The organism is uncultured Nostoc sp. (assembly GCF_937863485.1).
GTDB lineage: Bacteria > Cyanobacteriota > Cyanobacteriia > Cyanobacteriales > Nostocaceae > Nostoc.
The window spans coordinates 1-57,671 of record NZ_CALMFY010000241.1; the positions used below are offsets into that span (position 1 = coordinate 1).

At 42.4% G+C, this 57,671-nt stretch carries 52 protein-coding genes, 6 tRNA genes, 3 pseudogenes and 1 other annotated feature; of the genes and pseudogenes, 30 read left to right on the top strand and 31 right to left on the bottom strand.

What is annotated here, in order from left to right:
* From Q0541_RS32655 to Q0541_RS32665, 3 genes and pseudogenes are all read left to right on the top strand, one after another.
* Positions 1–818, top strand: a pseudogene (locus tag Q0541_RS32655) (ribosome assembly protein 4); the annotation flags it as partial.
* Positions 819–1,025: 207 nt separating this feature from the next.
* Positions 1,026–1,271 (top strand): DUF433 domain-containing protein, encoded by a 246-nt coding sequence (locus Q0541_RS32660; RefSeq protein ID WP_298920919.1) that lies wholly within the window; start codon positions 1,026–1,028, stop codon positions 1,269–1,271.
* Complete coding sequence (locus tag Q0541_RS32665; RefSeq protein WP_298920922.1) at positions 1,271–1,627, top strand: DUF5615 family PIN-like protein; 357 nt, start codon at positions 1,271–1,273, stop codon at positions 1,625–1,627. Before Q0541_RS32660 ends, Q0541_RS32665 begins: the two co-directional genes overlap by 1 nt.
* Before the next feature lie 71 nt (positions 1,628–1,698).
* Here Q0541_RS32665 and Q0541_RS32670 read toward each other — a convergent pair.
* Positions 1,699–1,771: transfer RNA gene (locus tag Q0541_RS32670), tRNA-Val, on the bottom strand.
* Between the two features lie 143 nt (positions 1,772–1,914).
* Here Q0541_RS32670 and Q0541_RS32675 point away from each other — a divergent pair.
* The 3 genes from Q0541_RS32675 (at position 1,915) to Q0541_RS32685 (ending at position 5,222) form a co-directional block, all read left to right on the top strand.
* Positions 1,915–2,502 (top strand): metal-binding protein, encoded by a 588-nt coding sequence (locus tag Q0541_RS32675; RefSeq protein WP_298920924.1) that lies wholly within the window; start codon positions 1,915–1,917, stop codon positions 2,500–2,502.
* A gap of 50 nt (positions 2,503–2,552) precedes the next feature.
* Entirely contained in the window at positions 2,553–3,371 is an 819-nt protein-coding gene (gene mazG, locus Q0541_RS32680) for a nucleoside triphosphate pyrophosphohydrolase (protein ID WP_298920927.1), read from the top strand.
* Between the two features lie 543 nt (positions 3,372–3,914).
* Positions 3,915–5,222, top strand: a complete 1,308-nt coding sequence (locus Q0541_RS32685; RefSeq protein ID WP_298920929.1) for a glutamate-5-semialdehyde dehydrogenase — start codon at positions 3,915–3,917, stop codon at positions 5,220–5,222.
* 201 nt (positions 5,223–5,423) lie between these two features.
* Here Q0541_RS32685 and Q0541_RS32690 read toward each other — a convergent pair whose 3' ends face one another.
* The gene (locus tag Q0541_RS32690; RefSeq protein ID WP_298920933.1) at positions 5,424–6,839 is read right to left on the bottom strand and encodes an isochorismate synthase MenF; all 1,416 of its coding nucleotides are present in this window, start codon (positions 6,837–6,839) and stop codon (positions 5,424–5,426) included.
* 313 nt (positions 6,840–7,152) lie between these two features.
* Here Q0541_RS32690 and menA point away from each other — a divergent pair, with 313 nt between their 5' ends.
* From menA to Q0541_RS32705, 3 genes are read left to right on the top strand one after another with little or no spacing between them, the layout of a single operon-like run.
* A complete protein-coding gene (gene menA / locus Q0541_RS32695) occupies positions 7,153–8,049 on the top strand; it encodes a 2-carboxy-1,4-naphthoquinone phytyltransferase (protein WP_298920935.1) in 897 nt (298 codons plus the stop codon).
* Between the two features lie 13 nt (positions 8,050–8,062).
* Complete coding sequence (locus Q0541_RS32700; RefSeq protein ID WP_298920939.1) at positions 8,063–9,073, top strand: o-succinylbenzoate synthase; 1,011 nt, start codon at positions 8,063–8,065, stop codon at positions 9,071–9,073.
* A complete protein-coding gene (locus Q0541_RS32705; protein ID WP_298921056.1) occupies positions 9,058–10,452 on the top strand; it encodes a 2-succinylbenzoate--CoA ligase in 1,395 nt (464 codons plus the stop codon). The genes Q0541_RS32700 and Q0541_RS32705 overlap by 16 nt, the downstream gene beginning before the upstream one ends.
* A 40-nt stretch (positions 10,453–10,492) precedes the next feature.
* Here Q0541_RS32705 and Q0541_RS32710 read toward each other — a convergent pair whose 3' ends face one another.
* The 3 genes from Q0541_RS32710 to Q0541_RS32720 all read right to left on the bottom strand — a co-directional run bounded on the left by Q0541_RS32710 (position 10,493) and on the right by Q0541_RS32720 (position 11,834).
* Entirely contained in the window at positions 10,493–10,936 is a 444-nt protein-coding gene (locus tag Q0541_RS32710; protein ID WP_298920940.1) for a thioesterase family protein, read from the bottom strand.
* Positions 10,937–11,112: 176 nt separating this feature from the next.
* On the bottom strand, positions 11,113–11,571 hold the full coding sequence (locus tag Q0541_RS32715) for a type II toxin-antitoxin system VapC family toxin (protein ID WP_298920942.1): 459 nt from the start codon (positions 11,569–11,571) through the stop codon (positions 11,113–11,115).
* Positions 11,568–11,834: an Arc family DNA-binding protein gene (locus Q0541_RS32720; protein WP_298920944.1), complete on the bottom strand. Its 267-nt coding sequence runs from the start codon at positions 11,832–11,834 to the stop codon at positions 11,568–11,570. Before Q0541_RS32720 ends, Q0541_RS32715 begins: the two co-directional genes overlap by 4 nt.
* A gap of 456 nt (positions 11,835–12,290) precedes the next feature.
* On the opposite strand from Q0541_RS32720, the gene Q0541_RS32725 reads away from it, so the two are divergent.
* The 3 genes from Q0541_RS32725 (at position 12,291) to Q0541_RS32735 (ending at position 14,156) form a co-directional block, all read left to right on the top strand.
* Positions 12,291–13,214, top strand: a complete 924-nt coding sequence (locus tag Q0541_RS32725) for a hypothetical protein (protein ID WP_298920946.1) — start codon at positions 12,291–12,293, stop codon at positions 13,212–13,214.
* Between the two features lie 22 nt (positions 13,215–13,236).
* Entirely contained in the window at positions 13,237–13,716 is a 480-nt protein-coding gene (locus Q0541_RS32730; protein WP_298920949.1) for a hypothetical protein, read from the top strand.
* 89 nt (positions 13,717–13,805) lie between these two features.
* Positions 13,806–14,156, top strand: coding sequence for a four helix bundle protein (locus tag Q0541_RS32735; RefSeq protein ID WP_298921058.1), 351 nt, complete (start codon positions 13,806–13,808; stop codon positions 14,154–14,156).
* 44 nt (positions 14,157–14,200) lie between these two features.
* On the opposite strand, the gene Q0541_RS32740 is transcribed toward Q0541_RS32735, so the two are convergent.
* Positions 14,201–14,285, bottom strand: a tRNA-Ser gene (locus tag Q0541_RS32740).
* A gap of 131 nt (positions 14,286–14,416) precedes the next feature.
* Positions 14,417–15,334, bottom strand: coding sequence for a TIGR04168 family protein (locus Q0541_RS32745; protein ID WP_298920951.1), 918 nt, complete (start codon positions 15,332–15,334; stop codon positions 14,417–14,419).
* Positions 15,335–15,483: 149 nt separating this feature from the next.
* Here Q0541_RS32745 and nadA point away from each other — a divergent pair, with 149 nt between their 5' ends.
* The 7 genes and pseudogenes from nadA (at position 15,484) to Q0541_RS32780 (ending at position 18,209) form a co-directional block, all read left to right on the top strand.
* Positions 15,484–16,458 (top strand): quinolinate synthase NadA, encoded by a 975-nt coding sequence (nadA, locus tag Q0541_RS32750; RefSeq protein ID WP_298920953.1) that lies wholly within the window; start codon positions 15,484–15,486, stop codon positions 16,456–16,458.
* Positions 16,459–16,580: 122 nt separating this feature from the next.
* Positions 16,581–16,666, top strand: a tRNA-Tyr gene (locus Q0541_RS32755).
* Positions 16,667–16,745: 79 nt separating this feature from the next.
* Positions 16,746–16,817, top strand: a tRNA-Thr gene (locus Q0541_RS32760).
* 28 nt (positions 16,818–16,845) lie between these two features.
* Positions 16,846–17,013 (top strand): hypothetical protein, encoded by a 168-nt coding sequence (locus Q0541_RS32765; protein ID WP_298920955.1) that lies wholly within the window; start codon positions 16,846–16,848, stop codon positions 17,011–17,013.
* A gap of 45 nt (positions 17,014–17,058) precedes the next feature.
* Positions 17,059–17,346, top strand: a pseudogene (locus Q0541_RS32770) (methyltransferase type 11); the annotation flags it as partial.
* Entirely contained in the window at positions 17,343–18,071 is a 729-nt protein-coding gene (locus Q0541_RS32775) for an HAD family phosphatase (RefSeq protein WP_298920957.1), read from the top strand. The pseudogene Q0541_RS32770 and the gene Q0541_RS32775, both read left to right, overlap by 4 nt.
* A gap of 65 nt (positions 18,072–18,136) precedes the next feature.
* A tRNA-Ala gene (locus Q0541_RS32780) sits at positions 18,137–18,209 on the top strand.
* A gap of 46 nt (positions 18,210–18,255) precedes the next feature.
* Here the strand turns inward: Q0541_RS32780 and Q0541_RS32785 are convergent.
* The gene (locus Q0541_RS32785) at positions 18,256–18,723 is read right to left on the bottom strand and encodes a DUF29 domain-containing protein (RefSeq protein WP_298920958.1); all 468 of its coding nucleotides are present in this window, start codon (positions 18,721–18,723) and stop codon (positions 18,256–18,258) included.
* 910 nt (positions 18,724–19,633) lie between these two features.
* Here Q0541_RS32785 and Q0541_RS32790 point away from each other — a divergent pair.
* Positions 19,634–20,314 (top strand): Coq4 family protein, encoded by a 681-nt coding sequence (locus Q0541_RS32790; RefSeq protein ID WP_298920959.1) that lies wholly within the window; start codon positions 19,634–19,636, stop codon positions 20,312–20,314.
* 402 nt (positions 20,315–20,716) lie between these two features.
* Here the strand turns inward: Q0541_RS32790 and Q0541_RS34680 are convergent, their stop codons facing one another.
* From Q0541_RS34680 to rplS, 9 genes and pseudogenes are all read right to left on the bottom strand, one after another.
* Entirely contained in the window at positions 20,717–20,929 is a 213-nt protein-coding gene (locus Q0541_RS34680) for a hypothetical protein (RefSeq protein ID WP_366941960.1), read from the bottom strand.
* Between the two features lie 390 nt (positions 20,930–21,319).
* The gene (rplL, locus tag Q0541_RS32795) at positions 21,320–21,709 is read right to left on the bottom strand and encodes a 50S ribosomal protein L7/L12 (protein ID WP_298920961.1); all 390 of its coding nucleotides are present in this window, start codon (positions 21,707–21,709) and stop codon (positions 21,320–21,322) included.
* A 238-nt stretch (positions 21,710–21,947) separates the two neighbouring features.
* Positions 21,948–22,478, bottom strand: a pseudogene (gene rplJ, locus Q0541_RS32800) (50S ribosomal protein L10); the annotation flags it as partial.
* 63 nt (positions 22,479–22,541) lie between these two features.
* Positions 22,542–22,709: a sequence feature (ribosomal protein L10 leader region), on the bottom strand.
* 64 nt (positions 22,710–22,773) lie between these two features.
* The gene (gene rplA / locus Q0541_RS32805; protein ID WP_298920963.1) at positions 22,774–23,487 is read right to left on the bottom strand and encodes a 50S ribosomal protein L1; all 714 of its coding nucleotides are present in this window, start codon (positions 23,485–23,487) and stop codon (positions 22,774–22,776) included.
* A gap of 222 nt (positions 23,488–23,709) precedes the next feature.
* Positions 23,710–24,135, bottom strand: a complete 426-nt coding sequence (gene rplK, locus Q0541_RS32810; protein WP_273766606.1) for a 50S ribosomal protein L11 — start codon at positions 24,133–24,135, stop codon at positions 23,710–23,712.
* A 6-nt stretch (positions 24,136–24,141) separates the two neighbouring features.
* Positions 24,142–24,783, bottom strand: coding sequence for a transcription termination/antitermination protein NusG (gene nusG, locus Q0541_RS32815; protein ID WP_273766608.1), 642 nt, complete (start codon positions 24,781–24,783; stop codon positions 24,142–24,144).
* The gene (gene secE / locus Q0541_RS32820; RefSeq protein ID WP_298920969.1) at positions 24,783–25,004 is read right to left on the bottom strand and encodes a preprotein translocase subunit SecE; all 222 of its coding nucleotides are present in this window, start codon (positions 25,002–25,004) and stop codon (positions 24,783–24,785) included. Before secE ends, nusG begins: the two co-directional genes overlap by 1 nt.
* Before the next feature lie 328 nt (positions 25,005–25,332).
* Positions 25,333–25,405 (bottom strand) — tRNA-Trp (locus Q0541_RS32825).
* Between the two features lie 154 nt (positions 25,406–25,559).
* Positions 25,560–25,922, bottom strand: coding sequence for a 50S ribosomal protein L19 (gene rplS / locus Q0541_RS32830; protein WP_298920971.1), 363 nt, complete (start codon positions 25,920–25,922; stop codon positions 25,560–25,562).
* Between the two features lie 153 nt (positions 25,923–26,075).
* Between rplS and Q0541_RS32835 the strand changes: the two genes are divergently transcribed.
* Positions 26,076–27,020 (top strand): glycosyltransferase family 2 protein, encoded by a 945-nt coding sequence (locus Q0541_RS32835; RefSeq protein ID WP_298920974.1) that lies wholly within the window; start codon positions 26,076–26,078, stop codon positions 27,018–27,020.
* Between the two features lie 142 nt (positions 27,021–27,162).
* Here the strand turns inward: Q0541_RS32835 and Q0541_RS32840 are convergent, their stop codons facing one another.
* Complete coding sequence (locus Q0541_RS32840; protein ID WP_298920976.1) at positions 27,163–31,779, bottom strand: DUF4347 domain-containing protein; 4,617 nt, start codon at positions 31,777–31,779, stop codon at positions 27,163–27,165.
* 612 nt (positions 31,780–32,391) lie between these two features.
* Between Q0541_RS32840 and Q0541_RS32845 the strand changes: the two genes are divergently transcribed.
* The gene (locus Q0541_RS32845; protein WP_298920978.1) at positions 32,392–33,450 is read left to right on the top strand and encodes a glycosyltransferase family 4 protein; all 1,059 of its coding nucleotides are present in this window, start codon (positions 32,392–32,394) and stop codon (positions 33,448–33,450) included.
* Positions 33,451–33,512: 62 nt separating this feature from the next.
* On the opposite strand, the gene Q0541_RS32850 is transcribed toward Q0541_RS32845, so the two are convergent.
* Complete coding sequence (locus tag Q0541_RS32850; protein WP_298920980.1) at positions 33,513–34,175, bottom strand: hypothetical protein; 663 nt, start codon at positions 34,173–34,175, stop codon at positions 33,513–33,515.
* Positions 34,176–34,498: 323 nt separating this feature from the next.
* On the opposite strand from Q0541_RS32850, the gene Q0541_RS32855 reads away from it, so the two are divergent.
* A complete protein-coding gene (locus Q0541_RS32855; protein WP_298920982.1) occupies positions 34,499–35,149 on the top strand; it encodes a hypothetical protein in 651 nt (216 codons plus the stop codon).
* Between the two features lie 370 nt (positions 35,150–35,519).
* Here Q0541_RS32855 and Q0541_RS32860 read toward each other — a convergent pair whose 3' ends face one another.
* Both Q0541_RS32860 and Q0541_RS32865 read right to left on the bottom strand, forming a co-directional pair.
* Positions 35,520–38,831, bottom strand: coding sequence for an efflux RND transporter permease subunit (locus Q0541_RS32860; protein WP_298920984.1), 3,312 nt, complete (start codon positions 38,829–38,831; stop codon positions 35,520–35,522).
* A gap of 75 nt (positions 38,832–38,906) precedes the next feature.
* Complete coding sequence (locus Q0541_RS32865) at positions 38,907–40,415, bottom strand: efflux RND transporter periplasmic adaptor subunit (protein ID WP_298920986.1); 1,509 nt, start codon at positions 40,413–40,415, stop codon at positions 38,907–38,909.
* Positions 40,416–40,485: 70 nt separating this feature from the next.
* On the opposite strand from Q0541_RS32865, the gene Q0541_RS32870 reads away from it, so the two are divergent.
* From Q0541_RS32870 to Q0541_RS32885, 4 genes are all read left to right on the top strand, one after another.
* On the top strand, positions 40,486–40,635 hold the full coding sequence (locus tag Q0541_RS32870; protein ID WP_298920989.1) for a hypothetical protein: 150 nt from the start codon (positions 40,486–40,488) through the stop codon (positions 40,633–40,635).
* Between the two features lie 306 nt (positions 40,636–40,941).
* Positions 40,942–41,484 carry a phycobiliprotein lyase gene (locus Q0541_RS32875; protein ID WP_298920992.1) on the top strand — a complete coding sequence of 181 codons (543 nt, stop codon included), beginning with the start codon at positions 40,942–40,944 and terminating at the stop codon, positions 41,482–41,484.
* A gap of 266 nt (positions 41,485–41,750) precedes the next feature.
* Positions 41,751–42,074, top strand: coding sequence for an RNA-binding protein (locus tag Q0541_RS32880; RefSeq protein ID WP_298920994.1), 324 nt, complete (start codon positions 41,751–41,753; stop codon positions 42,072–42,074).
* A gap of 268 nt (positions 42,075–42,342) precedes the next feature.
* On the top strand, positions 42,343–42,837 hold the full coding sequence (locus Q0541_RS32885) for a hypothetical protein (protein ID WP_298920996.1): 495 nt from the start codon (positions 42,343–42,345) through the stop codon (positions 42,835–42,837).
* 62 nt (positions 42,838–42,899) lie between these two features.
* Here the strand turns inward: Q0541_RS32885 and Q0541_RS32890 are convergent, their stop codons facing one another.
* The gene (locus Q0541_RS32890; protein WP_298920998.1) at positions 42,900–44,612 is read right to left on the bottom strand and encodes a diflavin flavoprotein; all 1,713 of its coding nucleotides are present in this window, start codon (positions 44,610–44,612) and stop codon (positions 42,900–42,902) included.
* Positions 44,613–44,772: 160 nt separating this feature from the next.
* Positions 44,773–46,497: a diflavin flavoprotein gene (locus Q0541_RS32895; protein WP_298921000.1), complete on the bottom strand. Its 1,725-nt coding sequence runs from the start codon at positions 46,495–46,497 to the stop codon at positions 44,773–44,775.
* A 110-nt stretch (positions 46,498–46,607) separates the two neighbouring features.
* Here Q0541_RS32895 and Q0541_RS32900 point away from each other — a divergent pair, with 110 nt between their 5' ends.
* Together Q0541_RS32900 and Q0541_RS32905 are read left to right on the top strand one after the other, a co-directional pair.
* Positions 46,608–47,456 (top strand): pantothenate kinase, encoded by an 849-nt coding sequence (locus Q0541_RS32900; RefSeq protein ID WP_298921002.1) that lies wholly within the window; start codon positions 46,608–46,610, stop codon positions 47,454–47,456.
* A 379-nt stretch (positions 47,457–47,835) separates the two neighbouring features.
* Entirely contained in the window at positions 47,836–48,201 is a 366-nt protein-coding gene (locus Q0541_RS32905) for a hypothetical protein (protein WP_298921004.1), read from the top strand.
* A 54-nt stretch (positions 48,202–48,255) separates the two neighbouring features.
* Here Q0541_RS32905 and Q0541_RS32910 read toward each other — a convergent pair whose 3' ends face one another.
* Complete coding sequence (locus Q0541_RS32910; protein WP_298921006.1) at positions 48,256–49,071, bottom strand: alpha/beta hydrolase; 816 nt, start codon at positions 49,069–49,071, stop codon at positions 48,256–48,258.
* Positions 49,072–49,154: 83 nt separating this feature from the next.
* Positions 49,155–49,649 (bottom strand): NUDIX hydrolase, encoded by a 495-nt coding sequence (locus Q0541_RS32915; protein ID WP_298921009.1) that lies wholly within the window; start codon positions 49,647–49,649, stop codon positions 49,155–49,157.
* Between the two features lie 1,293 nt (positions 49,650–50,942).
* Here Q0541_RS32915 and Q0541_RS32920 point away from each other — a divergent pair.
* Positions 50,943–51,107, top strand: a complete 165-nt coding sequence (locus Q0541_RS32920; RefSeq protein WP_167407613.1) for a hypothetical protein — start codon at positions 50,943–50,945, stop codon at positions 51,105–51,107.
* 70 nt (positions 51,108–51,177) lie between these two features.
* On the opposite strand, the gene argH is transcribed toward Q0541_RS32920, so the two are convergent.
* The 6 genes from argH to trmD form a co-directional block, all read right to left on the bottom strand.
* On the bottom strand, positions 51,178–52,566 hold the full coding sequence (gene argH / locus Q0541_RS32925; RefSeq protein ID WP_298921026.1) for an argininosuccinate lyase: 1,389 nt from the start codon (positions 52,564–52,566) through the stop codon (positions 51,178–51,180).
* A 75-nt stretch (positions 52,567–52,641) separates the two neighbouring features.
* Positions 52,642–52,848 carry a hypothetical protein gene (locus Q0541_RS32930; protein WP_298921028.1) on the bottom strand — a complete coding sequence of 69 codons (207 nt, stop codon included), beginning with the start codon at positions 52,846–52,848 and terminating at the stop codon, positions 52,642–52,644.
* Between the two features lie 105 nt (positions 52,849–52,953).
* Entirely contained in the window at positions 52,954–53,742 is a 789-nt protein-coding gene (gene larB / locus Q0541_RS32935) for a nickel pincer cofactor biosynthesis protein LarB (RefSeq protein ID WP_298921030.1), read from the bottom strand.
* A 77-nt stretch (positions 53,743–53,819) separates the two neighbouring features.
* Complete coding sequence (locus tag Q0541_RS32940; protein ID WP_298921033.1) at positions 53,820–55,604, bottom strand: ABC transporter substrate-binding protein; 1,785 nt, start codon at positions 55,602–55,604, stop codon at positions 53,820–53,822.
* Between the two features lie 242 nt (positions 55,605–55,846).
* The gene (ispF, locus tag Q0541_RS32945; RefSeq protein ID WP_298921036.1) at positions 55,847–56,332 is read right to left on the bottom strand and encodes a 2-C-methyl-D-erythritol 2,4-cyclodiphosphate synthase; all 486 of its coding nucleotides are present in this window, start codon (positions 56,330–56,332) and stop codon (positions 55,847–55,849) included.
* Between the two features lie 110 nt (positions 56,333–56,442).
* Positions 56,443–57,159 carry a tRNA (guanosine(37)-N1)-methyltransferase TrmD gene (gene trmD / locus Q0541_RS32950; protein ID WP_298921038.1) on the bottom strand — a complete coding sequence of 239 codons (717 nt, stop codon included), beginning with the start codon at positions 57,157–57,159 and terminating at the stop codon, positions 56,443–56,445.
* Positions 57,160–57,671 lie beyond the last annotated feature (512 nt).

Consider the following 57,671-nt stretch of genomic DNA (forward strand, 5'->3'; position numbering starts at 1 on the left):
TCAAAATCTGGGATGTCAGCAGTGGTCAACTCCTGAAAACTCTGACTGGTCATAGCGATAGGGTCAGAAGCGTCGCCTACAGCCCCAATGGACAACAGTTAGCTTCTGCTAGTGCTGACAAGACGATAATTTTATGGGATTTGGATTTAAATAATTTATTACGCAGTGGTTGCAATTTGCTGAATAATTACTTCATTGGCCATCCAGAAGTGTTAGAAGAGTTGCGATCGTGCCAAACTTCAGTGCGGTTAGCGCAAGGGGCGACAACGTTAGTCATCCAAGGTGAGAACTTAGCGCGAAATGATGATATTAAGGGCGCTGTGGAAAAGTTTGGCAAAGCACAGCAGTGGGATAATAAATTAAAGTTTGATTTCCAGGCGAGAGCGAAAGAGTTGGCGAATCCAGCCAAGGCTGAACGCTCAGTTGATGAAGGAAACAGCCGCTTAGAAGAGAAAAAGTTTAAGGAAGCGCTAGGAGATTATACCGAAGCTCTCAAGTTTGATCCAAAAGTCGAAATTCCTACAAGTTCTTGGAATAAACTATGCTGGTACGGGAGTCTGCAAAAACAAGCCGCCGATGTTTTACCAGCCTGTGATAAAGCCGTTGCAGTTACACCTGAAGATGGCAAAATTCGTGATAGTCGTGGCTTGGCTAGGGCGCTGACAGGCGACACCCAAGGGGCAATTGAGGACTTTGAGGCATACATTGCCCAGAGTGACGATAAAGATAGCAAAGCACAACGGCAGCGCTGGGTAAAAGATTTACGGGCAGGGAAGAATCCGTTTACAGATGCAGAGCTTAAGAAATTACAGAATTAGTGAGACATTGTGCAAAAAAATGAAGTTATCTCACTTTTGCAAAAATATGTCTATGACCTCTCTCCAAACCTCTCCCCTAAGAGGGGAGAGGCTTTGAGTCTTACTCTCCTGCATCCAAACGAGAATTGCTATATCTTACTGGTGCGTTGGCGCAGCCCGCCGTAGGCATCGCCCATAATAGATGAAGCCCCATAAATGTAAACTGGTATGGATTGGAGAACTTATATTCATTCAGACTCGAAAATTCTCCTTGGAAAGCCTGTTGTCAAAGGAACGCGGCTATCCGTGGAATTCATATTGGGGTTGTTTGCCGAAGGTTGGACAGAACAGCAAGTCATACAAAGCTACCCAACTCTGAGCGCTCCTGCAATTCAAGCCGTATTCGCGTTTGCGGCGGAGTGTCTCAAAGACGATGTATTCTACACACCGTTGTTATCTACTGAGGCCAGGTAATGCGGTTTCTGGCGAATGAAAACTTCCCATTGCCCAGTGTGCGGCTGCTACGGCAAGTGGGCTATGATGTCGCTTCCGTGACAGAGGATTCTCCAGGCATTGAAGATACAGAGGTTTTGACTCGTGCGGCTAATGAGCAACGGGTGATTTTAACGTTTGATCGCGACTACGGCGAACTCATCTATCGCTTAAAATTACCATCACCAACGGGTGTGATTTATCTGCGGTTTCGCCCCCATACTCCTGAGGAGCCAGCCACACTGTTGTTAAATTTACTACAGATAGAAGGATTGCAATTTGAGGAGCGGTTTACGGTAGTAGAGCGCGATCAGATTCGCCAGCGTCCTCTGCCGTAGTTAGGAAATACCACAAATTCAAAAAGGCTAGAAACTAGCATGTAAGCTGTCTCTAGCCTTATTCTAATTAATGGGCAGTACCAGACTCGAACTGATGACATCCTGCTTGTAAGGCAGGCGCTCTACCAACTGAGCTAACCGCCCTTTTTACTAATCCTTAACTAATATAGCAAAACATTTCGCGTGGCGCTAGTTGTTTTGGGAAAATCTTTTTTTCTCTTATACTGACTCAGTATTCAGTTACTCAGCACGGGCTAAACGCCCCGCTATCGCTAACAGGATTTAGGATGCCCTCTGGTCGGACACACGATCGCATTACTATGTATGCTCTGCCGTTGGTGGCGGGCGTTACTTTCTGGCAGACTCGCAGTAGCAATGCAACTTTGTTGGTTGCAGGCGGGTTTCTCTTTGGAGGGCTAATGTTTGGCCCCGATTTGGATATTTACTCTGTGCAATTTCAACGCTGGGGTTTCTTGCGCTGGATTTGGCTACCTTATCAAAAAAGTCTCCGTCATCGTTCTTTTTTATCCCACGGGCCGATTATTGGCACGATATTGCGGATACTTTATCTGGGCTGCTTGCTAGCTATTTTGGCTATTTTCGTTTTGGCAATTGCCGAAAGGTTGGGGAATCTGAGCTTTACTTGGCAGGATTTGGGACAAACTGTGGGGCGATCGCTCGTACAATACGATACTGAATATATTGCCCTGTTTTTGGGGTTGGAACTCGGTGCAATGAGTCATTCTCTCAGCGATTGGGGCGGTTCGGCTTATAAGCGCTTTAAAAAGCAGGGGGTTGGGGGGTTGCTTCCTAGTGGCAAAATGAAGAGGCGGAAAGTGAGGGGTGGTAGTCGTCGGCCGAAGACTAAGAAATGATTTTTTAAACGCAAAGGGACGCTAAGGGAAGCGCAGAGGTACGCAGAGGTATGGAAAATCAAAATGAGAGTTTGGCGGCGTTGCAGGAGTTGATTGAGGTGGTGGCGAAGTTGCGATCGCCTGATGGGGGTTGTCCGTGGGATTTGGCGCAAACTGCTGAAACGCTGACGCCTTATGTGATTGAGGAAGCTTATGAGGTGGTGGACGCGATTAAGAGTGGGGATAAGGGGGCGATCGCTGAGGAGTTAGGCGATTTATTATTACAAGTGGTACTGCAAGCCCAAATCGCTAGCGAATCTGGGCAATTTTCCCTTAAAGAAATAACTCAAGGAATTTCCCAAAAGTTGATTCGCCGTCATCCCCATGTGTTTGGTGATGTGTCGGTAGCAAGTGTGGATGAGGTGCGGCAAAACTGGGAACAAATTAAAGCGGAGGAAAAAGGTGAAGCATCTCCAGAGGCGCAAAAACTTAGTGCTAAACTCGGTCGTTATGGGCGTACCCTTCCCCCGCTGACGGCGGCGATGAAGATTTCCCAAAAGGCTGCGGCGATCGGGTTTGAATGGGAAAATATTCAGGGTGTCTGGGATAAGTTTCATGAGGAGTTGGCGGAGTTTCAACAGGCTTTGGCTGAGGAAACACTAGAACGACAACAAGCAGAATTAGGCGATTTACTGTTTGCAGCTATTCAACTAGCCCGTTGGCATAATCTTGACCCTAGCGCCGCTTTGCAAGGCACAAATCAGCGATTTGTTCAGCGATTAGAAAAAATGGAGGCAGTTGTTGACCGTCCCCTTTCTGATTACAGTTTGGATGAGTTAGAAAATTTGTGGCAACAGGCAAAAGCGCAACTTGCAAAAGAAGGCTCATAAGTCTATCAATTTTGGATTTTGGATTTTGGATTTTGGATTGACCCCAACAAGATTGGGTGTGGCCCAAGCCGAATTTTGGATTTTAGATTTGTTGCGCTCACTAGGGGCGGCGCATGAACCAAAATAATTTTTAATTCTTCATTCTTTAATTTAAAATCTAAAATTGGCACAGTCAAACCCCTTCGGCAGGAGAAAGAGCAGTATAAATTATTCATTTAATAAAAAGACTAGAGAAACATAACTCACTTTGTCTCTCTAGTCTCGGTACGCATAAATCATATTTAAGACTTTCAAATAATGCCTGTACTAATACTTAAAATATTTGTATAACTGTGAAATTATTACCTCTGGTTTTTCTGTGTTCGATAATTACAGAATAAATGTTTTAAACCAAGTCTTGCTTCACCCGATCAGAGTAATTATTGATTACCCACATGGTTCACCCGATTGGAGGAAGACGATAAGGGAGGAGGGAGGAAAATAACTAATAACCAATGATTAACTCAGTGTTGATAAGATGAGGAAAAGGTAAAGATTTGTGCTATGACTATTCTTAACATTGCTTCTCCCCTAATTACGATCGCAGGGCAAACCCGCCAAGCTGCAAGTAAGCTAGCGATTCTCTCCACTGAAGCCAAAAATCAAGCACTTGCTGCGATCGCTCAAGCTTTAGAATCAGCCAGAGATGAAATTTTACAAGCAAATGTTGCTGATTGTGAAGCTGCTACTTCTGAAGGAATTGCCAAACCACTTTATAAACGCTTGCAGTTAGATGAACATAAGTTAAGAGATGCGATCGCTGGGGTACGAGATGTTGGTAAGCTAGCTGATCCAGTTGGTAAAGTACAGATTCACCGCGAATTAGACACTGGTTTGATTCTCAAGCGGATTACTTGTCCTTTAGGTGTTTTAGGGATTATTTTTGAAGCCCGTCCAGAGGCAGCGATTCAAATTGTTTCTTTGGCTATTAAATCGGGTAATGGTGTAATTCTTAAAGGTGGAAAGGAAGCGGTGCGTTCTTGTGAAGCAATAGTTAAAGCAATTAAGCAAGGATTATCTGATACTGCTGTTAATCCTGATGCGGTGCAACTGCTAACAACTAGAGAAGAAACTTTAGAACTTTTGAAGTTAGATAAATATGTAGATTTAATTATTCCTAGAGGTTCTAATTCATTTGTCCAGTTTGTGCAGGAAAATACGCGGATTCCGGTACTAGGTCACGCCGATGGGATTTGTCATCTTTATATAGATAAAGCCGCTGATATTTCTAAAGCAGTTCCAATTACTGTCGATGCCAAAGCGCAATATCCTGCTGTTTGTAATGCAATTGAAACTTTGCTAGTTCACTCCTCTATTGCTACAGAGTTTTTACCCAAAGTTGCTGAGGCTTTGGAAGAACGAGATGTGGAATTAAGAGGTGATAAACGCACCTTAAAGATTTTGTCTGACATCAAAACTGCAACAGAAATAGACTGGGAAACAGAATACAACGATTTTATTTTGTCGATTAAGATTGTAGACTCTTTAGAAGATGCGATCGCTCATATTAACGAATATGGTTCTCGCCATACTGACGCAATTATTACTGAAGATTCCGCATCTGTTAAAACTTTCTTTGGACTGGTAAATTCAGCCAATATATTCCACAATTGTTCCACCCGCTTTGCTGATGGCTTCCGCTATGGTTTCGGTGCAGAAGTAGGGGTTAGTACACAACAAATGCCTCCCCGTGGCCCTGTTGGCTTAGAGGGATTAGTCACATACAAATATCAAATGACTGGTGATGGCCATATTGTGGCTACTTACACCGGGGCGAATGCTAAAGCTTTCACTCATCAGGATTTAGTTTAAAACTAAAATCTAAGCTCTCATACACAGGACTTACGCAAGAACTCTCTGAAACTCTTATTCCTTTGTGTCCAACTCTTGGAGACGCTGCGCGAATGCGTCCAACTCTTGGAGACGCTGCGCAATTGCGGTTCGTTTTATCATGATTTTGCGTAAGTCCTGATACAGAGAAATCTTTGGATGTTTTTTAACTTGGAAGTCTCTTTAAACTAACGCTTTGAGTAACGCCTGAAGCTTAAGCTGCACTTCTGCAAACTCCTTATCAGGATTAGATCCTGCGACAATACCAGCACCAGCATACAATCTCGCGCGATCGCCATAGACCAATGCTGAACGAATTCCCACAATAAACTCGCAGTTCCCCTGAGAATCTATCCAACCTAGAGGCGCAGCATACAAACCTCTTTCAAACTTTTCGTAACGACGAATTTCAGCACAGGCTACATCTCGTGCTGCACCTGCAACGGCTGGTGTAGGATGCAATTGGGCGACAATCTTTAATGGATGGATGTTAGCAGGAACCATAGCACTGATTGGTGTCCATAAATGCTGGATATTCGATAATTGTCGCAGGCGGGGTGCTAATATTTGGGGGAATAAACCTAACTGGCATAGGCGTTGTGTAATGAAATCAAGTACCAGCGAGTGTTCGTGCTTTTCTTTTGCACTATTGAGTAAGCGATTGGCATTAACTGCATCTTCAGTAGGGGTTTTACCTCGTGGTGCTGAACCAGCCAATGCATCGGTGATTAACTGTTGATTATTAATACTAATTAATCGTTCTGGACTTGCACCAATAAAGTTTTGTCCCTTGCCATTACTTGTAGAAAAAATATAACAATTAGGATGTATTTGCCTAAGATTATTTAAGGATTTAACTAAGTCAAAGTGATTGCTTGACTTGACGTCTAATATATCTGCTAGCACAATCTTACTTAAATGACTAGACCGAATTTTTTCCAAAGCAGATACTACTGAACGTTTAAACTGAGCAGCATTCGTGACAGATTTATTGGAGAATTTTGCCGGAAAACTATCAATATTAGCAGAGTAATATTCTAAAGATTGGAGAAATTCAATTTTATTTTGCACAGTCTCCAACAACCTTTGAATATTTACATTTTCATTGATAATTATATTTGTTACTAATATACAACGCTGATTTTTCACAGCTACTTGCCAACGGGGGAGAAAAATGGTAGCAGATGGAAATGGATAATCTACTTGAGAACTTTTATCAAAAAAGCTGAAATAACAAAAAAAGTGAGGCCCAGAAAAAGGTTGGTTAACGTTACCAAAATTAATTATATTTTTTAGACAAGATTTGATAAAGTTTTCTGCTTTAGTAAAACGGTCTACTCCATCAATTTGTAATTTTGTCACAGCATCAATTGCCGCGATCGCTTCTCCTTTACCTTTGTCCTCAAAGTAAAAATTTATTTCATTTGCTTGTGTAACTTTGTCCAATACAAGTAAAGGGTCAACTAAATCAATCTCCTGGGAGATACTGACAATTTGTCTGCAATTATTGTTGACGCACTTTTCTTGCACTGCTACCAGAAATTGATATAAATCTTTGTGTTCTACAAATAAGTTGTTACGACATGGTAAAACTGTCATGGATCTTCTAACGATAGTAAATTTTTTTTAAGTTAACTTCCTAAAGTGTAATTAATCGTGGTCGTATTCTTACAGGTAACATATTAAGTTGCCATTTTACCAGCGTAGGGTTTGCCTTGTTTGTGGTGTTCTCAGAACATGATAAGCCAGTTTCAGCCTTATATTGCAACGTCAGGGTGAGTGTTAACAACACAAGGTTAACAAGCCACAGTAAAAGTGACAGTTGTTTGTACATCACCCATATCTGAAGTCTCTTTAAATCATAAAATCTAAAGTGTGAGTAATATTCCAGCAATTTAATTAATCACAACTGATGACTACCAAGCAGATTTTATATCCCAACACTAAGTTATGGATGGCAGCGATTAAACCGCCAATGTACAGCGTTGCCATTATGCCCATTTGGGTAGGAACAGCAGTAGCAATTGCAGAAACTAAAATGTTCAATGGTGCAGTATTTTCTACTTTTGTAACTGCGGCAATTTTAATTCTGGCCTGGGAAAATATCAGTAATGATGTCTTTGATTCTGAAACAGGTATTGATCAAAATAAGCACCATTCTCTGGTGAACTTAACAGGCAATAAGCTATTAATATTTTGGATAGGAAATTTGTGTTTAGGTTTGGGGTTACTGGGCATACTAGCGATCGCCTTTTGGCAACAAGACCTAACTGTCATCGCCATAATTCTGCTGTGCTGCGGTTTGGGCTATATGTACCAAGGGCCTCCCTTTCGTTTAGGATATCAGGGTTTAGGCGAAATTCTTTGCTTTTTTGCCTTTGGCCCCTTAGCAGTGGAGGCAGCATATTACAGCCAAACTCAAACTTGGTCAATAACGAGTTTAGCAGCCTCAGTCATTGTGGGGATTGCCACTACCTTAATTTTGTTTTGCTCACACTTTCACCAAGTTAAGGATGACATCGCCGCAGGGAAGCGATCGCCTATCGTCCGTCTAGGAACAGCAAAAGGGGCCCAACTCCTAGTTTGGTTCACTGGTAGCATTTATCCCCTCACCTTGCTGTTTGTCCTGTGGGGAATTTCTCCAGCTTGGACATTGCTGAGTTGGCTGAGTTTGCCCTTTGCTGTCAAATTATGCCGCCACGTCCAACAAAATCACAACCAACCGGACAAAGTTAGTAACTGTAAATTCATCGCTGTAGCTGTGCATTTCTGGGCTTGCTTGCTGCTGGGCTTGGGATTTATGCTTTAGCAATTACTAATTAATGCGTTATCAATTTAAATTTCGTCCCTATCAGCGAAGATTTGGGCGAACACTGACTACCAATCATGGTAATTGGGATATTCGTGAGGGCATTATCCTCCGTCTCACTGATGAAACTCTTAGAGTCGGTTGGGGGGAAATTGCCCCCATTAGCTGGTTCGGTTCCGAAACCCTAGAACAAGCTTTAGATTTTTGTCGCCAACTCCCAGAAGAAATCACAGACGAGATAATTTTCTCCATCCCAGATGAGTTACCAGCTTGTCAATTTGGCTTTGAGTCAGCCTGCGAGTGGGGGAGTGGAAAGTGGGGAGTCGGAAGTAAGGGGGATGAAAAAAATAATTTCATAACTCCTAACTCCTCACTCCTCCCCTACAGTGGCTTATTACCATCTGGGGAAGCAGCTTTAAATCAATGGGAAACCCTATGGCAGCAGGGATATCGCACGTTTAAGTGGAAAATTGGTGTAGATGCGATCGCTGATGAACTAGAAATTTTTGAGTCCCTGGTACACACCTTACCTGCTTTTACGAAACTGCGATTAGATGCTAACGGTGGACTCACCTATGAAGAAGCTAACTTATGGCTGTGGACTTGCGACAATCTCAAGGCAAATGGAGAACTATCCCTAGAAATTGAATTTATTGAACAACCGTTGCCTGTCGAGCAATTTCAGGGGATGTTGGAATTGAGTATGAGTTATGAAACTGCGATCGCCTTAGATGAATCTGTCGCCACACTTGGACAACTCGCCGCCTGTTATCAACAAGGTTGGCGAGGGATTTTTGTGATAAAGCCTGGGATAGTCGGATCACCATCTCGTCTGAGAAAGTTTTGCCACCAGCATCAACTTGATACTGTATTTTCATCAGTATTTGAAACTGCGATCGCAAGACTTGCAGCACTCCAGCTAGCAGCAGAATTATCCCGAAACAACAGGGCAATTGGTTTTGGCATCGACCATTTTTTTGAACAAGAGGAAACGTGGCTTCAAAGTTTATGCAACGACCTTTAGACTGTCTTAATAATCTGGCTCAAGATGATTGGCTTATCGGTTATAACAGCAGTGAATTTAATCAAGTAGCTCAAGAATTATATTTTGAACTCACACAGTTATCAGCGTGGAGAACACCACCAAAAATTATCTTAGCTGAACGCGAACCATTACGATTTTTAGCCAGTTTTATTGCCGCTTGTGCAGCTAATTGTCCAGTTTTTCTTTGTAATCCCGACTGGGGAACACAAGAATGGCAACAAGTCTTTGATTTAGTACAGCCAGATATTATTTGGGGAATCGGGAATCGGGAATCGGGAATCGGGAATGGGAATAATTACCAATGCCCAATACCCCATGCCCCATGCCCAATGATTATGATTCCCACAGGTGGTTCATCAGGACAGATTAAATTTGCCATCCACACTTGGGAAACTCTCACAGCATCTGTACAAGGATTTATAGAATACTTTCAATTAAAGCGAGTTAATTCCTTTTGTGTATTGCCACTGCATCACGTTAGCGGTTTAATGCAATTTATGCGCTCTTTCACCACCGGAGGTAAACTGGCTATTTTGCCATTCAAAGCAGTAGAATCCGGTCAAATATTGAATATTAAAAAATCTAATTTTTTTATATCTTTAGTACCAACACAGTTACAACGTCTCTTAGAAAATCCCGAATTAACTGAATGGCTATCCCAATTTAATACTGTACTTTTGGGAGGTGCGCCAGCATGGAACGAACTACTAGAAAAAGCCAGATTTCATCACATCCGGTTAGCACCAACCTATGGCATGACAGAAACCGCCTCTCAAATTGCTACCCTCAAACCAGATGATTTCCTGAGCGGGAAAATTAGTAGTGGTCAGATTTTACCCCATGCCCAGATAACTATTCACAATCAGCAAGGCAAAATTTTAAATTCAAATCAAATAGGAAATATCACTATTCATGCTCAATCTTTAGCGCTTGGTTACTATCCTAAAACCAGAGAAAATCAGGATACTTTCCAAGTAGATGATTTGGGCTTTTTAGACGACCAAAATTATTTAAATATTGTTGGACGTGGCAGCGACAAAATTATTACAGGTGGAGAAAATATTTACCCAGCAGAGATTGAATCAGCTATACAAGCAACTCAAATGGTTGCCGATATTTGTGTCATCGGCATCCCAGATAAACACTGGGGACAAGCCTTAACAGCTATTTACATTCCCAAACAATCAGATACCTCTGCCTTAAAAATCCAAACCCTACTCAAAGACAAACTCAGCAAATTTAAAATCCCTAAATATTGGATTCCCCAGCAAAACTTACCCCGCAACTCCCAAGGTAAGATTAACCGCCAACAACTACAGCAAATAGCCACAGAATTCCTGCAAAATCCGATCACATAATCTCTCTCGACTTTCTTCTCTCTGCGCCGCGCCAGTTGCTTCAACGGGGGGAACCCCCGCAACGCACTGGCTTCTCAGCGTCTCTGCGGTTCGTATCCAACCACTGGATAATTTCTTCAGGTAATTCCTGCTTACTTCTACTACTCGCATCAATACAAACATGCCTACTAATAGCCTTAGCAACTACCACCTCAGCCACTGTAATTTCGTAAGTAATTTCAAACTTATCAACACCTAGTTTTTGAGGTATTAAACTAATCAGCAACTTGTCCCCTACAAACATAGGGCGCAAAAAATCAATATTAGCATGAACAATAGGGAAAGCCACAGATGGACTAGCAAAAAAATCTTTGAGATTAATACTTGATGCTTCTAGAGATTCTTCATAAGCTTCATGACAAATACCCAAAACGTTAGCAAAATAAACTACCCCAGCAGCATCAGTATCTTGAAAGCGAACCGTGCGGTTATAAGTAAAAGGCATTTTTGACAATTAAATATTAAAAACAAAAAAACAGTAGGTTGATTGCCTGCTCTACAAACTAATTTTATTGCAACTAAGTAAGTCGGTGATAAAAATTCAATTTCCCCAGTTATGAGTTTGTATCGAGATGTTTAGTCTCATCTAATGCTTTGAGGGGTAAGAAAGAGCGATCGCTTCTACATTGACTCCAACGGCGGAACCTCGAAGTCATTAAACGAGCAAACATTGTAAGACGAAGTTGCTAGAGCTTTCACCAGCTTATCGTCGAGAGTCAGCAAAGTAGCACCTACCTGCTGTGAAAGTGCAACATAAGAGCCATCATAGGCGGAGATTCCATAATTTAAGGCGATCGCAACTGCATCCGCCATCAAGTCAGATGTTGAAACAACACGTAAAGGAAAAGCTTTGAGGGTGGCTAAATCTGTCTGAACCTCAGCAACAGTGTACATCCTTGCACGGACGTACTTCAATAAAGCGTTAGCACACTCAATATAAAAAAGGTCTGGAACAAATATTTCCGTCTGTGGATTGGCAAAATGGTCGAAAAGCTGATTAACTTTGGCAGTTAGTGGATCAGCGATAAAATACTTGATACATACACTGGTATCTAACACGCATCTAAGCGGGGTAGTCATCTGTCGCGGTCTTCTCGAATCAGTTGAGTACTATCAGGTAATCCGAAGTCTGCTGGATTCACACGGCGACGCTGGCGACTTTCTTCTATGACTTTAAGTACATTTTGTCGTTTCTGGTCTTCTATTTGCTGTGCTTCAGTTTTTAAAGCTTGTTCTAACAGAGTTATAACTTGGGCGTTAATTGAACGGTGCTGAGATGCGGCTAACTCTTGCAGCTTGGCATACAAATCATCGGGTAAATTTCTTACATAAAGGGTAGCCATCGCTTTACCTCGAAGTAGGATTTATCATGCTAGCACGATGCAAGCATAAAGGCTAGTCATTGCTCTCACTAGTCGCCTTAAGATGAGCAATATCCTATTTCTTGGTAATTCTTATCCATTAAAGACTAAAGGCTATTGTAGATAAACGATGGGGGCGATCGCTCTCCTTACTCCTGCTAAAATAGCTTACAGCTTGCCTCGGCTTCATTCCCTAAATTTAATCTCGGAAAGGCTAAGGAGGTAAGTTAAACCCTTCCTGAAGCTGAAAGGGCAATTAGACAAGGGCGTGATAGAACAGTTTAAGATTGTTCAGCGCTTTTGAAGAGTATTTGCTGTTCTTAATAATTTAAAAAGTTGTAGCTTTTGCCTACAAGTTTATTTGAGATTCAACGTATATAATAATTATGTAATAATACTTACAGATTTATATAAAAAATACTCGGGGCATAAAATTTAATGACTAAGAGAAGAATTGTTTTCTTTATTGCTTTAGTAAGTATTACTATTATGATGATAATTTATATTCAAAAAATTAAACAACCTACTTACGCCGATATACTTATAGCTCTTATATTTCCTGTATTAATAACTATTATAACTTATGCTATTCAGCCTGTTAGCGAATGGTTAGATAATTATTTAAACGAACCTAATTTAAAAAATAAAGGTTGTACTATTTATTTATACGGTGGTGCAGGGACAGGTAAAACAAGTTTAGCAAATAGTTGGTATACGGCTAATACACTTCCTCATGTGTCAACAACAGATATTCACTGTTATGAACTTGAAATTCCACGTAACTCTTTAAAACGGAAATACACTAAAATTCGCGTAATTGATTATAAAGGGCAAAAACAGTCTCAAGTGACTACTAATATTCCAGATAAATTTGTAGGAAGAAAAAATAAACGTCTAGTAAATGCTGCTTTATTTCTAGTGGATATTGTAGGACGCTTTGATGAAAACGATGATATTTTAGATACAGAACGGAAACAATTGTTGTGGCTAAATAGTAACACAGAAGTAAAAGTAAATGAAAGAATTAAAGAACACACATCTTACATAAATGGAAGTTTAGAAATAGTTTTTTCTGTCATTTACAGTCTTAATTTAAGAAGTGTTAAACTTGTGATAAATAAATTTGATATTATAGAAGATTTACTAAAAAACGGCTTTTTACCTAATCCTTCTAATTTAGATCATACTGACTATGCTAAAAAACTTTTTGAAAAAATAGAATCAGAAATATCTCAAGCTTGTCGAGAAAATAACATACAAGATTTTTCAGTCGAAGTTATCAGTGCTACAAAAGATTATAGAACTCGGTTTGTTTTAGAAAGTATCATTTCTACTTACGAAAATTATATTCAGCAAATTTAGATTATTAGTACAAGAATCAAAAATGAAAGATGAAAATGACCCCAAAAAAAACTTAGAAGAATTAAAGAGAAAGATAGATTACCGTCAAGATGAGGTTAAAGGCAGTAATAAAATATCTACACTATTCAATACTTCTAAGACAGATTTTTACAGTCCTCTACTATCTTTAATTACTGTAATATCTACTGTACTATCTGTAATATTTGGAATAAATTTGATTTTTAATAATGAAAATAATGAAAAATATATTAATATTTTGATTGTAGATAATATAGGAAAACCAATAGAAAATGCTGAAGTCGTATTTGTAAATGAAAGTAGCCCGTCGATTCAAAACACCAATAATCAAGGCTTTATTAAACTTAAAGTTCCACCACAACAAGAATTAGATGTTCTTATTAGAAAAAATGGTTTTACACCAATGTTAGCCAGAATAGATATAAAAGAAGAGTCTAAAATAAATAAGATTTATCAATTAGAAATAGAAAAACACACCCCGTAGATTATCCTGTCTTTGTTATAACAATCCGGAATCATTGGTGAGAAAATAATAAGCTAAAAAATCCTTATTTTACAAGCGTTATAGCCTTTATTAATTCTCACGTATCATTTAGCATTGCTCTAGATAAAACCTATGTCAAATTGTGCCAGTTTTTGGATGACAAACCAGGAGTAGCGCGAACCCTTGCTCAACAGTTATTAAGGTCAGGAACATCGATAGGAGCTAATGTAGAAGAAGCACAAGCTGCTCAAAGCAAAGCAGATTTTATTAGCAAGCTCATGATTGCATTAAAAGAATCCCGTGAAACTCGGTATTGGTTAAGATTGCTCATTGCTTCCGAAATAGTACCTCAAGAAAGAATTAGTCAACTCCAAACCGAAGCCGAAGAACTAACAAAAATTCTTGGTGCCATCATTATCTCCACCAAAGGCTCCACCTAAGCTCATCCTCCTCAATTTTTAATTTTTAATTTTTAATTCCTCAACGGAGAGGGGGAGATTCGAACTCCCGGAGGTTTTAGCCTCATCCGATTTCAAGTCGGACGCAATCGACCACTCTGCCACCTCTCCAGTAAATCTGTCAAACTTGTGTTTACCTTACTTTCAGACGCTATTCAGGCGCTTTTGTTGGTTAGCACTAAAGCTGACAGATCATACTATATCGTATCATCTACGCAGATTGCACTAGTAGATGCGAATGTCTACGACACACTACGCGATCGCTCATACAAAATTTCCTCTGAAGCCACCTGGAAGTCATTGTCCACCCAAACTAGGGAAACTTGGGAAACCATACCCGCCTCTAGGGAGACAATGGAAAAGTTACGCAACTTCTCGCTGTCATTTTTCACAATCCTCGGCACAGTGGCTGCATTCAAGTAAATTGTCCCCTCTGGACTTCTAAAGATAGATTTCCGCAGCACCTTAGTATGTCTTAGAGTATGGTGCATATGACCAAATGTCACCAGGGGAATAGTTTTACCAGCAGTCAAGGCTTGAGAAATCGCCTCGCCAAAATCTGGATCGCCAAAGTCGCCGCCAATTGGGTGCCAGTCTTTGCCGCAGGGGTCTTCGGGGCGATCGCCTAACCCACTAGGCCCATTGTGACCCAAAAATATAATCGTCTCGTAAGCAGCGCTTTTGACTGCTTTAAAGATGCGATCGGCGGATTCTTCCAAACTCGTCACACCGTAACGTTCTTTACAGATTTCCGCGAATTTCCACTCTGGGCCACCCCAGGTAAAGGGACGACCCCCCACTACAGTTAAATTCCAAGCGGGAAAATCTAGCTTACCGTAACCGACATGGGACGCGCCTAATAAATCGAGTTGTTCTTGTACCCAGTCCTCCTTAGAGCGGTCATAAGGAGCCTTCTTACGTCCCCATTCCGTAGCGGTGTACCAAGCATCGTGGTTGCCCATCACGGCTGCTTTGGGAATATCGAGAGCGGCGATCGCTCTGACCACTTCTACCGATTCATTGCCAAAATCCCCGACAAACAGCACTAAGTCAACACCCAGATGCTTGAGTGCAATACCATCTTCCACTTCCCATTGGTCGTGAACATCTCCAACTACAGCAATTTTCAGGGTTATCAATTGAGTTTTCTGACTGGTCATGCCACTTTCCTTGCCGTCTATCTCCAGGATATGAAACTCAGCCCGATTTGGACACAACCCGAAAATATCAACCGCCCACTATTTTTGGTAAAAACTACTATAATTGATTCCACAGGATATAAATTTGCAACTTAGAGCACCCCCTAACTGTGTTTACTACTGCACTAGCTCAACGAGAAAAAACCCAACCGGGTGAACTACCACTAGATTTGTTTGCCGCCATTGAGAGTCTCAAAAAAGAACTCAATGCAGTTATTCTGGCGCATTATTATCAAGAGCCAGATATTCAGGATATTGCAGACTTTATTGGGGATTCATTACAACTGGCGAAAGCAGCAGAAAAAACCAATGCGGATGTGATCGTCTTTGCTGGTGTTCATTTCATGGCAGAAACAGCAAAGATCCTTAATCCCGATAAATTAGTACTTTTACCAGATTTGAATGCTGGTTGTTCTTTAGCCGACAGTTGTCCACCAGAGGCGTTTGCAGCTTTTAAAGCAGCGCATCCAGATCATCTGGTGGTGTCTTACATTAACTGCTCTGCTGATATTAAAGCGATGAGCGATATTATTTGTACTAGTTCCAATGCTGTGAAAATTGTGCAGCAGATACCGAAGGAACAGCCGATTATTTTTGCCCCAGATCGGAATTTGGGGCGGTATGTCATGGAACAGACCAAACGAGATTTAGTGCTATGGCAAGGTAGCTGTATTGTCCATGAAACCTTTTCGGAAAAGAAAATTGTCCAGTTAAAAATTGCCCACCCAGAAGCAGAGGCGATCGCCCACCCAGAATGTGAAAGTAGTGTATTGCGCCACGCCAGCTTTATTGGCTCTACAGCCGCTTTACTCAAGTATTGTCAAAACAGCCCCACCAAGGAATTTATCGTTGCTACGGAGCCTGGAATCATTCACCAAATGCAAAAACTAGCTCCTGACAAGCATTTTATTCCTGCACCGCCAATGAATAACTGCGCCTGCAACGAATGTCCATTTATGCGGTTAAACACCCTAGAAAAGCTCTACTGGGCAATGAAAAATCGCACTCCCGAAATTACCATGTCAGAGGATATCCGCCTTGCTGCACTGCGACCAATGCAACGAATGCTAGAGATGAGTATGTAACTAGTATTTTTTATCCAGATGGTAGAGACGCAGTTTTGTTGCGTCTCTACCCACAAGTTATTTTTCTAAGCACTTGCAATTTATAAAAGATGGTGCTAAAATTCAAAATCGTGAGACAAATTGGGTCGGTGTCCGAGTGGTTAATGGAGACGGACTGTAAATCCGTTGGCTAGCGCCTACGCTGGTTCAAATCCAGCCCGGCCCACCACTTACGAAGTTATAAGTTATAATGACTGGGTGAGCATCAAAACTCCCAGCATTCTAACTTACAACAAAAATTATATTTCGCCCGTGTGGCTCAGTGGTAGAGCACACCCTTGGTAAGGGTGAGGTCACGAGTTCAATCCTCGTCACGGGCTTATTTAGCTAGTAAAAATCAAAGTTTTTATGCAATATGTAGCTTTCAAGCTACTGATAATTTTTGCAGCTTACAAAACTTTGCTGGTTGATTATTTTAAAATACATAAATTAAGTAGTGGTAGTGTGGGCGATGCCTACGGCAGGCTGCGCCAACGCACCAAAATTGATTTAGTTTATGGGGCTTGCTGCAAATGAGTTTGTCCTGGGTTTACAATACTCATGAGCAATGAAATGAGTCGTAATTAGAAGACTCTGCCTAACTTAGAATGGCTTAATGATATTTTTGAGGAGCCATATATTCGTGAGTATGCTGCTGGGAGCATGGATGCGAATATGGGTGCAGACAGATTTGAAGCTGTGCGATGTCTACGACGGGCTACGCCTACGCAGGAAGTATGGTGGATACATCAAGTAACTAGCGGCGTTAAACTGATCACAACTGAAAATATCCGCCAGTCCACTCCGACATCAATAGATAATAATGATTTGAAGGGAATAGGATCTTTAGCGTTTGGCATAATGGCATGAGTTTAAAGGCAGTTCTCTTTGATTTTAATGGTGTGATCATTAACGATGAGCCAATCCACCTGCAACTGATAGATGAGATTCTCATGGAAGAAAATCTCCAACCCCAACGCGTCGATGAGCGTCAAGCTTCTCTTGGACGCAGCGATCGCGCTTGTTTTCAGCAATTACTCGCTAATCGTGGTAGAGTAGATAACGAAAACTATTTAACTCAGTTGCTGTACCGCAAAGCCCAAGCCTATGTGGTGGAACTAGAGAAAATAGAGAAACTGCCTTTATATCCAGGTGTAGAAGATTTAATATTTCAGGTGCGATCGCGGAATCTGAAACTAGGTTTAGTCAGTGGCGCTTTTCGTAAAGAAATAGAATTGGTACTCCAGCGAGCTAAACTAGCCGAACATTTTAAAATTATCGTCGCGGGTGATGACATCACCACCAGTAAACCAGAACCTGATGGTTATTTACTGGCAGTGAAACGCCTGAATAAAGCATATCCGGAATTGAATCTTCAACCACAAGAGTGTTTGGCAATTGAAGATACTCCAGCTGGTATAGCAGCAGCGAAGCGATCGCAAATGCAAGTTGTTGGTGTAGCGAATACTTACCCATTCCACATGCTCCAGCGCTGCTGTAACTGGACTGTTGATTATCTCAGTGATTTGGAACTCGAACGTGTGCAGAAGGTTTATTCCCAAAAACAGCCTCAGCCATCGGTAACTGAATGTTAGAATACTTTATGGTGAGCGGGTGTTGAGCTAACGAGTGATATTACTCTTGACTCAGCGTTCATGAAGGGGAATTAGCTCAGTTGGTAGAGCGCTGCGATCGCACCGCAGAGGCCATCGGTTCAAATCCGTTATTCTCCATGTACAGTAAATGTAGGATGCCTAATTGCAAACATCAATTTTCATCTTACAGGTTTTCAGGTAGATAATTAATATCAAGTAACTGTTCTAAGGTATAAGTGCAATATTGAGGTAAGCTATCTAGTTTACCCTCAGTTTTGTCAATTACATATCCTAAAGCATCATCATAAATAGATGCTAATTCCTTTTCTAAATATTGATATAAATTCGTTGTCAAGTTCCGTTTTAATTGATTCCTAAAACTCCTAACTTCTGCTTTCCAATGTCCAGAATTAAATTGAGATTCTTCTTGCCAATATTGCAGCAATAAAAGATGTCTAATAACTTGTTCTAGTAAACTAGCCACCTTCGCTTTGTCTCGACGACCCAAATTTTCTAGTTCCTCAATTAAATTTTCTAAATCTAATTCTTCTAAATGGTTAGATTTCAGTATCTTGATTGTTTCTTCTAACCAGAGATGCTCATCAATTTCATAAAGATTTTTTAAACTCAAATTAGAGCTAACTCTTTGCATAAAACCTCCTTGACTTAAATCTGACAAGATTAGGTTAAGTATTGCTTATCCTACTGTATTATAACTTGTACTGCGATCGCCTATTAAAGTTAACGTCAGTTCAAGGAACCTCTCCCTGCCTTAAACTAAAGTTCAAGTCTGTCCCTCTCCGATGCGGAGAGGGACGGTTTTGCGTAGTAAAACCTCTTAGAGGTTTTTTAATTCAGCACTCTTCATAGACTATTAATTAATTGCCCCAGAGTTTTTGTAATATCTTTTTCGGATGGGATTCGAGAAACTCTAAAAACTGTTCTGACTAATCAGAATCATCAGGAAAGAATGTTAAAAGCTCTAAATATTGATTAGTTTTTTTGGGTATTGGTTGATTCGGTTTTTTCAGGTCTTGAAGTAATCGGACAACAGGATACATTCGAGGCGAAAAATTCCTTTCATGCTGCTACCAGGATAAAAGGGCCATCCTCTAGCACCAATTGACCGGACGAATCACACCATCATCCTGTCCGCTATTGGTAACAAAGCGCCAACTGATGCTGTAAGAGCGAGTTTGCACCTGGTCACCAAATATCGGAGGATTCGGGTAAGCTTTGTCTATCCATTGTTCAGCCCAACGTTCTGCCTGTTGCGATCGCTTCTGTTTTCGGGCTTGGTCATCATATTGTATCCGGCAACGCCCTTTGGTTTGTGCTTAAAACATCAAGGGTACTTTTTTGGCTGCGTCAGGGATGTTGTTGGGCATATAGGGGATTTTCAGCCGATGAATATGTAGTAGGATGTATGGTGTCAAAATTGGGTTAAAATATCATTTATTTCATAGTACAAAGGTTCACCTTGAAAGGGCTAGGATAAAGGGATGTGGGAGTTGCGCTCCAGCTATAATTCATTGTTCATTTTGATTATCTAAGGTTTCCCGATGTCAAAACCTCCCTCCATTATCGATGCTGATATAAGTCGATCGGTTACTCCAGAACTTCTCTTAGGTCTGCAAGGTTTCGTTGCCTTTATCGATAACGGAGCAGATATCGAGGCAGTTTTTGATATTGCTGCTGCGTTAGCCAACCATGAAGTTTCTACTGCGGCGATTATCTATCTCAAGTCTCATCCTGAAATCGCTCAACTTTTTGAAGAACAATATATTGCACCGACTCCCAATCTAGAAGCGTTACTCAAACTGCCATCTGATTCGTTAGGCTTTGTCTATGCCTCTCACATGCGAGATGCCAACCTTGATCCAGAGTTTTATCGCAAAGTCGAGCTTCAAGATGACGCGAGCTATTTAGCTCTGCGGATGCGACAAACCCATGATATTTGGCATACCATTACAGGATTTGGCATCGATTCTGCTGGAGAACTTGGGCTGCAAGCATTTCAGCTCGCGCAAAATCGCTCTCCGCTTGCAGTGATGTTGATTGCCGCAATAACGCTGAATATGATCAAGATGAACAGCGATTTAAACCCGCTTGTACGTGTGATTCAGCAGGGCTACGATTTGGGGTATCAGGCAAAACCCTTTCTGGCGCAGAAGTGGGAAGAGGCTTGGGAAAAGCCGCTAGTAGACTGGCGTAAAGAGTTAAATGTCACTCCTCTAAGATAAAGCCTGATCACAAGATGGCAAAGAATGATAGGGCAATCGGCTTTGAGGCAAGGCGTGTGAAGAGGGGTTTTCCAAGTCGCGGTTTAGTTGTCACCGCTTTGTGAGCCACAATGGATTCTTGAAACTCACCTATTCCCCGCGACAGAGTAACGTTGCTTTGTTGGAAACTCTAAACGGCTGTAATCCTTACCTTTACTCTATATTCATTCCCCGCGACAGGGTAACGTCGCTTTGTTGAAAACGATGCAATTTGGAATCCAGCTTCAGCGTTCTCCATTTCCGGGGACAGGGTAACGTCGCTTTGTTGGAAACGTGGCATAGAAGGATTTTTCTAGAGCATTAATGATTTATTCCCCGCGACAGAGTAAAGTCGCTTTATTGAAATAACAAAACAATTAACCCTCAGCGAGCTGACGGCTTTATAGTGGTTCTCAATCGACCTGTAATGCGATTGTTTTGACTGACAATGCGATTGTTCCGACTAACAATACGATTGTTTTGACTAACAATACGATTGTTTTGACTAACAATGCAATTGTTCCGACTAACAATACGATTGTTTTGACTAACAATACGATTGTTCCGACTAACAATACGATTGTTTTGACTAACAATGCCATTGCATCAACTAATCCCTCTTTTGTCACTCTGGGGAAATAAAAATTGAGGCTAAATGATGAAACCTAGATTTAGTGAAAAGATTAGCGATCGCAAACTAATAGAAACCTCTAAACAAAGCTCTATAGGTAAAATCTTATCTGGGCAAGGGTTACAGATTATTATCTGCCGAAAGTGACAAAAGAGGGATAACATTACCGTTCAGACTACCGCACGGGGACAAGTTCAAACATTAAAAGTATGCGATTTTATCCGTCCGCTACTAGATGCTTAAGAATTTCTGGCGATCGCTTTAACCAATCTAGTATTTCTATTTTTACAAAAACCGTAATAAAAAAAGGAGCCTGACTCAGACTCCTTAATAAAAAACTAGTAATAGAATTGTGACTACTTAACAGTCACCTTACCGCCAGCTTCTTCGATCCGCTTCTTAGCATCTTCGGCAGCATCCTTAGCAATACCTTCTTTAACTGCCTTGGGCGCAGCTTCCACCAAGTCTTTCGCTTCTTTCAGACCCAAACCGGTCAATTCCCGGACAATCTTCAGCACGGCAATCTTCTTATCAGCTGGGACTGATTCGAGAACTACTTCAAACTCGGTTTGCTCAACAACTTCCTCAGCAGGAGCAGGACCAGTACCAGTACCTGTGAACGCTACGCCAACGGGTGCAGCAGCACTCACGCCGAAAGCTTCTTCAATTTGCTTGACTAACTCAGAAGCTTCCAGTAAAGACAGGGTTTTTAGTTGTTCTAAAATTTGATCGGTTGTAGCAGACATTGATATAACTCCTGTAATTTTGATTATTTATTTAGCCATTTGTCATTGGTCTTTAACTATAGACTCTTGACTCTTGACTGATAAACCACGAAATCTATTCAGCAGGGCTTTCGGTACTGCTATCTTCTACAGCAGCGGTTTCGGTGCTACTATCTTGTACAGCAGCGGTTTCGGTACTGCTATCTTCTACAGCAGGGCTTTCAGTACTGCTATCTTCTACAGCAGCAGTTTCGGTGCTACCACCACTTTGCTCTTGGTCAGCCACAGCCTGCAAAGCACGAGCCAGTGAACCAGGAACTTCGTTGATACCCACAGCAATCTTGGTAGCCAAAGCGTTGATAGCTCCAGCAATTTGGGCTATGAGTTGTTCCTTAGATGGCAAGTCTCCCAATACCTTGATATCAGGTTCTTTTAGTAGACGACCTTCCAGTACACCACCGCGAAGTTCTGTTTTCTTGCTGACTTTTTGGAATTCTTGGTATGCCTTAATTGCCGATGAAAAATCTTCTTTTACCAGCAAAAAGGCGGAAGCACCGTTGAGCAATTCTGACAGAGGTTGCCATTTTTGATCATCTTTAATGGCAATGCCCATTAGGGTGTTCTTCGTCACCTTACAAACGGTGCCACTGGGACGCAGCCGCCGCCGTAAGTCTGTGATTTCAGAAACTGTTAGCCCCTGATAGTCAATTACCAGGGCCAGAGTTGACTCACTCAAAGTAACTTTCAGGTCAGCTACTATCTCTTTTTTATTTTCTACTGTTCTACCCATTCCAATCTCACCTCCTTAAAATAATCGGGGAAGTGCCCTAGTTGTACGTTTCTTCTAAACCTGAACCCAAACAACAAACCCCAGCTAATATAGCCGGGGTTGAGTAGTAAGACTCCTGATGCCATAGTTATCACACCTTTATAGGTGGTAATTCTGACAATTAGAGTTTTAACCTCGGCAGGATATTAAGCTATTAGCACCTGCTGTCTCCGGCTTTGCCTATTTAATTTAAAGTTAGGAGTGAGTAGTTAGGAGTTAGTAGTTTTATTCCTAACTTTATAACTCATAACTCTTATTAACCTGCTTCGCTCAGTTTCAAATCTCGTAGGGCGGTGATATCAACTTTAATCGATGGCCCCATAGTGGCTGACACATAAAATGTGCGCCAATAACGACCTTTAGCTCCTGAAGGACGGTTACGGTCAATCGTCTCCTGCAATGCCTTCAGGTTGACTAACAAATCTTCAGGCGAGAAAGTTGCCTTACCAAACATAACATGGACAATACCAGTTCGATCGGCTCGGAACTCTAATTTACCAGCTTTGAATTCGGCGATCGCACTTGCTAAATCAAATGTCACGGTTCCACCCTTAGGCGATGGCATTAAACCACGTGGCCCAAGCAACTTACCCAGCTTTGCCACCTGTGGCATCACATCGGGTGTGGCAATCAGCTTGTCAAAATCCATTCTACCTTTCTGGATTTCGTCAATCAGTTCTTCTGAACCTACTATATCAGCACCAGCGTTGCTTGCTTCGTTTACCTTTTCGCCTCTGGCTATCACCGCCACCCGGACGATTTGTCCTGTACCTTTAGGCAGTCCTACTGTTGTCCGTAACTGTTGGTCTGTATACTTGGGGTCAATTCCCAGCCGGATATGCGCTTCAGCAGCTTCAGTAAATTTAGCTGTTGCTGTGTCTTTGAGAAGGGCTAAAGCCTCTAGGGGTTGATAGTCCTTATCTTCTACTTTTGCTTGCAGCGTCTGCAAACGACGCGATATTTTTACCATTTTTTTCTCCTGGGGTAATTCCGAAGCTTCGCCTCTCCCCCGATACAATTTTGGATTTTAGATTTTGGAGTAGGAAGTTAAAAGTGAGGAATCAGGAGTTACTAAATTTAAAACTCATAACTCTGCCAATTTGAGATTTTTAATTTTGGATTTTGGATTAAAAAAAATTTAAAATCTAAAATCTAAAATCTAAAATCCAAAATTGAATGACTCATAACTTTTTTAATCTGTGACTGTTACACCCATATTCTTAGCTGTTCCTGCCACAATCTTCATTGCCGCGTCTATGTCGTTGGCATTAAGATCGGGGAGTTTCGTTTGGGCTATTTCTTGCAATTGTGCTTTGGTAATTGACCCAACCTTCTTTTTGTTGGGTTCATTCGAGCCTTTTTCAACTTTCGCCGCCTTCCGAATTAGCACTGATGCTGGTGGCGTCTTGAGTACAAATGTAAAACTCCGGTCTTCAAAAACCGAAATTTCTACAGGGATCACCATTCCAGCTTGATCTGCTGTTTTGGCGTTGTATTCTTTACAAAACATCATAATGTTGACGCCGTGTTGACCCAACGCGGGCCCCACTGGCGGCGCTGGATTGGCTTTTCCAGCATTCAGGGCCAGTTTAATGACCGCTACTATTTTCTTCGCCATTTGTATTTAGCTCTGTTTCTCTACCTGATTAAATTCCAATTCTACTGGTGTATCCCTGCCGAAAATTGAGAGCAAGGCTTTGAGCTTACTCCGCTCTGGAGAGACTTCAATCACCTCACCTTCAAAGTCTTTAAATGGACCAGAAAGCACCATTATCTTATCACCAGTAGCCATGTCAATTTTGACAACAGCTTCCTGTTCACTGGTTTGTTTGAATATACGCTCGACTTCTGAAGAACTCAGTGGTATTGGGTTGACATGACCGCGACCCTTACTACTACCACGTTTTTGTTCTGAACCCACAAAATTAATTACATGGGAGGTGTTTCGTACCACCTGCCAAGTATCATCATCCATCATCATCCGCACCAGCACATAGCCAGGGAAAACTTTTTCTTCTGTATGCTGGCGACTGCCATCTTTGCGGATTTTCACCGCTGGCGTTTGCGGAATTTCTACCTGGACAATTTTGTCAGCTACATCAAAAGTTTGAATGCGTTGCTCTAAGTTAGTCTTTACACGCTTTTCACAGCCTGAGGCTACTTGCACTGCATACCAGCGTGCTTCTTTTGACGCTGCTTCTGCTGTTTCTCCTGTTTCCTCGGACTGCAACGTGGAGTTGCGAGGTTCGTCTGTTGCAAAAGTCATCAGAACACCTGTTTTGCTGCCCAACCAAACAATCCATCGACCAAGTATATCAAAGATGCGGAGAGTGCCACCATTAACAACACAGCGGCGGATTCGCTCACTATTTGTTTCCGACTGGGCCAGACTACTTTCTCAAGTTCTTCCTTGATTCCCTGTATGAACTTGCCCAAGCTAAACCCATTTGTGGTTTCTGGCAATTCTGCTTCGCTTTTTTTGGCCACGACCCTTTATTCCCCCATTTGTCACTCAATTTTGGATTTTGGATTTTAGATTTACCCCATACCTTAAGGCAAAGGCGTTTAATTTTAGATTTTGGGTTGTCGATTTTAAATCTATTCTCAATCTAAAATCTAAAATCGGCAGATTTTGTCTTTTTAATCCAAAATCTAAAATCTAAAATTTGGTTATCCCAGTTTGCAGTTTCGACTTTATTTCACTTAACTGAAAGCAAAACAACTGCAAATACAATAAGTTTACCCGAAATTATTATCGCTAACTGCTATATTAGCAGCTGCGTAATTATTTCGGGCTTTGTTTTTTGCTCTTAAGCGCGCCCTGGAGGACTTGAACCCCCGACATCAGGTTTTGGAGACCTGCGTTCTACCAACTGAACTAAGAGCGCACAAGCTGTTTTTGATTCAGTCATTGCGCTGAACTAAATTTCAGTTTAACGCAATACGCGATTTATATCATATCTCAATTTTGCCCTTGGGAACAAGTCAGCGGCAGATGCCGCTTGAGGCTTGAGATTTCTCCCATAATGATTGAAGGACGAATCACAAAGGGCGGTCAAACCGTTGCTTGATCCGGGTTGCCTTACCTACGCGATCGCGGAGATAATACAGTTTAGCACGGCGTACCTTACCGCGGCGTAATACCTTGATGCTGTCAATCCGGGGAGAATGCAACAGAAACACCCGCTCAACGCCCACGCCTTGAAAAACCTTACGGACTGTAATAGTTTCGTTGATGCCACCATTCCGCATGGCAATCACTACTCCCTCGTAGGGTTGTACACGGTACTTTTCGCCTTCCTTGATTTTCACTCCGACTTTTACTGTGTCGCCCACATAAATGTCAGGCAAATTCGATTTTTTCTGTTCCGCTTCAATGGAGCGGATAATCTCTTGAGCGTTCATAGTCTTTCCGTCTGCTTACAAAAAACTCCCAATCATCAATCATAAATCGATAATCCTATTTCAGTCTACTTGTTGTGATTGATAATTTTACTGATACAACAGCCTAGAGATCAAAGCTATATTGCAGAATGCTGTACCACAGGGGTGAAATTTATGAAATTTAGCGTCGTCATCAGTACCTATAATCGCTTGAACTTACTGCAAAGAGCAATTGACTCGGCTCGGAACCAAACAATCGAGTGCGAGGTGGTTGTTACTGACGACTGTTCATCTGATGACACCCAAACATATGTCAAAACCTTAGGGGACAAGATTGTTTACCATCGGAACGAAGTGAACCTTGGTCATGCAGCAACCGTAAATGCTGGAGTTGCCAAAGCTAGCGGCGACTGGATTAAATTTTTAGATGATGACGACTATTTAGCACCCAACTGTATAGAAGAGATGGCGAAGGCGATCGCACTTCGTCCCGATGCTGTAATCTGCTCTTGTGTGGCGGCTCAGGTGGATGGTAATGAAGTTGAACTCAGTCGCACCCCCCAAGTTGGCCCTGGTTTAGCTTTTTATGTCCCACAAGCCGATATTCACTATGGTATGCTCTTAGAGCTTGTACCCTTTGGCACACCTGTACAAGTAGCTTGCCAGCGTGATACTTTCCTGCAAACTGGTGGTTGGGACTCCACACTCGATGCTAATTGTGATGACATCGATTCCTGGATTCGGATTGCTCAGTTTGGTGATGCTATTTTCTTCAACCAGTGTCTTGCTTACCGCACTATTTGGCCGGGTGCATATAATCAAAAGTTTTCTTTGTCTCGGCGGTTGGCGACAAATATTTTGATGAAGGAGAAAATTTACTCTTTGATAAATGACCAACATCGCTCAAAGATTCCCGTCTTTCAGGATATAAAAAATTACCTGAAACTCCATTGGCTTTTAGTAGCACTGAAGCAAAAAAATATCAAAAGTTTTCTTTCAATGATAGATCCGTCTGTACTTTCTCCTCAGTCTTGGAAGTTTTTGCTAACTGCTGTCTCATCACGCCGCTCTCAGGGACAAAATTCTGAGGTTCGTAAACTTGTATTGATTGAATCATAAGATGTACGGCAAAATACCCAGAATAAAAAATTTATTTTTTAGTGAGGACTTTAGTCCTCACTATTGGTCAATTCACCACTATGAATCTATGCAATTTGGTACTGGCATCTGGATTCGTGTCATACTACCCTCAATCTGAGCGCTAGACGAGGACGTTACTACCAACTACCAGATTTATCGCGGTGAAATTATTCAAAGTCGCCAAGGTTTCAGAATAACTATTAGGGAAATGGTAATTAACTTCTGTAGAAGTACCCGATTGCACAAACTCTAGGTAGCCATCTAAGATGGAATTGCTGCCAGTGTAGCCCCGACTCTTAAGCGCGTCAGTAAGAACCAACTTATCCTCCCTCTGATTAAAATCAGTAATCCTATTATTAAAGCTAGAGGCTTGGGCTGGGTATACGAACTGGTCATTGCCGCTACCGCCAGTCAAGGTATCATTATAATAACCAGCAAAGAGGATGTCGTTGCCAGCACCGCCTATGAGACTATCGTTACCTGCACCACCAAGCAGGGTATCATTGCCAGCACCACCAAGCAGGGTATTATTACCTGCACCACCGCGTAGCAGGTCGTTGCCACTTTTGCCGTCGATGCGGTCATCACCCCCCTGACCATTAATGACATCATCTGAGTTGTCAAAGCCATTGACATTATTGTTCAGGTCATTGAGAAAGGTAACTGTGTTTTTGTTGAATATGCTGCTTTGGGTGGAGTTGGCATTAAAGACATCAAAGCTGTCACGAATGTAGGTTTGCCCATCAAATAGGATATTGCCGATGGTGGAGAGGTTATCTAGGTTTTCCAGGGGGAAGTTTTGCAGGATAACTTTGTCATCAGCCACCCCTTCAAAACTGAGTTCCAGATTATTACCATTCTGGGTGAGTAGCAGATTTCGGGGTGTCAATGCAGCACCTTGGAATTTCAGGGTATCCAATTCGCCAATGATTGCTGCCGAGGAATTTGAGCCTTTACCTAGTCCACCGAAATCGGTGATGGTATCAACACCGTCACCTAAATTGTAAGCAAATTTATCTTTGCCACCGCCACCAGTTAGGATGTCGTTGTCTTGATTACCTGTAATGGTATCGTTCCCGGCTTGAGCGTTAATTATGTCAGGATAGTTGTTGCCCACCAGATTATCAGCGCCATTGGTTCCATTCAGCCCGTTGAACTCTAATGCACCAATATCAACTGTACCCTCAGATATTCTGTCAAATCCAGCGCCGCGTTGATCAGTGGTGATGCCTGCTGGAATCAGAGCATTATTACCTGCGTTAATGGCAGGACTATCGCCAATTAAGGCATTAGTCAAGGTTGCACCACCGTTATTTTGCAGGGGGCTGAGTTGGGGATCAATGGGGTTGGCGCTGGTGCCGACGAGGGTGCTGGTGGTAAAGCTTGTGCTACCTGTGCTGTCGCCAATCAAGTTGTTGCCGTCGTCGGTGAAGTCGCCGGAAACGTCAGAATTGATGTCACCGCCGTAGATATCCCTGTTATTAAAGTTGCCTGCAATGATTGTGTTCCCAACGATGACAGTGCCGCCAGCAAAAACACCTCCACCAGTGCCGACTCCCCAGTTGTAAAGGTATTCTGCGGTGTTATTGGTAATCGTGGTGCTGTTCAGATTGAGGATGCCTGAGCTAGAGATACCGCCACCGTTCCCTCCGCTGGCCCTATTGCCAGAGATAGTACTGTTGGTGATGTTAAAGATGCTTGAGTTAGAGATGCCACCTCCGGAGAGTGCTTGATTACCAGAGATAGTGCTATTAGTCAAGCTGATGCTGCCAGAGCCAGAGTTAAAGATGCCGCCGCCATAGGACGGGTAAGGGTCAGGGCCATAACGATTAAGACCACTGGCGTAAGCCCGATTACCAGAGACAGTGCTTCCTGTCAGGGTGACAGTACCTATATTAAATATGCCACCACCGCTGGCAGAGGAGTAACTGGTAGATGCACTATTGCCAGAGACAATGCTGTTACTAAGGCTGAGGTTGCCTTTGTTAAATATGCCTCCGCCTAATGATGACCCCTTATTATTAGAGACAGTGCTTCCCGTCAAGCTGAGAGTACCTTTGTTAAAGATGCCACCTACTGTCCCCCTATTATCAGAGACAGTGCTTTGCGTCAAGTTGAGGCTAGTATTGTTATTAAGCAAAATACCGCCAAAGGGATCGTTAGCATTAGCAATTTTCAAGCCATCAATGCTTGCATCTGTAAGAGTCCCTGATATCTCGAATACGCTTGAGGCATTATTTCCGCTGACGGTGAGGTTTGATGCTCCAGTCCCCAAAAGGGTAATATCATCGGTAATCGTCAATTTACCAGAGGTGAGGGTGATGATATCTGGAGTGGCATCACTAAATACGCCCGCAAAGGTAATCGTATCTGCCCCAGCAAAGGCATTGGCATTGAGGATAGCCTGTCGCAACGACCTGTCTCCAGAATCGTTGGTATTAGTGACTACGAAATCATTGGCTGCGATCGCTGCTGTGGCAGTATAATTCACATTATCGATTTGGTAAGCTGAATTTGCTGCCAAGCTGAGGGTAAGATTTTCTGCCGCTTCTGCCTGAATATCATTGACAGATGTCAGGGTGATATCCACATAGCTTTGCCCATCAGCAATCACGATACTGTTGCCGCTGACAGGGTTGCCACTCACGCTTAAGTTGTAGTCTGCGATACTCGCATTGCCATTGGTAGAAAAGTTGACTGTTAATGCCCCACAGCTGTTACTGCGACTGATGCGGTAGGTTCCAGTATTCCCACTGTTCTCATCGGCAGTGTTATCAGTTGCGATGATGCTGATAGTGGGAACGAGGGGATCAGTATTATCAGGTGGCGTAATTATAGTAGGCTGGACTTCATAAGAACCAATATCAACTGTAACGCCGGATATCCTGTCAAATCCAGCGCCCCTTTCATCGGTGGTGACACCAGCAGGAACTAAGGAATTATTGCCGACATTAATAGCGGGGCTATCTGCAAGTAAGGCATGAGTAAAGGTTGCACCACCGTTATTTTGCAGTGATCCCAGAAGAGGATCAATTGGGCTTTTGCTTGTGCCAACAAGCGTGCTGGTGGTAAATTCAGTAGTACCAGTATTATCCCCAATCAAGTTATAGCCAAAGTCAGTGACGCTACCGGACACATCAGGTTGTATATCACCGGAAGTGGAGTTATCAAAGTTGCCTGCTATGATGGTGTTACTAACATTCATCGGGTTACCATAACTGGCAACACCCCCACCGTTGCCAACACCATTGCCATCTGAGTCGGCTATGTTGTCAGTAATTGTGGTGTTAATCAGAGTGAGGTTGTCGTTTCTCACGTAGCTGCTAGCATTAAAGATGCCACCACCTTCGTTATTGGCCGTATTGCCAGAGATGGTGCTGTTAGTTAGAGTAGCTGAACCGCCACTATAGCCACCATCATCTCCGTTAACGATGCCACCACCGTAGTAGTTTGCTGTATTGCTAGAGACAGTACTTGCCGTTAGGCTGAAAGTACCGCCCTTATTGTATATGCCGCCACCGTAGTTTGCCGTATTGCCAGAGACAGTACTTGCCGTTAGGCTGAGAGTACCGACGTTCGCATTAGAACTGTCATTATAGATGCCGCCGCCGAAGTCCCCCGTATTGCCAAAGACACTACTTCCCGTTAGGCTAAGGATGCCACCGTTATAGATTCCGCCTTTCGTATTGCTAAAGACACTACTTCTCCTTAGACTGAGGATGCCATAATTAGAGATGCCGGTTTCCTCTGTATTGCCAGAAACACTGCTTCTTGTCAGGCTGAGGATAGAATTTAAATTGATTTTAATACCGCCACTAGCGATCGCCAAATCATCAATACTGACATCTCTCCCTACTCCCGATATCTCGAACACCTTGGAAGCATTATTTCCATTCACGGTGAGGTTCGATGCCCCAGTGCCCAAGATGGTCAGATCATCGGTAATCGTTAGTTGCCCAGAGGTGAGGGTAATGATATCTGGTGTTGTATCGTTGAACACTCCCCCAAAGGTAATGGTGTCATCCCCAGCAGTAGCATTGGCTAAGTTAATTGCTTCCCGGAGAGTAGTGATGCCGTTGTTCGCATTACCATCATCTGTGTCTCCACTATTATTCACCGTGAACGTTGCTAGTACTCCTGGGTAAGCTTCTCGCGTCGTTTCTGCAAACGCAAGATTTACTGACATCTCAGCGGTGTGAACTTCTAACTCCCAGTTACCGCCTAATGCTGCATTGCCTATCCGCTGACGCGAAGCAGCAATATTTGCTCCTGTGAGTTGGTGCAGTTTGGCAATAAATTCTGCCCCCAGATCACCGTCAGCTACGTTGCAACCATAGATGAGTAAGTTGGCTACAGATTTTGTAGCGGATGTCACCAATGGTTTATCGGTTTTGGAGGAGGCGGAAAATATCTTCTGCCATTGTTGCAGTTGCTGGCTATGGTATTCGAGGGTATCGAGTCCCAAGTGAGTATTGCCCAGTTGCAAGCTACCGGGGGCACCGTGGCAAACTATGTGAATGCTGCTAAGATTCTGGTCAGCACGAGTTGCCAAAATCTCCGTAATTTGCTCAACACCGTTTTGTGTAGAGTCAACAAAGAGTACTTCGGTGTCGGGGATAACACCGTTAACTAAACTTTGATAGTCTTCAACCGCCGTGTCGATGAAGACGAGGCTATGCGTATATGAGGTGGTAATTATGGAATTTAATTGGAAGTGTGGAGTGTGTAACGTTGCCATTTTGTTACTTCAAACTAAGGTTAAGAGTTGATCTAAACCTGACTGAAGCTTTGTCATAACCGGGTTTTCACACAACTTTTAACAGTAATAATGAACTATTTATTACTATTAATTTCCTTCTTTCTTATCGTCACCTAAGTTGCGGTTTTTGTAAAGCCAGAAAAGGATGTAATTTGACTAAATTGCTAAAGTTCCTTCTAGTGCCGCTGAGTTCCCTCAAAAGATGGTAAGCATAGCTTGCTTCAACCTAAGAAGACTCGGAACTGAAAAAGGCTTTGGCACTCGCTGTGTTGAATCGTATCCATATTTGTAGACTACGATGCTAGGGTATTGGCTCATGCTGGTCGTAGCTATTGGGGAATCGGAAATAAAGCTGTAACGGCTCAAGTAGCAGATTTGGTCTTCCGAATTTTGGAGTTTTACCCCGATTTATCGAGCCGTTACTGAATAAGTCTTTAAGCTAAGTAACTGGTTATAAGCGCTCTTAGTCAGTAGCAAGTGGTCAATTTTACGTACTACTGACTACTCTTGAGTTGTCGCTGAAGACCTCAATAATTATATTGATTTACACCCAGTTACTTATCTCGATTTTTTATACATATCTCAAAAATTATGCGAATCATACATATTTTGAACCACGTTCAAGAAATAGGTAACGGTATTGTGAATGTGGCTGTGGATCTGGCTTGTTTACAAGCAAAATCTGGTCATGAGGTAGCGGTTATTTCTGCTAGTGGTGAATATGAGAAATTACTAAATACATATGGTGTCAAACACTACCAACTAGACCAAACTAGGAAACCGATAAGTATTATCAAAGCAGCTCGGCGTTACCGAGCGATCGCAGCAGAATTTCAGCCGGATATTGTTCATGCACATATGATGACGGGAGTTATACTAGCACGCATTTTTAAAGGGCATAAATATGCTTTAGTTTCTACAGTCCACAACGAATTTCAGCGTTCTAGCCTGCTGATGGGTTTAGCTGACAGGGTAATTGCCGTTAGCAAAGCTGTACGAATATCTATGGCAAGGCGCGGTATTTCAGAAAATAAGTTGCGGGTAGTATGTAACGGAACTTTGGGTAGTCCCCGCACCCGACAAATACAAGATTATCAACCTTTAGCGTTACAACGTCCAGCGATCGCTACCGTAGCCGGGATGTATCAACGCAAGGGAATTGCTGAGTTAATCGCTGCCTTTGAACAAATTGCCTCAGATTTTCCCCAAGCGCACCTTTATTTGGTAGGAAATGGCCCTGATAAACAGCTATTTGAGGCACAGGCACAAGCAACTTCTGTAAAAGAACGCATTCATTTTGAAGGCTTCCAGCCGGAACCTCAACGCTATCTCATCTCTTGTGACATATTTGTGTTGGCTTCTCACCGTGACCCTTGCCCCCTGGTACTTTCCGAAGCTAGGGAAGCTGGAACTGCGATCATTGGCACTCAGGTAGACGGGATTCCTGAAGCTTTGGACAATGGGCAAGCAGGTCTTTTAGTCCCAGCAAAAGATAGCAATGCTTTGGCTGGGGTTTTAGTGCAATTACTGAGCAATGCCGATATGTTGCATGAGTGGAAACAGCGGGCAAATCAAAACCTACAGTGGCTGAGTGTTGCCCGCGTCCATCAGGAAACACTGGCAGTGTATCGTGAATTAATTACAGAGTGAGGGCATTGGGCATTGGTGATTGTCAGTTATGTTTTACTAGTCTTCAGTCCCCCGTAACAGTGTTAACAGTGCAGCGATCGCTTTAGTTTTAAAGCTACGCCTAAAGCGCCAAAGAGCAGTACACTCAAAACGCTAGTTGATTCAGGAACAGCGGTATAATAACTAGCCACTCTGATCGGCCCATCTTTATCCGCTTTCTCTGGTGGCACTGATGGAATGATTCCAGCACCTGGCGCTAGATTAGGTAGGGTAGCGAATGGATTGTAAAACAGGGTTCCGTTTGGGATTACGCCACCACTAAAAGTGATGATGTTATCTTTGACAGTAATGTCTGTAAAAATATTCTTTAGTTCAGGGTTATTGGAGTAACCAATCTTGCCATCTCCATTAACATCTCCCCACTGCACTGGTTCATTATCAAATGGTGGAGTAGAATTCTGATTACTATAGGACAGCGTTTTTAAATCAAAGACCAAGCTATTTATATCGTACCCGGTGGCATTGAGAAAGTTATTAGCTACATCTGGGACACCATATTCTACTATTTGTCCTGGTTGATATTCTGGCCCAAGGGTTCTTGGCTTTTTCGTGTCGAGTATATCTTGATTTTTAGTCGTCACAATCGGTTCTACCAAGATGAAGGCTCTGGCTGGTGTCAAAGATAAAAAACTAATTCCTGCTGCTCCTAGAACAGACAAGGCTATTTTGGTTGCTATTGTAGTCATATTTGTGTCCTCTTCATATTGATTGAGAGAATGCGATACCGCATAGGTTAAATCAAACAGCAAAACTCACTTTGAAACTGCTATCTACCTGCTGGATAAATAGTGGTTAATATGTGCCTGTTTACTGAGTTTAGATTTACTCATAGGTTGATTTATAAAGCAATTCTTGTAATGCTTTATCACGATAACTAGTAATTTCACGCAATCTTTATAAAAAGTCTAAATTAGAAGTTATAGGTTGACAAATTTGGCAATATGTGAGTTGAGAAAATTGATTTAGCTCCTCAGTGTATAGGCATACGATAAAGCGAAATGGGGAACTGATGAAAAAGAGAATTTATTTTACAACTATTGCAGCGATCGCGGTCTTTGGGGCTGGTCTAGTTACTGGAAACAATAGAACCAATTCCTTTGCACAAAGTACCGAAAAAGTATCTGCAAATATTGAAATTGTTGAGGGTTTGACAGTTACAAGAACAGAGGGGAGTATTATTGTACCAAAAGATGTAGAGGATTTAATTGCAAAATCAGATATTATCGCTATTGGAAAACCAACACAATCGATCACGGAAAGTACACCTTTGATTCAACGTGATTTTGAGGGTTACGTTACTGAAGCGATCTCCCAAACTGAATTTCAAGTACAACGTGTGCTGAAAGGTGCGTCATATTCTGACACGCTATTGATCGGACAACAAGCAGCTATAGTTGCAGACAGAATCACCGCTAAAAGCTCCCTTCAGGTACTTGACGATTACCAACCGCTAGTCAAAAATGCGAAATACATTCTTTTCCTTAAGAAAGGTTTGAATGGTAGTCCATTGCATTTTCCTGTAGGGGTTTATTACGGTAAATTCAATATTGATGGCACAGACCAAGCTGAAAATAAAATAGAAAATTCAGATTTTAAGTTGATACGAAAGAACGTGATTGAGAGATTTAAGGAGATTATAGACCAGACATTAGCTAGTTAACGACGCTACAAGCTTTACTTTAAAGTAAGTAAACGGCTTGGCATTGTTTAATAACTATAGGACTTACGCAATAACTCTCTGAAACCTTATTCCTTTGTGTCCTTTGCGTCCTTTGCGGTTCGTTTTTTCATGATTTTGCGTAAGTCCTGAACTATTTTAAATAAGGTGTTCTTCCTTCTCCCCCTTTCCCTACCTACGTGTACACAGAGTTTATGCGAATAGCCCAAAGAAACCTCACCCTGGTTATGCTACGCGAAACCTGTCCCTCTCCTTAGTAAGGAGAGGGATGTCCGTCAGGACAGGGTGAGGTTTTTGTTTTGAGTAATTGATAAACTCTGTACACTGTTTTGCGTTAATCCCTATCAGGGATTCAAATAAATTTTTTCGTAAATCTACGTAACCGGATAAACACTGGCTTCGCCCAATTCCCACCTAGCAAATCGTGCAGCAGGATATAAAAACAGGGGATGATAAATAATGTCAGCATTGTTGCGATCGCCATCCCGAAGAAAACTACAATTCCTAAAGGCTGCAAAAATTCAGAACCTTCGCCAATGCCCAACGCTAAAGGAAACAGTCCCAAGATAGTGGTGACTGTGGTCATGATAATTGGGCGCAAGCGTTGAGGAGCAGCTTTCATGATCGCAATTTGGCGAGTACAACCTTCTTCTTCCCGAATTTGGTTTGCCAGTTCTACCATTAGAATCCCTGCGTTCACGACAATTCCCACCAGCAGCACGACACCAACAATTACAGTTGCGCCAATTGCAGTTTTGGTAATGTAAAGTCCAAAAATTCCCCCAGCTAACGCCAGTGGTACGGTGAACATAATTACCAATGGGTCAATCAGCGAATTGTATTGCACCGCCATAACTACAAAGATTAAAAACGTTGCCAACGCCCCCAAAGTTTTTAAAGCATCCTGAAGTTGCTGATTAGTTTCTTGGGCAGAACTAGGCACAATTGAAACGCCATCAGGTAAGTCTACATCCTTGAGTACCTCGTTGACTTCTGCGATCGCTTCACCAAGACTAGCTCCCTCACTGAGATTACCTGCCACAATAAAAGCTTGGCGCTGATTAATCCGTTGCACCTCACCAGGTGCTTGACCTTCTTGAATCTTCGCCACATCTGAAAGGCGGATTAGTTGATTGTTTTCTGTAAATAGCGGTAATTGCTCTAGCTGGGAAGGACGCTGGATGGCTTGTTTATTTAGCTGCACCCGCACGTCAACTAAACGATTACCGCGTTGAATTTGCGTAGGAACTGAACCTTCAATTGCTGTTTGAACTGTTGCACCAATTTGCCCGGCGCTCAACCCTAAAGCCGAAACCCTTTCCCAGTCGGGGCGAATTTGGATTTCCGGTTGTCGGGGGTCGGCATCTGGTCGGAATGTCGCTAATTTTGCCCTTTCTTGTAATGCTTGCAGTACTTGAGCGCCTGCTTGCGTTAAGTTTTCTTCGTTCTCACCTTGCAGAACCACGTCAACTTCTGACCCTTGCACTGGAGAATTACTCAAGATTAAACCCCGCACCTGACCAGGATTGAGGCGTAGCAGAATTCCTGCTAAGTTGAGTTTGTTAAATTCTTGAGTTACTTTTTTGACGAAAGCTTCGACATCTGTGCCTGGTTTCAGATTGATGGTACTACTGGCACGTAAAGGATTTTCTGTAGTACTGCTGCCAAATAAATTACCACCCACAGTTGTGAAAGCAGACTCGGTTTCTGGTTGTTTGAGCAAAATGTCATCGACAATTTGCATAACTTTTTCAGAAGTTGCTAAAGGTGTACCGGGCGGAAACTGCGCTCTCAAGGTAGCTTGACCAGTACTGATGCGGGGTAAAATTTCTTGGGGAATTTGACCAAACATAAAGAAGCTACTGCCGCCTAAAATTAGCAAAGCAGCAGTTACTACGAGGAGCCGATAGCGTAAAACTTTGGTTAAGAAGTTACCGTATCCCCGCGTAGCGTCTTCAAATCGGTGATTAAACTGTCTAAGCAGCCAAAATTCACTAATCCGACTAGACCAGGGAATTCCTAAAAGTCGAGAAGACAGCATCGGCACTACTGTAATCGCAACCACAAGCGATGCTGCGACTGCGAAGCTAATTGTCAAAATCAGTTCATTAAATAGCAGTGCAATAAAGCCGCCAATTAAGAGGAATGGCACTACAGAAACTAAGTTGGCACCTGTAGCAGCAACTAAAGCAGATTCTACTTCTTGGGAAGCAGTAGTCGCACTGTCTATAAAGAATTTGGAATTTCTCCCCTTCTTTTCTGCTCCTCTGCCCCCCTGCTCCCCTGCCTCCATCTCTCTTTGATTGGGAGTCATCCCCGCTTTTTCGGAAATGTTCTCCAAGATCACAACCGATGTATCAATTGCTTGACCGACTCCTAATGTCAGACCTGCCAAACTAAAAACATTCAAAGTCAAGCCAAATATTCTCATTAAAGCGATCGCCGCCAGAGTACACAGCGGAATCGTCAAACTGATAATGAATGTTTGCCTGAATGATCCCAAAAATAACAACACAGCTGCTGCTGCTAACAATGCCCCTGAAATCCCCGAAAAGATGACATCATTTAAAGAATTGCGGATGAAGACAGATTCATCTGTGGTGGGACTTAAAGTCATGTCTGCTGGAATTAAACCCGATTGTCGTAATTGTTCAATTCGCCGCTTAACAGCATCTACAACTGTGATTGTGTTGGCTTCAGGCTGCTTTTGGACTGAAAATTTCACCGCAGGCTGACGATTCAGATAAACAAATACTCGCTGTTCTTCTGTATCGTCAATTACCTCAGCAAAGTCTCGCAAATAAACGCGGCGGGAAGGTGCAGGGGTAGTGGTAGTGGTAGTGGTATTAGTGGTATTACTGGTATTAGCACTAGCAGGAGAAGAAACTTCCAAGGAAAGGTTTTCAATTTCCTTGGCATTTTGGAAACGTCCTACAATCCGAGTCAATGGCTCAGAATTTTGTCCCAGAATCCGACCACCAGAAGTATCTTGGTTACGGGCTGTTAATTCATTTAATACATCATTTAACCCGACACCCAAAGCTTGCAATCGGTTTAAGTCAACAAGCACTCGTACTTCTTCCTCAGCGCCACCAGATACATCAACTGAGGCGACCCCTGGCACAACACTGAGTTCACGCGTTAACTCTTCATCAGCAAATACGCGTAACTCTTTACCTGGCAATGAAGCAGAGGTCAGCGCCAATTCATAAACCGGCAATTGGGAAGGATCAACTTTGAATAAGCGTGGCTCCTCTATCGTATCTGGTAGTTGTCCTCGATTTCGGTTAAAAGCAGCAGTTGCATCGTTTAGAGCTTGGTCAATATCGCCCCCTGGTTGGAAGTATAAATCGAGGCTTACCTGTCCTTCGCGGGTGCGGGAGAAAACTTGCACTACATTCTCGGTTGCAGCTAAAGCTTCTTCCAAGGGTCTGGTGATTTCATCTACTGCTACTTCTGGTGAAATACCAGGGGCTTCTAGCCGAACGCCAATTCGAGGATAAGTAATTGACGGTAGCAGATCGACTTGGATAGTTGTGAGAAAAAATACCCCAATGACAATTACTGCCACGGTAAGCATGAGTGTGCCAATGTGTTGGCGGATAGCGATCGCACTAAGGCTAAATCCGCCATTGCCATTATTATTATTATTTACCTGTTGCATGATCCTAAGTGATAAGTGCTAAGTGCTGACTACTGAGTACTTTTTTCATTAGTATGGTGGTTATTGCTCACCCTACTATTGCTTTTCTGAAAGAATTGAAAGACTTACAGTGTCACCTTCTTTTAACGGCTTACCACTACGAACAACATAGCGTTCTCCCGCTTGCAAACCGGATAAAATTTCCACTCTCCCATCAGCCCTTTTTCCCAACATTACGGTTCGTGCTGTTACCTGCGTTTTGCCTTCTGTGTCTTTGACGACAAATATTGCTCCACTTTGGTCTTGTGACTTTGCCTCTGTTATTCCAGATGTGTTAGATGGAGAAGAGTCCTGCCTTACATTTGTTTGCGTCTCCCCTGTACCCTTGGAGTTCTTACTGCCTGCTTTCTGAATAGCTGTTTGCGGCACTATAACCCGTTGTTGTGTCTGGTTTTCAAAATTGACTCGCGCCAGCAGTCCACTGCCAATCTTGCCTTGAGTGTTGGGAATCACTACCTCTACAGGTATCAAGCGAGCTGTGGCATCGGCTGCTGGAGAAATGCGCGTAACTTTGCCAATTAATGCTTGATCCGGGAAGGCATCTAAGCGTACTTGTACAGACTGTCCAACTTGAATTTGTGCCAGTTCTAATTCCGAAACTTGGACGACGACTTTAACACGGTTAAAATCGCCAATTTTTAAGACTTCATTACCTGCTTGCAGAAGATTGCCGGGTTCTGTCACCTTTTGTGTGACTACGCCAGTGATGGGGGATGTGAGTTGAGCGTAAGACCTGCGTTCTTTGGTTTGGGCAACTAATGCCTGTTGGGCCAATACTCTGCCTTGAGCAGCAGCGACGGCTTGCTGTTCTGTACGGACTTGTTCTTGAGCTGCCCGCAGCGCCTGGGCGGCTGTTTGCGCCTGGGTACGTGCCCGTTGAGCGACTTGTTCAGCGATCGCTCCAGCTTTGAATAGATTTTGTTGGCGTTGTGAGTCTGCCTGAGCTTGTACCACTTCTAGCCGTGCCCGTTCAACGTTTGCACGGGCATTGCTTACCTGATTGGTAGCCCTAGCTACTTCTGATTTCAGGGCTGCTAGTTCTGCTTCTGCTTGCTTTAATTCGGTCAAAAGTATGGCCTCATCTAACTGCCCGATGTTTTGTCCAAGCTTTACCGGATCGCCCACATCTAAGTTCAAAGCCAATAACCGGGCTTCCACCTGCGATCGCACTGATACAATCCGAAAGGGTGTTGTATTACCTGTATATTCTGGTTGTTTTTGCAGCAAATCAGTTCGAGCGATCGCCACATCTACAGCTGTTGCACTACCACCACGTTGTCCACTACCAGGACTTTGAGATTCTGCATCAGCCGATTCCTTGGGCAGTGATCCGCAAGCCATCAGCAGTCCTACGCCCAGCAAACAGGGAATCAATAATATTGATGCAAAAGGAGAAGACACCTTTGTGTGAACGCTACTCTTTACATCTGCGACAGCCAGATCAGTCTTCACAACTGAATCTAACAGGGTATTAATTACCTGGTTAGCGGCTGCGAAAGGTGAGATTTTCGCCTGCTTTTGCGGCTTATTTCTGTCCAAAATCATTTAGTTTTCTCCTATTTGGGGAGCTTTTGGGATTAAACAGCCGTGCATTACCAAGTAATTTTGAGACATTATGACCAATGAAAAGCGGCGAGAGTCAATTAACTATCTTCTTGCAGAATTATGTATCAAAAATTACTTTTTATCGCAAAAAATTCTCACCACTTTAACTCATTACATCGAGGAGGCAATTTTTTCGCTGACGATGCAATTATTAATTTAGTATAAATACTTTTAAATTTATTGCAATCTGCCCTTAGTAGAAGACTTGCGTTTCCTGAAGATATCGCACTTTCACGCCCCTACTTCTAAAATGGGCAGTATCAAATAACTATATTTGTGCTTACATACCAAAACTTAACTATAGCAAAATGCCTAGTAATTTTTACGGTTAATTAGATATATTAAGAATAGTAAAGATAAATTGCTTTTATTGACGCTGTAATATTTCGATCAAGCAATTGCATATACAGCAAAGAAAAGACCGATATCTACTACAGCCACAAATCTTAAATGAGGAAAGTTACGAGTGACATCATTATTAAAAATTGTCCAAACTACAGATGAATCCCAGATTTCGGAATTTTTCCAGGAATCAGCGGGTAAGTGGCGATCGCAACGACGCTATTACACCCTACCTCAGGGAGAAACCAAGGAGATGGAGAGTATAGTTACGATCAATTTTCTAGAGCAGGGCTGTGATGAATTGCAAAACCTAGCTCAGATACATGATTTGCCTGATACAGTCAGTTTGATCTGTGGTGCAGCAGTTACATGGGAAAGTACTGATGTGGCCAAGGCCAGGAAAGAGTCGCAAGGTTCAACGATATTTGGGGCTATGGGAAACATTTTGTATCGCGATCGCGGTTTTGCCATATCCAAACCAGTCACCGCCCAGTATTATTTCTCCAACCCGAAAACACTGTGTTTGCGAACTGAATACAACGGTTCAGTGTTTGAAGAAGAGTTAAAGCTAATTGGCAGCAAATACCGCACCAGACAGACCATCATCTCGCGTGCTGGTGAACAGTTGATGATTGGTCAATATTTAGAAAAGAGAGTGGAGGATTAGTTTATCGGGTGGGTATGGCTGGCAGCTATAGCTTCACCCGTTTTGGTAGTACCCAGCACTTAACTATTAACTGCTATATAACTTTTTATAACATTTTGTCAAACTTTACTCTAGAAAATTAGTTGCCATGTCATCATGGGAAGTGAAATGAGAATTAATTCGGCGACAGTGTTTGTTTTTAGTATTGACAGGCTTTTTCCTCTTGGTATTACAGACTTCTCTCCGAAATCTAAATCTCTACAAACTTATGATTTTGGAGACATTTAATGTCAATTTACGTTGGTAACCTCTCCTATGAAGTTACACAAGATGCGCTGAGTGCTGTTTTTGCAGAATATGGTGCTGTAAAGCGTGTTCAGTTGCCTACTGACCGTGAAACAGGTCGTTTACGCGGCTTTGCTTTCGTGGAAATGAGTTCAGAAGATGAAGAAACAAAAGCTATTGAAGCTCTTGATGGGGCTGAATGGCTGGGTCGTGACCTGAAAGTAAATAAGGCCAAGCCCAGAGAAGACCGAGGTGGTTCCTTCGGTGGTGGTGGTAATCGTGGTGGCGGTGGTGGCGGCGGCGGCTACAACCGTGGTCGCTACTAAGCTAAATAGGCGAAAGCAACTTAGTTGAATCTAGAAAAGGCTCAGGCAGCAATGCTTGAGCCTTTTCTATGCAAAAACTTGAACTATGAATAATTTCGGATAGTTGCTAATCAGAACCGCACCTATGATTCTCTAAAAAAACTTTAGCGGGTTTTGGAGTGTATGCCGGCGAAGCCCCAAGTTTTGCCTCACGGGGTAAATATATGTCCTTTAGTGTCCGTTGCAGTTAATGTTGATTGGACACACTAATGCACGCTCGGAGAATTGAATGCGCTTTGGTTTTTTTACTTTATGTGTTCTGGCACTAGCGACAACTTCTGGGCACGCGGCTCAGTCTCCCAAGATCCCAGTACTGGTGATGACCAGCCCAGATTCAGCTGATGCCAACTACGAAGATAAATGCAGCAACGGCGGCAACCTTGACCAGTTTAATCGCGATAAGTTTCTTTTACTTATGCTTGCTGATAAAAAATCAAAGCTATCTCAACTGAAAGTAGCTCTCCTCAATGAAATTAAACAAAGTGGTGATGAGCCACGAGGCGAGGGTGTCCATATTGGTGAATGGAATCAAACCTTCCATGACCGAAGTGGTTGTGGCACAAACACTAACAGTTACTCAGCATTTGTTGTCACCGTTACTGGTGGAAATGCAAACCATACGGTCGTGAAATACCTAGTCACGATTGATGACGACGATACCTCCGGCAAAAGAACCCTCAAAATCCGCGACATCCGCCCAATTAACCTACGAAATGATAACTGACCGTTTATGCGGTCATAGAGGACGGATTTAACAATTCCGTACTTATCAGGAAGTTGGGCTAATTAATAATGAGTTGCCGACTTGCGATGATGCACGGCTGTAACACCATCTTGATTTAGCACTTTACCACTCTCAACGGTTGCATAAACCAACCAATGATCGCCAGATTCCATCCGGTTTTGTACGGAACATTCTAGATATGCTAATGCATCGGTAAGTATGGGAGAACCGCTTTCAGTTTCTTGGGTGGCAACATCTGCAAATCGGTCTTGTGCTGGGCCAAAGGGTTTGAGGAAGTGCTTCATCAACCCCAAGTGATTACCTTCTTTGAGGATATTGAGGACAAATTTATTGCCGGAGTGTGTCAGTGTTTCTACTGCGCGGTCTTTAGCTACAGCTATGGTTAAACCAGGGGGACTAAAGCTGGCTTGAGCCACCCAAGAGGCTAACATGGCACTGGAGCGATCGCCTTCTTTTGCTGTGAGAACACAAAGAGAACCGACAATCCGACCAACTGCTTGTTCTACACTTGTTGCTGGTTGCCTTGGCGATCGCACTTTTCTAGCTTTTTTCAGTGCTTGAGCAAAATCGGTTCCAGCTTCTTCACACAATTGTAAGGTGGCATCGTTGGGTTTGAATTTTACGCGGATGGTGTCAAAACCAAACCGATAGCCAGCATCTTTCAATTTACCTTCGATTAAATCAACCGCTTCCCCACTCCAGCCAAACGAACCAAAAACACCAGCGAGTTTATTGTTAGTAGCAGTGGATAGCACAATTCCTAAAGCTGTTTGCACGGGTGTGGGTGCATGACCGCCGAGGGTAGGAGAACCCATGATGAAACCACCCGCTTTTTCCACAGCAGCCCGAATTTCTTCTGGTTCAGTAAATTCGCAGTTAATCGATTCTACAGCAACGCCAGCTTTTGTGATCCCACGAGCGATCGCTTGGGCTAATGTGGCTGTATTCCCGTAAGCTGATGCATAAATCAACGCTACTGTCAAGTCAGCAGATGTTTGCTGTTGACTCCATTCCCGATAAGCTTTGGTCAGGTCGATTAAGCCATAGCGCACCAAAGGCCCGTGTCCATTGGCATACATTCGCACGGGAAAATCGGCAAGTTTATCCAGCGCTGTTTCAACTTGACGGGCATGGGGAGCCATCAGGCAATCAAAATAATAGCGCCGATCTTCGTTATATATTTCCCAACCTTCATCAAATACCTGGTCACCGCAAACATGCGCCCCAAATAATTTATCTGTGTAGAGAATTTCTGTTTGCGGGTCGTAGGTGCAAAGTTGATCTGCATAGCGGGGATTGGGGGTAGGAATAAATTGTAAATTATGCCCATTGCCCAAATCTAGAGTTTCTTCGCCTCGCATGACAAGAATTTGCAAATCTGGATTTTCCAGCGCCCCACGTAAATTTTTTGCCCCCGGATTAGAACAAACAAAAGTGATTTGCGGGGCAATTTCCAACAAAGCTTTTAAAGTCGCAGCGCGGTTGGGGTTGACATGTCCCAAAATTACATAATCTAACTCTTCGACATGGAAACGCTGCTGTAAAGCTTCTAAATAAATTTGCGTAAACGTTTCCCCTGGAGGGTCAATGATAGCAGTTTTCTCGCTTTCTATTAAATAAGAATTGGCAGTTGTACCCTTAGCTAGAGCATATTCAATTTCAAATCTGAGCCTTGACCAACTGCGCGATCGCAATATTCTTGTATCTGTAGCTATTGGATAAACTTGAACGTCACGGGGTTTATTTGTTGACATGGCTGAAAGAATTTTAGATTTTAGATTTTAGATTTTGGATTGTTAATTAAACATCCAAATTCTGGATATTAAGTAGAGAGGGCCATCCTACACAAATGCTTTATTGAATGTTTATGGATTTGGGATTATTAATCTAAAATCCCAAATCCTAAATCCCAAATTAATAGTGGTTTCCGACTTTACGGTGATGCACAGCAGTCAAAGCATCTGGCTTAGAAACCCGTCCGGCGTAGACGGTGCTATATACTGCCCAATGGTCGCCGCAGTCCATTCTACTGACGACTTCGCACTCCATGTAGGCGAGGGCGTCGTTGAGGATGGGGGCACCATTTTCGGCTGGCTGGGTTCTCACACCTTCAAAGCGATCGGCACCAGGGGCGAACCGCTTCAAAAAGTGCTTCATTAGTGGTTGGAAATTACCTTGTTCTAAGATATTAAGAACAAAGCGATCGCCTACTTGCATGAGTGATTCAATTGCCCGATCTTTGGCTACTGCAATGGAAAATCCCAAGGGTTTGAAGCTGGCTTGATTCACCCAAGAGGCTAGCATGGCACTGGAAACATCACCTTTTTTAGCAGTGATAATATATAGTCCGCCGCTGAGTCTACCGAGTGCTTTATCCAAGTCAGCACTTAGAGATTTCATGACTTTGATACTGCGATCGCGTGTTACCCATTGACCTAAGTCTGTACCCGCTTCTTCACACAGCTTGTAGGTATTTTCTGTGGGTGTTTGTTTAATCCGAATTGCTGGAAAAACTGTTGTCAAACCCAAATTGCGGAATTTACTCACCAAAGGATCTATCGGCTCATCATCGCCACCGCCAGTTTCAAACACGCCGATGGCTTGCTTTTCTTTGGCAGATCCTAAAACTGTGCTGAGTGCAGCTTGGATGCTAGCAGCGCCAGAAGCCGGAGGTAGACCAACAACCAGTCCAGTACAGCGGCTAACTAGTTCCCGCAGTTCTTGTAAATCGACTTCAGATCCCAAATCGACAATTTCCACGGCGACACCAGTTTTACCGATACCGTTGGCAATTGCTTGCGCGAGGCGATCGCTATATCCGTATTCTGAAACGTAAAATATCCCAATTGTTGTTTCTGCCTTGGTTTGTGTTTGGCTCCAAGTGCGGTAACGTCCAGTTAGTTCCTCAACATTGTGGGATAATAATGGCCCGTGTCCTGTGGCAATCATCTTAATGGTTTTTAGTTCCGCCATCCGCTTCAGGGCAGATAAAACTGACCGGGCATTCGGCCCCATCAAGCAATCGTAGTAATAATGAAAGTCTTCTTCGATAGCCGCCAAGTTTTCATCAAAGGTACTATCTGAGCAATAGTGTAGCCCAAAGGCATCGCAGGTATAGAGAATTTTGGTTTTGTGGTCAAAGCTGAAAATAGTATCTGGCCAATGTAAATTTGGGGCAATCACGAATTCAAATTCATGACCATTGCCCAAATCTAAGCGATCGCCATTTTTCACAATCCGCCGTTTGAATGGCTGATGTACCAAATCCTCAAGAAACTGAATCGCCACCTTAGAGCCGACAACGGTAATTTCTGGAGCCATTTGCAGCAAATCTTTCACTAAGCCGCTGTGGTCTGGCTCGGTGTGGCTGATAATCAAATAATCAATCTCTGTTGGCTTGATTAGTCCGGTAAGCGTATCAAAGTATAGTTGACGAAACTTTTCGTGGGAGGTATCAACTAAGGCAGTCTGCTCCCCACGGATGATAAACGAGTTATAAGTAGTACCGTTTTGCAGACCAAACTCAATATCGAAGCGATCGCGATCCCAATCCAAAGAGCGAATAGCCGTCGTCTCTTGAGCGATTTCCACAGTCTGTATGGTGAGCCGTTTTTCAGTTTTTTCGGTGAGCGCTACCATAACTCCCCTCCTTGACAAATTGAGTATTTATTCCCCTAGTTTTATTGTTACATGCCTTGAATGTTAATTTTTATTAAAAAACCTATGACTGACTTAAAAAAGTTAAAACAGTGAAACCCTATAAGCACCCAGAACACACAAAGAATGTATGGCTAGCTTTGGAAATTGGGAATTCTCGGCTGCATTGGGCATTATTTCTAGGCGAGACACTTTCCTCAGCTTGGGATACCGACTATATACCTGAGTCTGTTATACAGCAGTTGGCTAAGTGTCAAACCCTGAATGATTTACTAGAGAAAATTTTGCCACCCGATCAGAGAACTGATGAACAACAAAGACATGCAGACAATTCCTTCCCCGCGTCACCGCCTCTCCTCCTCATAGCCTCTGTAGTTCCCAGCCAAACTGCTATTTGGCAAACTTATCCCAATGTTCGTGTTATTAGCTTAGACCAAGTACCACTCAAAGGTATGTATTCCACATTAGGAATTGATCGCGCTTTAGCTTTGTGGGGTGCGGGGAAAACTTGGGGTTTTCCAATGTTGGTGATTGATGCTGGGACAACACTGACTTTTACGGCTGCGGATGCTAATCAATGTCTGATTGGAGGTGCAATTCTGCCAGGAATAGGTTTGCAATTTGCGACTCTCGGTCAACAAACAGGACAATTACCATTAGTAGAAATGCAAAATTTTGCGTTTCTACCACCACATTTTGCACTTAATACTACAGAAGCAATTCAAAGTGGAGTAATTTACACATTAATAGCTGGAGTCAAAGATTTTATTGAGGCGTGGTGGCAATTATTTACTAATGGGAAGGTTGCGATTAAAGGGGGCGATCGCACTTTATTAGGAAATTATTTGCAAGTTTTATATCCTGAAATAGCAGCACCTTTAATTGTGGAACAAAATTTAATTCTTTGGGGAATGCGGGAAATAATAATGCTTGATGGGTAAGTCAACTGACCCAATTAAGTATTTTGCAGCACCAAAAAATTAAAATTTAGGTCTTGTTAAACAACACCGACAGTTAACAACGTTGCAGCTTACTTCATTACGATCGCAGGGGCGAGTAATTACAATGTTGGCAAACAGTTAAATATTGGTATTGAGTCACAAGATAACCAACATTCTTTTACAAACGGAACTTTTGTCGAGAATATCTGGACTAATCCTGTAGGTGGGTCAGAATTTAAGAATTACAGTGGAACTGCACCTGTAGCCGCAGAAAATAATAACCGTGGCTGGTATTCGCTTTGGTTTCCTATACAAAATGGGAACCCAAACACTATTCAATTGTTACGTCCTTAAGAGATTGTAATTAACAGAGTAAAAGATGAAAAAGCTTTTGTTTTTATGTATTTTGGCGATTGGTATCACAATTCCAACGACATCATTATTAACGCAAAATTCAGTAGATAACCCAGATAACAGTGATCCTCCGGGATTGAGAAGACCCCCTGAATTAAACCACCCTATTATTCCTGAGCCACCGTCACCAACAACGCCGACAGAATATCTTTACCCAGATAACAGCGCAAAACCCGTTTTGCAGATGATTACAAAAGAACGTGCAATTGGACAATTACGACAAGGTTTGAATCTCAAAAATGCACGGCTTGTAACTTACGCCGATTACATCAAATTTAAAAGTAAACTTGGCGGCGATAGCATCGAAAACGCTCAAGTACTGTTTAATTAATATAAATAAACGTTTTTTTATAGATATAAGTTTTCTGAACCCGCTTGACTCTAATTAGTAGTTCCCTTTAATAAAATCTCGAATCTCGATCGCCACGACTCCAGCACAAGATTCTGGTAAATCGTTTCCGGCATGGGTAATCATTTTCAACTCGACTTTTGGCATTAGTTGAGCATAAACCCGGCTCTTGGCTAAAGCATCTAGTGTATCTTGGCCACCTTGTAAAATAAAAACTGGGACATCGATCATGTAAAGTCGCTTTTGCACTAATTCCGCTTCAATTTCTGCTTGTCGCCGTTTGAAAAGTAACTGGCAACCTATAGGATACGGCAATAGCGCTTGACGCAGCTCCAAGTCTTGGGCAATTTTTTCATGCCAACCTAAGATTTTAGTCAAAGGAGTGAGCGATCGCAACAATTTAACTATTAATGGTGGATAGTTGAGTAATCGCCGCATCTTTTGATAATGCTGTTCTTGCCCTACTATTTCTACGCCCTCTGGTGCTAGCAGTACCAAACCATTAACTTTCTCTGGATACTTTAAAGCATAGCTAGCAGCAATCCAACCCCCAAGAGAATGCCCTACTAAATACACCTTTTCTAGCTTGACAGCTTGCACAAATTCAGCTAAACATTCCACTTGTAAATCTATCGAATGGTGGATATTAGGATTCTCTGACTCACCAAACCCTAACAAATCAGGTGCGAAGCAATGGAAATCTTGTGCAAGAGACTCCATCACAGATAACCATTGACTGCTTTCATTCCAAGCACCATGTAAGAAAATTATAGGAGTTTTTTCACCGACTTCACGCCAGAATATCAGCCCTTGAGAGAGCTTTCTCCGCGAGTTACGGAATAGTGTACCCATTTTATTTAGTAGTTAACTTTTAGCACCATAATTAATAGTTATTAGCATCTGACAAAAGACAAATGACTAATGACAAAATATTATTATGCCAATGTTGTCAAGCCTTTCAAGTAGTCTTGCAACTGCCGAGTATGATCGTGAGACATTTGTCCTAAAGGTAGAAAATTGGGACAGAAAGCTTGGATTTCCATGACTTCTAAAGTATCCTGAATTTCCATTGTCCCATGTACCTCAGCTTCAACCACAATACAAATTGAGTGGATTCTGGGATCACGGTCTGGTGCGGAGTAAACTCCTACCAAACGGTTAATTTTCGCCAATTCTAGCCCGGTTTCCTCCATCAATTCCCGGTGGACTGTGTTGGGAATATCTTCTCCCCAATCTACTATCCCTCCAGGCAATGCCCAAAGACCATCATCACGTCGCCGGATCAGTACTATCTGACCATCAGGTAAAATTGGGATGATACTAGTGCCAGTAATGGGATGACGAAATATGATACCCAATACTGTTTGTCCAATACGCCATAAGCTACGTGTGGACTGCACAGCTGCCGGAAAAAAAGCAATAACGTTCAATCTTTAAAATTTCTCTGTTGTATTCTATAGTTCCCTACCACTTACATAGACTCAACTAATAAAAATTTTGTTGAGTTTTGTTTTATACAAAAATGTTTGTGGTTTGAGATTTTATTCTGACGATTTACGTAGAATATTATTAATATTAACATCAAGTTTCAATAGAGGCACTGTATTAATATATACATAATATTTTTAAGTTAGAAAACTTTTCAGTTTATAACTAACATTAGCCTTGCCCAAACCAGCTATCACTAATAGTTTTTCAGCACACATTCAAAAAATTAATCTGAATAATAAGTCTAAATTCTGAATTCTGAAGAGACAATTAAGCGGCGTTTGACATTGCGACCTAATTCTTGATAATGTTGAACCTATCCCATTAAAAATATTTTGTAAATTCAGATGTAGATGATAGCAAGATCAATAAATGCTTCAAAATAAAGCTTTCGACGCTCCCATCTAAGTCTCTCAAGAGTTAATTAGCTTGTAATAAGGGCTGAAGCCCTGGTTACATGCAACTTAAATGCTGATTAGCTTAAGAGGTTGTTTGAAAAGTCTAATTTATTACTTGCCTTGGCGACTGGAAGTCGCAACTACACGAGACTTTACCCACCTTCCCTACGGGACGCTGCGTAAACGTGGGTTAAAAACCTTGCTTTTTGATTAGTCCAGGAAGGTGGACAATGCTAGTGTAGTAGCGAATTCTATTCGCCCAATACTTTTCAAACATCCTCTAAGCTTAATATACGAAAACTCTCTATAAGAACTGCGATCGCTTTTGGCGTCTCAAAAGCGATCGCACAACTTCTATGAAAAATCTCGCTCTACTATGTTGCACAAATAGGGCAAAACGTTAAGCTCATCCCACCCCCAAAAGGAGTCGGTAATCGAGCGCCGACTTTTTGTAAATTTTGCTTGTATCTATTCCACTTTATTTCACTTTGCGTTGAATGATGAAGGTGAAAGCAATGTATTCGATTTAGGTCTAACGAATACTGAATTTTATTAGTGGGATAGCTTCTTGATTGGTTTGTTCTAAGAACAACAACTAGTTAGCTCATTTACATCTCTTTGACGTATTTTAATCTAAAAAAAGGTATTTTTGGTCTAGCTGGTGGGGATAATTCTAAATTTTTATTGACATAACAAGTTGAATGCGGTAGGCTAGTAAATTGTTTAAAGCGTATTGATTGCTGCACTAGGCTACAAGTATATCAATAACATTGGTAGCTGATATTGCCTACGTGATGCCTAGTTGCGACTTTTTTGTTGTTTATTAATGAGGTGAACATGGCCAAGCGCCGTAACCCGAAAAAAGAAAAGGCGCTACGGAACCAGGCGTATGCCAGAAAGTTTCGTAAACGGACTACGACAGGAAGAATGCAGAGAAGGTTCCAACAAAGACCACCGAAGAGTGAAGAAGAAGAAGGCGCAGCAGCAGCTGACACTGAATAAGTTGTCTGCTTAAATCCTTGTTATTTAGATTATTTATTTTTTAGGGCGCACATTTGTACGCCCTTATTTATTACTCGACAACAATTTGAGCGCGGGCGGCTATAAGTGCTTTACTTACCTGTACAAAGCCAGTACCACCGTAACTGTTACGGGCTGCCACAACTTGACGGGGGGATATCGCCTCATAAATATCTGCTGCAAATGCCGGATGTAGTTGTTGCCACTCTTCCAATGTCAAATCTTTCAGGAGTTTACCTGCGGTAATGCTAGTTTTTACCACCTTACCCACAAGGTTGTAAGCTTCTCGGAAAGGGACGCCCCGTGCTGCCAGATAATCTGCTACATCGGTAGCATTGGAAAAATCTTCCGCTACAGCTTCTGCTAACCGCTGGGTACGAAATTCCAAGCCTTCCCTAAGCAAAATCGTCATCGCTTCTAGAGAGGCTTTGACTGTGTTGACGCTATCAAATAGACCTTCTTTATCTTCTTGCAGGTCTTTGTTATATGCCAAGGGTAGCCCCTTCATAATCACTAACATCGCCTGAAGATGACCGAATACACGTCCCGTTTTCCCCCGCACCAATTCTGGCACATCGGGATTTTTCTTTTGGGGCATGATACTGGAACCCGTGGCACAGCTATCTTTGAGGGTGACAAAGCGGAATTCTTCAGATGACCAAAGAATGACTTCTTCTGCAAGGCGGCTGAGGTGAACCATAATCAAGCTAGCAGCACACAAGAATTCGATCGCAAAATCGCGATCGCTGACTCCATCAAGGCTATTAGCATAAATATCCTCAAAATCCAAGAGTTTGGCTGTGTAGTGGCGATCAATCGGGAAAGTCGTTCCCGCTAAAGCACCGCACCCCAAAGGTGAGATATTCACGCGGCGAGAAACATCTCCTAAGCGTTCCCAGTCCCGTTGCGCCATTTGAAAGTATGCCAAGAGGTGGTGAGCTAAACTCAGGGGTTGGGCGCGTTGTAGGTGAGTATAGCCAGGAATCAGGGTTTCAACGTGCTTTTCGGCTATATCCAGTAAAACACCTTGAAATTCGCGCAATTCGCTTTTGATTTGTTGGATTTGGTCGCGCAGGTAGAGTCTGGTATCGGTGCCAACTTGGTCATTACGCGATCGCGCCGTATGCAGCTTTTTACCCACATCGCCGACAATTTCTGTCAGTCGTCGTTCAACTGCAAAATGGACATCTTCAGCATCGACACCAGGCTGAAATTTCCCCTGGCGGTACTCTTGGCGAATTTGTTCTAAACCTGCAACCAGTTGCTCTCCTTCTTCTTGGGAGATAATGCCCGTGTGAGCTAGCATTTTGGCATGAGCTTGAGAACCAGTGATGTCATATTCTATTAATTCAATATCAAAACTTATACTGGCATTAAAACGAGCGATCGCCGGATGTAAAGCTGATTCAAATCGCTGACTCCAAGTTTGTTCTTTGGTCATAAATATCAGGGGAGTGGGCATCAATTTTGGATTCTAGATTAATCATCAATCTAAAATCCAAAATCCAAAATTGCTTTAACCGTAGCTAGTCAGATTCCGAATCATATAGCCAATGACTAAACCAATCAACAATGCCCACACTTGACCTGTTTGTATAAAATGGCTCCAAGATTTTTGAATCTGACCCATAACGTCTGGGTCGGTAATTGTTGGTGCTACTGCTGTTAAATTTACAGGCAAATGCCAAAGTAACTGAGATGTCAAATCGCTGTAATTGCTCATCTTTGGTGATTAAGAAGTTAGGGGTGGCAAATTTCAGTATCAGTTTTTTTACAGAAATTACTGATAATCTACTGAAATATTTGGATATAACTTTAATGTCTTAACTCAAGATGCAGGCGATGCCAACCGCAATTTCTCGGCTGTTCGCAAAATTTGCCCCGCCAAAACTGCTGCGCCAAAACCATTATCGATATTTACTACGCCTACTCCCGCTGCACAAGAGTTAAGCATTGTCAATAAAGGTGCTAAACCGCCAAAACTTGCGCCATAACCAATGCTAGTGGGTACGGCAATCACGGGACAACTCGCTAAACCAGCGACAACACTAGGTAAAGCGCCTTCCATCCCTGCCACGACAATCAACACCGATGCTGACTCAATCAGGTGACGGTTACTCAGCAAACGGTGAATCCCAGCAACGCCAACATCCCAGAGGCGCTGGACGCGAAAACCAGAAAGTTCAGCAGTTATAGCTGCTTCTTCAGCAACGGGTAAATCAGCAGTACCAGCAGAAAGAATGCCAATTTCACCCCAGAATTGTGGTTCGATGGTGGGGGGAGCGATCGCACAAATTCGCGCCGATTCGTAATATCGCAAACCGCTAACTTTTGATTGCAGTGCGGCATAAATTGCTGGTTCAATGCGAGTTGCCATCACCACCGGGTTACGAAGGCGCATTACTTCCATAATTTGAGCAATTTGATCAGGCGTCTTACCAGGGCCCCAAATCACCTCTGGGAAACCAGTTCTTAGCTGGCGATGATGGTCGATTTTGGCAAACTGACCTACAGATTCATAAGTTAAGTCTTTGAGTGAGTCTAATGCCGTATCTGGCGTAACTTTACCATTGGCAACCGCTTCAAGGAGCGATCGCAAAGCTTTTTCATCGGTCATTAGTCGTTTGTCCTTTGTGCTTTGTTATTTATAATTAGCCATTAGTTAATGGACAACTAATGACTAATGACTAATGACTAATCAATTGCTTTAATTTCATAAATGTTCCATAATGCGCCACCAAGGGCGGAGAATCTGATACCTTCAAAACGATTACGTACAGCTGACAGTGACAAGGGGTTAACTAGATAAATAAACGGTAAATTTTCCTGGGTAATCCGTTGGGTTTCGGCATAAATTTCTTTTCGCTTCGCTTCGTCTAACTCCCTTGCTCCTTTAATATAAAGCTTACCAATTTCTGCTTCCCAAGGAGCCACCTCCCGACCCTCAATTGGCTTTTGTCCTGCTTGGGGTTTTTGATTAAACATATGCAATCCACCTTCGGGAGACCAGACGTTAGCCCCATCATTCGGTTCTAATCCACCTGTCAAACCCAGCATCGAAGCTTCCCAGTCTAAGGAGTTAGAAAGCTTATCTGTATAAGTATTCCATGCCAGTGGAGTGAAATCGACTTGAATCCCGATTTTACTCAAGTCTTGTTTAATCTGCGAGCCAATTGCTTCGCGGATCTTGTTCCCAGCATTAGTGAATAACGAGAAGCGGACGCGGTTCCCCTGAGCATCTATTAGTTGGTTTTTGTCGTTATATTTGAATCCTGCTTTTAATAGCAGTTCTTTCGCTTTTTGCGTATCGTAATTATAAACTTTTAACCCTTCCTTAGGTGAAAGGTAATAGGGGCTTTGCACAGAAATTGATGAATCTTGTGGAGTACCTAAACCGCGAAAAGTGTTGTTAATCATTGTTTGGCGATCAATAGTATAAGCTACTGCCTGCCGAAATTCCACAGTGTTGAACCAACTCGACTTTACTGGATTTACCAGGGGTTTTCCATCCCTTTTACCTTTATTCAAATTAAACAAAATAAACGTCGTACCAGTTGCTGGTCCACCATTGTAAATTTTAAAATTACCCTGTTTTTCTTGCCCCTTCAGCAAAGAAAAGTATTCTGGTGAAACTCCTTCAGTATCTAAACTGCCAGAACGAAATTGTAGCAGTGAAGTATCTGTTGATTCCACAATTGGCCACACTATCCGTTCAATATAAGGTTGGGGTTCTCCTTTTGGCCCTTTGCGCCAATAGGAAGGGTTGCGTCGGAAAATTACACGTTGACTTGTGTCATAGCGCTCTAACTTATAAGGACCGTTGACAACAATTTGATCGGGAGGAGTATCAACGCCCCACATTGATAGAAATATTGGCTTACCCTCCTGGTCTTTTGTATTTACAGATTTTTCTAAGCTATGGGCAGGTAAAATTGGTAATCCGATAGTTTGCAAGAACGGCGCAAACGGTTCTGGATTAGTAAATTTAACTCTTTGATTATCGATTTTTTCCACCTTAGGAAATGCCCGACTTTCACCAATTCGTAGGACATCTCTAGCATCTGTGGGAATTGCCTCATTTAGGTAAATTTTATTATAGGTAAACACCACATCATCTACTGTTAGTGGTTGTCCATCAGACCATTTCAATCCCTCACGCAAAGTAAAAATAAACTGCAATTTATCATCAGAAATTTGCCACGATTCTGCTAAGTCTGGCTCTATTTTGCCAGATATGGGGTTTTGGGTAGTTAATCCCTCATAAATTAGACCAAAAACATTGGGAATCTCTTGACTGAGCGGGTAGTTAAAGGTTTTGGGGTCACTGAGAATACTATCTACTAATTGAGATACTTGAGCGGCTGTGCTTTTGAAATTAGCTGGGTTGCAGGCGGTAACTGTAACTGCTATTGCTGAAGTCAAAATTATTGGCAACCAAAAATGTTTAATTGCTAAAAATATTGTTCTCAAAAACTTCATAATTTCAATACATGAATAGTGTAATTAATGTGATTGAGATTGTCGCCAACCAAGGAAGTTTTGGGTTTTATTGAAATCCTGAATGCCAATATCTCAGAAAACCTTTATAACTTCACGTTTGCCAAATTCATTGGAATTATATCTGAAAAATATTTTTACTTCATCTGGATGTAAGCGTGCATGGTGAACTACACACTCTATAATCAATGATTAAATAGCTTCACTGATGCACCAAAGAAAAGTTACTCTGAAGCAACTAGCAAGACAACAGCATAAGCACATATACCTTCTTCACGTCCAACGGGACCTAATTTTTCGTTGGTGGTAGCTTTAATGCCAATTTGATTCGGTTGTAATTCTAAAACAGCAGCTAGTTTGTCGCGCATGTTGTGAATATGCGGTTTTAATTTTGGACGTTCTGCTACTACCACTGAGTCAATATTTCCCACCTGCCAGCCTTGATCCCGAATCAGTTGATCTACTTGAGTTAATAGTACTAAACTATCTGCTCCTGACCATTGGGGATCGCTAGGCGGAAAATAATGACCAATATCTCCTAAAGATAATGCCCCAAGCATGGCATCCATAATTGCGTGCGTTAATACATCAGCGTCACTGTGACCTAATAAACCCAGTTCATGGGGAATTTGAATTCCGCCTAAAATCAAAGCGCGATCGCTTACCAATTGGTGAATATCGTAGCCGTTACCAATCCGAATTTTTGTCATTTGTTATTTATTATTGGGGATTGTTTAGTAGTTATTTTCAATCTCCTTCATCTTCCCCTGCTCCCCCTGGTTACTGAGCGCAGTCGTAAAGCCTGCGGCATAGCTACGCCCTAAGCGCCAGCCTCTGGTAGAGTTGTATGCTCCTCCTGCTCCAATTTTTTCAAAAGATCAGGGCGGCGATCGCGGGTTTTTTGAATTTGTTGTTCGTAACGCCACCGGGCGATCGCAGCGTGATTTCCACTGAGCAATACATCAGGCACTTTCAAACCGCGAAAATTGGCAGGACGAGTATATTGGGGATAGTCCAACAACCCCTCCTCAAAACTTTCTGCTGTCAGGGACTCTGTTTTGGCAACGGTTCCTGGTATTAGTCGCACTACGCCATTAATCAAAGCCATTGCTGGAATTTCGCCGCCAGTCAGAATAAAATCGCCTAAAGATACTTCCCGAGTTACCAAATGCAGCACCCTCTCATCCACTCCTTCGTAATGCCCGCAAATAACTACTAACTGGTCATAATTTGTCACCAATTCTTTCAAAAGAGGTTGATTGATTATTTGACCCTGTGGACTCATCAAAATTATTTCTCTTCGGGGTAGAGTTGGCAGCGACTCCACAGCGGTAAAAATAGGTTCTGGTTTCATTAGCATCCCTACGCCGCCACCGTAGGGTTCATCATCCACCTTCCGGTGTTTATCAGTGGTAAAGTCCCGTGGATTAATCAGATGCACTTGGGCAATCTGTTTGGCTAAGGCTTTACTCAGTAACCCAGAATTGAGAACAGAGTTAAAACAGTCAGGAAAAAGTGTAACTATATCAAAGCGCACAGTTATTCGTATTCGAGGACACTAATCTTAAATTTGGATGTCTAGCAAACACCGCCAAGCCAAGGTCGAGTCAAACTCCAGTTAAACTTTATCAATAGTATCTAAAACTACCAGGCCTCTTGGATTTTAGATGGGATCAAAAGTTTTTCTAATTACTTAATTTATGTTTAAATGTTGTCACAAGTACATTTAAATTAATAATCATATCAAGTTAACAACTTCCAGGATGCATCGAGCCAGCCTCAGAAAAAAGCATAGTCTTAACTGCTCGTCCCCAGCCCCAGAGGAGGAATCTAGCCCCCTAAAGACTATTTTGCCCTGCTGCAAGTGGACAGGTGAAAAACAAGGCCCTGGCTTTGAGGATGGGAACAAAGACGTTTAGACTGAGGCAACGCGAGCGTTAAGCGAGAATTTGGAGAGTGGCTGACTCAGTTCCAAACTTCCAAAAAGTGTCCTATCAAAGAAGCAAAGCGCAAAAATCATGGCTGCAACTGATCCTTGTTAAATTCACC

What these genes read in the sequence shown, in the direction of transcription:
- Q0541_RS32850 (WP_298920980.1), bottom strand. Translation starts at nt 34,175, where the DNA reads ATGACTACAATAGCAACCAAAATAGCCTTGTCTGTTCTAGGAGCAGCA.
- Q0541_RS32765 (WP_298920955.1), top strand. Translation starts at nt 16,846, where the DNA reads ATGCAATATGTAGCTTTCAAGCTACTGATAATTTTTGCAGCTTACAAA.
- rplS (WP_298920971.1), bottom strand. Translation starts at nt 25,922, where the DNA reads ATGAACGCTCAAGAGATTATCCGCTCCATTGAAGCGGAACAGAAAAAA.
- Q0541_RS32865 (WP_298920986.1), bottom strand. Translation starts at nt 40,415, where the DNA reads ATGATTTTGGACAGAAATAAGCCGCAAAAGCAGGCGAAAATCTCACCT.
- rplK (WP_273766606.1), bottom strand. Translation starts at nt 24,135, where the DNA reads ATGGCGAAGAAAATAGTAGCGGTCATTAAACTGGCCCTGAATGCTGGA.
- Q0541_RS32870 (WP_298920989.1), top strand. Translation starts at nt 40,486, where the DNA reads ATGACCAATGAAAAGCGGCGAGAGTCAATTAACTATCTTCTTGCAGAA.
- Q0541_RS32940 (WP_298921033.1), bottom strand. Translation starts at nt 55,604, where the DNA reads ATGAAGTTTTTGAGAACAATATTTTTAGCAATTAAACATTTTTGGTTG.
- Q0541_RS32840 (WP_298920976.1), bottom strand. Translation starts at nt 31,779, where the DNA reads ATGGCAACGTTACACACTCCACACTTCCAATTAAATTCCATAATTACC.
- Q0541_RS32880 (WP_298920994.1), top strand. Translation starts at nt 41,751, where the DNA reads ATGTCAATTTACGTTGGTAACCTCTCCTATGAAGTTACACAAGATGCG.
- menA (WP_298920935.1), top strand. Translation starts at nt 7,153, where the DNA reads ATGACTACCAAGCAGATTTTATATCCCAACACTAAGTTATGGATGGCA.
- Q0541_RS32835 (WP_298920974.1), top strand. Translation starts at nt 26,076, where the DNA reads ATGAAATTTAGCGTCGTCATCAGTACCTATAATCGCTTGAACTTACTG.
- nusG (WP_273766608.1), bottom strand. Translation starts at nt 24,783, where the DNA reads ATGACTTTTGCAACAGACGAACCTCGCAACTCCACGTTGCAGTCCGAG.
- Q0541_RS32855 (WP_298920982.1), top strand. Translation starts at nt 34,499, where the DNA reads ATGAAAAAGAGAATTTATTTTACAACTATTGCAGCGATCGCGGTCTTT.
- Q0541_RS32660 (WP_298920919.1), top strand. Translation starts at nt 1,026, where the DNA reads ATGGATTGGAGAACTTATATTCATTCAGACTCGAAAATTCTCCTTGGA.
- Q0541_RS32685 (WP_298920929.1), top strand. Translation starts at nt 3,915, where the DNA reads ATGACTATTCTTAACATTGCTTCTCCCCTAATTACGATCGCAGGGCAA.
- Q0541_RS32845 (WP_298920978.1), top strand. Translation starts at nt 32,392, where the DNA reads ATGCGAATCATACATATTTTGAACCACGTTCAAGAAATAGGTAACGGT.
- Q0541_RS32775 (WP_298920957.1), top strand. Translation starts at nt 17,343, where the DNA reads ATGAGTTTAAAGGCAGTTCTCTTTGATTTTAATGGTGTGATCATTAAC.
- Q0541_RS32905 (WP_298921004.1), top strand. Translation starts at nt 47,836, where the DNA reads ATGAAAAAGCTTTTGTTTTTATGTATTTTGGCGATTGGTATCACAATT.
- Q0541_RS32700 (WP_298920939.1), top strand. Translation starts at nt 8,063, where the DNA reads ATGCGTTATCAATTTAAATTTCGTCCCTATCAGCGAAGATTTGGGCGA.
- rplA (WP_298920963.1), bottom strand. Translation starts at nt 23,487, where the DNA reads ATGGTAAAAATATCGCGTCGTTTGCAGACGCTGCAAGCAAAAGTAGAA.
- Q0541_RS32890 (WP_298920998.1), bottom strand. Translation starts at nt 44,612, where the DNA reads ATGTCAACAAATAAACCCCGTGACGTTCAAGTTTATCCAATAGCTACA.
- Q0541_RS32920 (WP_167407613.1), top strand. Translation starts at nt 50,943, where the DNA reads ATGGCCAAGCGCCGTAACCCGAAAAAAGAAAAGGCGCTACGGAACCAG.
- ispF (WP_298921036.1), bottom strand. Translation starts at nt 56,332, where the DNA reads ATGACAAAAATTCGGATTGGTAACGGCTACGATATTCACCAATTGGTA.
- Q0541_RS32730 (WP_298920949.1), top strand. Translation starts at nt 13,237, where the DNA reads ATGAAAGATGAAAATGACCCCAAAAAAAACTTAGAAGAATTAAAGAGA.
- Q0541_RS32690 (WP_298920933.1), bottom strand. Translation starts at nt 6,839, where the DNA reads ATGACAGTTTTACCATGTCGTAACAACTTATTTGTAGAACACAAAGAT.
- Q0541_RS32725 (WP_298920946.1), top strand. Translation starts at nt 12,291, where the DNA reads ATGACTAAGAGAAGAATTGTTTTCTTTATTGCTTTAGTAAGTATTACT.
- larB (WP_298921030.1), bottom strand. Translation starts at nt 53,742, where the DNA reads ATGACCGATGAAAAAGCTTTGCGATCGCTCCTTGAAGCGGTTGCCAAT.
- Q0541_RS32710 (WP_298920940.1), bottom strand. Translation starts at nt 10,936, where the DNA reads ATGCCTTTTACTTATAACCGCACGGTTCGCTTTCAAGATACTGATGCT.
- Q0541_RS32895 (WP_298921000.1), bottom strand. Translation starts at nt 46,497, where the DNA reads ATGGTAGCGCTCACCGAAAAAACTGAAAAACGGCTCACCATACAGACT.
- Q0541_RS32675 (WP_298920924.1), top strand. Translation starts at nt 1,915, where the DNA reads ATGCCCTCTGGTCGGACACACGATCGCATTACTATGTATGCTCTGCCG.
- Q0541_RS32665 (WP_298920922.1), top strand. Translation starts at nt 1,271, where the DNA reads ATGCGGTTTCTGGCGAATGAAAACTTCCCATTGCCCAGTGTGCGGCTG.
- Q0541_RS32785 (WP_298920958.1), bottom strand. Translation starts at nt 18,723, where the DNA reads ATGCAAAGAGTTAGCTCTAATTTGAGTTTAAAAAATCTTTATGAAATT.
- mazG (WP_298920927.1), top strand. Translation starts at nt 2,553, where the DNA reads ATGGAAAATCAAAATGAGAGTTTGGCGGCGTTGCAGGAGTTGATTGAG.
- Q0541_RS32790 (WP_298920959.1), top strand. Translation starts at nt 19,634, where the DNA reads ATGTCAAAACCTCCCTCCATTATCGATGCTGATATAAGTCGATCGGTT.
- Q0541_RS32885 (WP_298920996.1), top strand. Translation starts at nt 42,343, where the DNA reads ATGCGCTTTGGTTTTTTTACTTTATGTGTTCTGGCACTAGCGACAACT.
- Q0541_RS32705 (WP_298921056.1), top strand. Translation starts at nt 9,058, where the DNA reads ATGCAACGACCTTTAGACTGTCTTAATAATCTGGCTCAAGATGATTGG.
- rplL (WP_298920961.1), bottom strand. Translation starts at nt 21,709, where the DNA reads ATGTCTGCTACAACCGATCAAATTTTAGAACAACTAAAAACCCTGTCT.
- argH (WP_298921026.1), bottom strand. Translation starts at nt 52,566, where the DNA reads ATGACCAAAGAACAAACTTGGAGTCAGCGATTTGAATCAGCTTTACAT.
- Q0541_RS32910 (WP_298921006.1), bottom strand. Translation starts at nt 49,071, where the DNA reads ATGGGTACACTATTCCGTAACTCGCGGAGAAAGCTCTCTCAAGGGCTG.
- Q0541_RS32860 (WP_298920984.1), bottom strand. Translation starts at nt 38,831, where the DNA reads ATGCAACAGGTAAATAATAATAATAATGGCAATGGCGGATTTAGCCTT.
- Q0541_RS32715 (WP_298920942.1), bottom strand. Translation starts at nt 11,571, where the DNA reads ATGACTACCCCGCTTAGATGCGTGTTAGATACCAGTGTATGTATCAAG.
- Q0541_RS32930 (WP_298921028.1), bottom strand. Translation starts at nt 52,848, where the DNA reads ATGAGCAATTACAGCGATTTGACATCTCAGTTACTTTGGCATTTGCCT.
- Q0541_RS32745 (WP_298920951.1), bottom strand. Translation starts at nt 15,334, where the DNA reads ATGACCAGTCAGAAAACTCAATTGATAACCCTGAAAATTGCTGTAGTT.
- Q0541_RS32720 (WP_298920944.1), bottom strand. Translation starts at nt 11,834, where the DNA reads ATGGCTACCCTTTATGTAAGAAATTTACCCGATGATTTGTATGCCAAG.